The organism is Rhodobacter lacus (genome assembly GCF_042683065.1).
Classification (GTDB): Bacteria; Pseudomonadota; Alphaproteobacteria; order Rhodobacterales; family Rhodobacteraceae; genus Rhodobacter; species Rhodobacter lacus.
Window position 1 is genome coordinate 220935 of sequence record NZ_JBHUIX010000004.1, and the last position, 52515, is coordinate 273449.

62 protein-coding genes, 3 tRNA genes and 1 riboswitch (1 of these 66 cut by a window edge) are annotated in these 52515 nt (G+C 65.3%); of the genes, 27 read left to right on the plus strand and 38 right to left on the minus strand.

The window, feature by feature from the left end; translation table 11 throughout:
* The 4 genes from topA to ACFSM0_RS04495 form a co-directional block, all read left to right on the plus strand.
* A protein-coding gene (topA, locus tag ACFSM0_RS04480) for a type I DNA topoisomerase (RefSeq protein ID WP_377387742.1) crosses the window boundary here: on the plus strand, nucleotides 1-1306 show its final stretch. It extends 1337 nt beyond the left edge of the window; only the last 1306 of its 2643 coding nucleotides appear in the window; its start codon lies off the left edge, out of view; its stop codon occupies nucleotides 1304-1306.
* Nucleotides 1307-1380: 74 nt separating this feature from the next.
* Nucleotides 1381-2082: a CoA transferase subunit A gene (locus ACFSM0_RS04485; protein ID WP_097069298.1), complete on the plus strand. Its 702-nt coding sequence runs from the start codon at nucleotides 1381-1383 to the stop codon at nucleotides 2080-2082.
* On the plus strand, nucleotides 2082-2711 hold the full coding sequence (locus tag ACFSM0_RS04490; protein WP_377387951.1) for a 3-oxoacid CoA-transferase subunit B: 630 nt from the start codon (nucleotides 2082-2084) through the stop codon (nucleotides 2709-2711). The genes ACFSM0_RS04485 and ACFSM0_RS04490 overlap by 1 nt, the downstream gene beginning before the upstream one ends.
* 234 nt (nucleotides 2712-2945) lie before the next feature.
* Nucleotides 2946-3677 carry an SDR family NAD(P)-dependent oxidoreductase gene (locus tag ACFSM0_RS04495; protein ID WP_377387745.1) on the plus strand — a complete coding sequence of 244 codons (732 nt, stop codon included), beginning with the start codon at nucleotides 2946-2948 and terminating at the stop codon, nucleotides 3675-3677.
* 30 nt (nucleotides 3678-3707) lie between these two features.
* Here ACFSM0_RS04495 and ACFSM0_RS04500 read toward each other — a convergent pair whose 3' ends face one another.
* From ACFSM0_RS04500 to ACFSM0_RS04540, 9 genes are all read right to left on the minus strand, one after another.
* The gene (locus ACFSM0_RS04500) at nucleotides 3708-4493 is read right to left on the minus strand and encodes a crotonase/enoyl-CoA hydratase family protein (protein WP_377387747.1); all 786 of its coding nucleotides are present in this window, start codon (nucleotides 4491-4493) and stop codon (nucleotides 3708-3710) included.
* A 70-nt stretch (nucleotides 4494-4563) separates the two neighbouring features.
* Complete coding sequence (locus ACFSM0_RS04505) at nucleotides 4564-4737, minus strand: DNA gyrase inhibitor YacG (protein ID WP_097069292.1); 174 nt, start codon at nucleotides 4735-4737, stop codon at nucleotides 4564-4566.
* Nucleotides 4734-5774 carry a ribonuclease E/G gene (locus tag ACFSM0_RS04510; protein WP_377387749.1) on the minus strand — a complete coding sequence of 347 codons (1041 nt, stop codon included), beginning with the start codon at nucleotides 5772-5774 and terminating at the stop codon, nucleotides 4734-4736. The genes ACFSM0_RS04505 and ACFSM0_RS04510 overlap by 4 nt, the downstream gene beginning before the upstream one ends.
* On the minus strand, nucleotides 5771-6346 hold the full coding sequence (locus tag ACFSM0_RS04515; protein ID WP_377387751.1) for a Maf family protein: 576 nt from the start codon (nucleotides 6344-6346) through the stop codon (nucleotides 5771-5773). Before ACFSM0_RS04515 ends, ACFSM0_RS04510 begins: the two co-directional genes overlap by 4 nt.
* Nucleotides 6343-6561: a translation initiation factor IF-1 gene (gene infA, locus ACFSM0_RS04520; protein WP_055212580.1), complete on the minus strand. Its 219-nt coding sequence runs from the start codon at nucleotides 6559-6561 to the stop codon at nucleotides 6343-6345. Before infA ends, ACFSM0_RS04515 begins: the two co-directional genes overlap by 4 nt.
* Before the next feature lie 82 nt (nucleotides 6562-6643).
* The gene (locus ACFSM0_RS04525) at nucleotides 6644-7549 is read right to left on the minus strand and encodes a carbon-nitrogen hydrolase family protein (RefSeq protein ID WP_377387754.1); all 906 of its coding nucleotides are present in this window, start codon (nucleotides 7547-7549) and stop codon (nucleotides 6644-6646) included.
* On the minus strand, nucleotides 7546-8127 hold the full coding sequence (locus ACFSM0_RS04530) for a GNAT family N-acetyltransferase (protein WP_377387756.1): 582 nt from the start codon (nucleotides 8125-8127) through the stop codon (nucleotides 7546-7548). Before ACFSM0_RS04530 ends, ACFSM0_RS04525 begins: the two co-directional genes overlap by 4 nt.
* Nucleotides 8127-8534, minus strand: coding sequence for a ketosteroid isomerase-related protein (locus tag ACFSM0_RS04535; RefSeq protein ID WP_377387758.1), 408 nt, complete (start codon nucleotides 8532-8534; stop codon nucleotides 8127-8129). Before ACFSM0_RS04535 ends, ACFSM0_RS04530 begins: the two co-directional genes overlap by 1 nt.
* 101 nt (nucleotides 8535-8635) lie before the next feature.
* On the minus strand, nucleotides 8636-9472 hold the full coding sequence (locus ACFSM0_RS04540; protein ID WP_377387760.1) for an SDR family oxidoreductase: 837 nt from the start codon (nucleotides 9470-9472) through the stop codon (nucleotides 8636-8638).
* 87 nt (nucleotides 9473-9559) lie between these two features.
* Between ACFSM0_RS04540 and ACFSM0_RS04545 the strand changes: the two genes are divergently transcribed.
* The gene (locus ACFSM0_RS04545) at nucleotides 9560-9961 is read left to right on the plus strand and encodes a winged helix-turn-helix transcriptional regulator (protein ID WP_377387762.1); all 402 of its coding nucleotides are present in this window, start codon (nucleotides 9560-9562) and stop codon (nucleotides 9959-9961) included.
* On the opposite strand, the gene ACFSM0_RS04550 is transcribed toward ACFSM0_RS04545, so the two are convergent.
* Both ACFSM0_RS04550 and ACFSM0_RS04555 read right to left on the minus strand, forming a co-directional pair.
* Nucleotides 9927-10382 carry an arsenate-mycothiol transferase ArsC gene (locus ACFSM0_RS04550; RefSeq protein ID WP_377387764.1) on the minus strand — a complete coding sequence of 152 codons (456 nt, stop codon included), beginning with the start codon at nucleotides 10380-10382 and terminating at the stop codon, nucleotides 9927-9929. The genes ACFSM0_RS04545 and ACFSM0_RS04550 overlap by 35 nt on opposite strands.
* Complete coding sequence (locus ACFSM0_RS04555) at nucleotides 10382-10861, minus strand: UPF0262 family protein (RefSeq protein ID WP_377387766.1); 480 nt, start codon at nucleotides 10859-10861, stop codon at nucleotides 10382-10384. The genes ACFSM0_RS04550 and ACFSM0_RS04555 overlap by 1 nt, the downstream gene beginning before the upstream one ends.
* 127 nt (nucleotides 10862-10988) lie before the next feature.
* Between ACFSM0_RS04555 and ACFSM0_RS04560 the strand changes: the two genes are divergently transcribed.
* The gene (locus tag ACFSM0_RS04560) at nucleotides 10989-11264 is read left to right on the plus strand and encodes a hypothetical protein (protein ID WP_377387768.1); all 276 of its coding nucleotides are present in this window, start codon (nucleotides 10989-10991) and stop codon (nucleotides 11262-11264) included.
* A gap of 18 nt (nucleotides 11265-11282) precedes the next feature.
* Here the strand turns inward: ACFSM0_RS04560 and hisD are convergent, their stop codons facing one another.
* From hisD to ACFSM0_RS04585, 5 genes are all read right to left on the minus strand, one after another.
* The gene (hisD, locus tag ACFSM0_RS04565) at nucleotides 11283-12593 is read right to left on the minus strand and encodes a histidinol dehydrogenase (RefSeq protein ID WP_377387770.1); all 1311 of its coding nucleotides are present in this window, start codon (nucleotides 12591-12593) and stop codon (nucleotides 11283-11285) included.
* 123 nt (nucleotides 12594-12716) lie between these two features.
* Nucleotides 12717-13190 carry a GNAT family N-acetyltransferase gene (locus ACFSM0_RS04570; RefSeq protein ID WP_377387772.1) on the minus strand — a complete coding sequence of 158 codons (474 nt, stop codon included), beginning with the start codon at nucleotides 13188-13190 and terminating at the stop codon, nucleotides 12717-12719.
* Complete coding sequence (locus ACFSM0_RS04575; RefSeq protein WP_377387774.1) at nucleotides 13187-13666, minus strand: DUF2948 family protein; 480 nt, start codon at nucleotides 13664-13666, stop codon at nucleotides 13187-13189. Before ACFSM0_RS04575 ends, ACFSM0_RS04570 begins: the two co-directional genes overlap by 4 nt.
* Nucleotides 13663-14931 (minus strand): UDP-N-acetylglucosamine 1-carboxyvinyltransferase, encoded by a 1269-nt coding sequence (murA, locus tag ACFSM0_RS04580; protein ID WP_377387776.1) that lies wholly within the window; start codon nucleotides 14929-14931, stop codon nucleotides 13663-13665. The genes ACFSM0_RS04575 and murA overlap by 4 nt, the downstream gene beginning before the upstream one ends.
* Nucleotides 14931-15122: a hypothetical protein gene (locus ACFSM0_RS04585; RefSeq protein ID WP_377387778.1), complete on the minus strand. Its 192-nt coding sequence runs from the start codon at nucleotides 15120-15122 to the stop codon at nucleotides 14931-14933. The genes murA and ACFSM0_RS04585 overlap by 1 nt, the downstream gene beginning before the upstream one ends.
* A 113-nt stretch (nucleotides 15123-15235) precedes the next feature.
* Between ACFSM0_RS04585 and ACFSM0_RS04590 the strand changes: the two genes are divergently transcribed.
* From ACFSM0_RS04590 to ACFSM0_RS04615, 6 genes are all read left to right on the plus strand, one after another.
* Nucleotides 15236-15310 (plus strand) — tRNA-Thr (locus tag ACFSM0_RS04590).
* A 92-nt stretch (nucleotides 15311-15402) separates the two neighbouring features.
* A complete protein-coding gene (locus ACFSM0_RS04595; RefSeq protein WP_377387780.1) occupies nucleotides 15403-16170 on the plus strand; it encodes a DUF6538 domain-containing protein in 768 nt (255 codons plus the stop codon).
* A 130-nt stretch (nucleotides 16171-16300) separates the two neighbouring features.
* Nucleotides 16301-16513: a hypothetical protein gene (locus ACFSM0_RS04600; RefSeq protein WP_377387782.1), complete on the plus strand. Its 213-nt coding sequence runs from the start codon at nucleotides 16301-16303 to the stop codon at nucleotides 16511-16513.
* Nucleotides 16514-16527: 14 nt separating this feature from the next.
* Complete coding sequence (locus ACFSM0_RS04605; RefSeq protein WP_377387784.1) at nucleotides 16528-16869, plus strand: helix-turn-helix domain-containing protein; 342 nt, start codon at nucleotides 16528-16530, stop codon at nucleotides 16867-16869.
* Nucleotides 16870-18388: 1519 nt separating this feature from the next.
* Nucleotides 18389-18835: a helix-turn-helix domain-containing protein gene (locus ACFSM0_RS04610; protein ID WP_377387786.1), complete on the plus strand. Its 447-nt coding sequence runs from the start codon at nucleotides 18389-18391 to the stop codon at nucleotides 18833-18835.
* Nucleotides 18832-18999, plus strand: coding sequence for a hypothetical protein (locus ACFSM0_RS04615; RefSeq protein WP_377387788.1), 168 nt, complete (start codon nucleotides 18832-18834; stop codon nucleotides 18997-18999). Before ACFSM0_RS04610 ends, ACFSM0_RS04615 begins: the two co-directional genes overlap by 4 nt.
* A 67-nt stretch (nucleotides 19000-19066) precedes the next feature.
* Here ACFSM0_RS04615 and ACFSM0_RS04620 read toward each other — a convergent pair whose 3' ends face one another.
* The 3 genes from ACFSM0_RS04620 to ACFSM0_RS04630 all read right to left on the minus strand — a co-directional run bounded on the left by ACFSM0_RS04620 (nucleotide 19067) and on the right by ACFSM0_RS04630 (nucleotide 20319).
* On the minus strand, nucleotides 19067-19384 hold the full coding sequence (locus ACFSM0_RS04620) for a helix-turn-helix transcriptional regulator (RefSeq protein WP_377387790.1): 318 nt from the start codon (nucleotides 19382-19384) through the stop codon (nucleotides 19067-19069).
* A 121-nt stretch (nucleotides 19385-19505) separates the two neighbouring features.
* A tRNA-Phe gene (locus ACFSM0_RS04625) sits at nucleotides 19506-19581 on the minus strand.
* 324 nt (nucleotides 19582-19905) lie between these two features.
* Nucleotides 19906-20319: a c-type cytochrome gene (locus ACFSM0_RS04630; protein ID WP_377387792.1), complete on the minus strand. Its 414-nt coding sequence runs from the start codon at nucleotides 20317-20319 to the stop codon at nucleotides 19906-19908.
* Between the two features lie 104 nt (nucleotides 20320-20423).
* Nucleotides 20424-20523: riboswitch (TPP riboswitch) on the plus strand.
* Between the two features lie 35 nt (nucleotides 20524-20558).
* On the opposite strand from ACFSM0_RS04630, the gene ACFSM0_RS04635 reads away from it, so the two are divergent.
* The 4 genes from ACFSM0_RS04635 (at nucleotide 20559) to ACFSM0_RS04650 (ending at nucleotide 24222) form a co-directional block, all read left to right on the plus strand.
* Complete coding sequence (locus ACFSM0_RS04635; RefSeq protein ID WP_377387794.1) at nucleotides 20559-21548, plus strand: thiamine ABC transporter substrate-binding protein; 990 nt, start codon at nucleotides 20559-20561, stop codon at nucleotides 21546-21548.
* Complete coding sequence (locus ACFSM0_RS04640; protein ID WP_377387796.1) at nucleotides 21524-23068, plus strand: ABC transporter permease family protein; 1545 nt, start codon at nucleotides 21524-21526, stop codon at nucleotides 23066-23068. Before ACFSM0_RS04635 ends, ACFSM0_RS04640 begins: the two co-directional genes overlap by 25 nt.
* The gene (locus ACFSM0_RS04645; RefSeq protein ID WP_377387798.1) at nucleotides 23052-23759 is read left to right on the plus strand and encodes a thiamine ABC transporter ATP-binding protein; all 708 of its coding nucleotides are present in this window, start codon (nucleotides 23052-23054) and stop codon (nucleotides 23757-23759) included. The genes ACFSM0_RS04640 and ACFSM0_RS04645 overlap by 17 nt, the downstream gene beginning before the upstream one ends.
* Before the next feature lie 106 nt (nucleotides 23760-23865).
* A complete protein-coding gene (locus tag ACFSM0_RS04650; RefSeq protein WP_377387800.1) occupies nucleotides 23866-24222 on the plus strand; it encodes a hypothetical protein in 357 nt (118 codons plus the stop codon).
* Between the two features lie 6 nt (nucleotides 24223-24228).
* On the opposite strand, the gene ACFSM0_RS04655 is transcribed toward ACFSM0_RS04650, so the two are convergent.
* Entirely contained in the window at nucleotides 24229-24669 is a 441-nt protein-coding gene (locus ACFSM0_RS04655; protein ID WP_377387802.1) for a c-type cytochrome, read from the minus strand.
* 351 nt (nucleotides 24670-25020) lie between these two features.
* On the opposite strand from ACFSM0_RS04655, the gene ACFSM0_RS04660 reads away from it, so the two are divergent.
* On the plus strand, nucleotides 25021-25365 hold the full coding sequence (locus tag ACFSM0_RS04660; protein ID WP_377387804.1) for a DUF2794 domain-containing protein: 345 nt from the start codon (nucleotides 25021-25023) through the stop codon (nucleotides 25363-25365).
* Here the strand turns inward: ACFSM0_RS04660 and ACFSM0_RS04665 are convergent.
* The 3 genes from ACFSM0_RS04665 to ACFSM0_RS04675 form a co-directional block, all read right to left on the minus strand.
* Nucleotides 25362-26189, minus strand: coding sequence for a C40 family peptidase (locus ACFSM0_RS04665; protein WP_377387806.1), 828 nt, complete (start codon nucleotides 26187-26189; stop codon nucleotides 25362-25364). The genes ACFSM0_RS04660 and ACFSM0_RS04665 overlap by 4 nt on opposite strands.
* A complete protein-coding gene (locus tag ACFSM0_RS04670; protein ID WP_377387808.1) occupies nucleotides 26186-27589 on the minus strand; it encodes a leucyl aminopeptidase family protein in 1404 nt (467 codons plus the stop codon). The genes ACFSM0_RS04665 and ACFSM0_RS04670 overlap by 4 nt, the downstream gene beginning before the upstream one ends.
* 64 nt (nucleotides 27590-27653) lie before the next feature.
* Nucleotides 27654-28034 carry a hypothetical protein gene (locus ACFSM0_RS04675; protein WP_377387810.1) on the minus strand — a complete coding sequence of 127 codons (381 nt, stop codon included), beginning with the start codon at nucleotides 28032-28034 and terminating at the stop codon, nucleotides 27654-27656.
* 152 nt (nucleotides 28035-28186) lie between these two features.
* Here ACFSM0_RS04675 and ACFSM0_RS04680 point away from each other — a divergent pair, with 152 nt between their 5' ends.
* The 3 genes from ACFSM0_RS04680 to ACFSM0_RS04690 all read left to right on the plus strand — a co-directional run bounded on the left by ACFSM0_RS04680 (nucleotide 28187) and on the right by ACFSM0_RS04690 (nucleotide 29632).
* Nucleotides 28187-28837 (plus strand): carbonic anhydrase, encoded by a 651-nt coding sequence (locus tag ACFSM0_RS04680; protein WP_377387812.1) that lies wholly within the window; start codon nucleotides 28187-28189, stop codon nucleotides 28835-28837.
* Nucleotides 28838-28902: 65 nt separating this feature from the next.
* Nucleotides 28903-29349, plus strand: a complete 447-nt coding sequence (locus ACFSM0_RS04685; RefSeq protein ID WP_377387814.1) for a hypothetical protein — start codon at nucleotides 28903-28905, stop codon at nucleotides 29347-29349.
* Between the two features lie 34 nt (nucleotides 29350-29383).
* Nucleotides 29384-29632 carry a hypothetical protein gene (locus ACFSM0_RS04690; protein ID WP_377387816.1) on the plus strand — a complete coding sequence of 83 codons (249 nt, stop codon included), beginning with the start codon at nucleotides 29384-29386 and terminating at the stop codon, nucleotides 29630-29632.
* Between the two features lie 35 nt (nucleotides 29633-29667).
* Here ACFSM0_RS04690 and ACFSM0_RS04695 read toward each other — a convergent pair whose 3' ends face one another.
* The 11 genes from ACFSM0_RS04695 to ACFSM0_RS04745 form a co-directional block, all read right to left on the minus strand.
* Nucleotides 29668-30081: a hypothetical protein gene (locus ACFSM0_RS04695; protein ID WP_377387818.1), complete on the minus strand. Its 414-nt coding sequence runs from the start codon at nucleotides 30079-30081 to the stop codon at nucleotides 29668-29670.
* Between the two features lie 148 nt (nucleotides 30082-30229).
* Nucleotides 30230-31840 (minus strand): DUF4139 domain-containing protein, encoded by a 1611-nt coding sequence (locus ACFSM0_RS04700; protein ID WP_377387820.1) that lies wholly within the window; start codon nucleotides 31838-31840, stop codon nucleotides 30230-30232.
* Between the two features lie 103 nt (nucleotides 31841-31943).
* Complete coding sequence (locus tag ACFSM0_RS04705) at nucleotides 31944-32966, minus strand: aspartate-semialdehyde dehydrogenase (RefSeq protein ID WP_377387822.1); 1023 nt, start codon at nucleotides 32964-32966, stop codon at nucleotides 31944-31946.
* Nucleotides 32967-33068: 102 nt separating this feature from the next.
* On the minus strand, nucleotides 33069-34259 hold the full coding sequence (locus tag ACFSM0_RS04710) for an MFS transporter (protein WP_377387824.1): 1191 nt from the start codon (nucleotides 34257-34259) through the stop codon (nucleotides 33069-33071).
* Between the two features lie 156 nt (nucleotides 34260-34415).
* Nucleotides 34416-34898 (minus strand): Hsp20 family protein, encoded by a 483-nt coding sequence (locus ACFSM0_RS04715; protein ID WP_377387826.1) that lies wholly within the window; start codon nucleotides 34896-34898, stop codon nucleotides 34416-34418.
* A gap of 181 nt (nucleotides 34899-35079) precedes the next feature.
* Entirely contained in the window at nucleotides 35080-35871 is a 792-nt protein-coding gene (locus ACFSM0_RS04720) for a trypsin-like serine peptidase (RefSeq protein WP_377387828.1), read from the minus strand.
* 51 nt (nucleotides 35872-35922) lie between these two features.
* Complete coding sequence (gene glcF / locus ACFSM0_RS04725) at nucleotides 35923-37203, minus strand: glycolate oxidase subunit GlcF (RefSeq protein WP_377387830.1); 1281 nt, start codon at nucleotides 37201-37203, stop codon at nucleotides 35923-35925.
* Nucleotides 37203-38276: an FAD-binding protein gene (locus ACFSM0_RS04730; protein WP_377387832.1), complete on the minus strand. Its 1074-nt coding sequence runs from the start codon at nucleotides 38274-38276 to the stop codon at nucleotides 37203-37205. The genes glcF and ACFSM0_RS04730 overlap by 1 nt, the downstream gene beginning before the upstream one ends.
* Nucleotides 38277-38323: 47 nt before the next feature.
* The gene (locus tag ACFSM0_RS04735; RefSeq protein ID WP_377387834.1) at nucleotides 38324-39781 is read right to left on the minus strand and encodes an FAD-linked oxidase C-terminal domain-containing protein; all 1458 of its coding nucleotides are present in this window, start codon (nucleotides 39779-39781) and stop codon (nucleotides 38324-38326) included.
* A gap of 105 nt (nucleotides 39782-39886) precedes the next feature.
* Nucleotides 39887-40684, minus strand: coding sequence for an SseB family protein (locus ACFSM0_RS04740; protein WP_377387836.1), 798 nt, complete (start codon nucleotides 40682-40684; stop codon nucleotides 39887-39889).
* Entirely contained in the window at nucleotides 40671-41279 is a 609-nt protein-coding gene (locus ACFSM0_RS04745; protein WP_377387838.1) for a uracil-DNA glycosylase family protein, read from the minus strand. Before ACFSM0_RS04745 ends, ACFSM0_RS04740 begins: the two co-directional genes overlap by 14 nt.
* Before the next feature lie 189 nt (nucleotides 41280-41468).
* Here ACFSM0_RS04745 and ACFSM0_RS04750 point away from each other — a divergent pair, with 189 nt between their 5' ends.
* The 3 genes from ACFSM0_RS04750 to kdsA are packed head-to-tail and all read left to right on the plus strand — an operon-like array spanning nucleotide 41469 to nucleotide 44853.
* Entirely contained in the window at nucleotides 41469-42122 is a 654-nt protein-coding gene (locus tag ACFSM0_RS04750; protein WP_377387840.1) for an ABC transporter ATP-binding protein, read from the plus strand.
* Nucleotides 42106-43989 carry a KpsE/RkpR family capsule polysaccharide export protein gene (locus ACFSM0_RS04755; protein WP_377387841.1) on the plus strand — a complete coding sequence of 628 codons (1884 nt, stop codon included), beginning with the start codon at nucleotides 42106-42108 and terminating at the stop codon, nucleotides 43987-43989. Before ACFSM0_RS04750 ends, ACFSM0_RS04755 begins: the two co-directional genes overlap by 17 nt.
* 30 nt (nucleotides 43990-44019) lie before the next feature.
* Nucleotides 44020-44853, plus strand: a complete 834-nt coding sequence (gene kdsA, locus ACFSM0_RS04760; protein ID WP_377387842.1) for a 3-deoxy-8-phosphooctulonate synthase — start codon at nucleotides 44020-44022, stop codon at nucleotides 44851-44853.
* Nucleotides 44854-45013: 160 nt separating this feature from the next.
* On the opposite strand, the gene ACFSM0_RS04765 is transcribed toward kdsA, so the two are convergent.
* On the minus strand, nucleotides 45014-46198 hold the full coding sequence (locus ACFSM0_RS04765; RefSeq protein WP_377387843.1) for a BaiN/RdsA family NAD(P)/FAD-dependent oxidoreductase: 1185 nt from the start codon (nucleotides 46196-46198) through the stop codon (nucleotides 45014-45016).
* A 99-nt stretch (nucleotides 46199-46297) separates the two neighbouring features.
* Between ACFSM0_RS04765 and ACFSM0_RS04770 the strand changes: the two genes are divergently transcribed.
* The 3 genes from ACFSM0_RS04770 to ACFSM0_RS04780 all read left to right on the plus strand — a co-directional run bounded on the left by ACFSM0_RS04770 (nucleotide 46298) and on the right by ACFSM0_RS04780 (nucleotide 48533).
* A tRNA-Gln gene (locus tag ACFSM0_RS04770) sits at nucleotides 46298-46372 on the plus strand.
* A gap of 555 nt (nucleotides 46373-46927) precedes the next feature.
* Nucleotides 46928-47728: a PhzF family phenazine biosynthesis protein gene (locus tag ACFSM0_RS04775; RefSeq protein WP_377387845.1), complete on the plus strand. Its 801-nt coding sequence runs from the start codon at nucleotides 46928-46930 to the stop codon at nucleotides 47726-47728.
* Between the two features lie 298 nt (nucleotides 47729-48026).
* Nucleotides 48027-48533: a ClbS/DfsB family four-helix bundle protein gene (locus ACFSM0_RS04780; RefSeq protein ID WP_377387847.1), complete on the plus strand. Its 507-nt coding sequence runs from the start codon at nucleotides 48027-48029 to the stop codon at nucleotides 48531-48533.
* Nucleotides 48534-48787: 254 nt separating this feature from the next.
* Here ACFSM0_RS04780 and ACFSM0_RS04785 read toward each other — a convergent pair whose 3' ends face one another.
* A complete protein-coding gene (locus ACFSM0_RS04785) occupies nucleotides 48788-49555 on the minus strand; it encodes a PRC-barrel domain-containing protein (protein WP_377387849.1) in 768 nt (255 codons plus the stop codon).
* Between the two features lie 368 nt (nucleotides 49556-49923).
* The gene (locus ACFSM0_RS04790) at nucleotides 49924-50217 is read right to left on the minus strand and encodes a hypothetical protein (RefSeq protein WP_377387851.1); all 294 of its coding nucleotides are present in this window, start codon (nucleotides 50215-50217) and stop codon (nucleotides 49924-49926) included.
* 241 nt (nucleotides 50218-50458) lie between these two features.
* On the opposite strand from ACFSM0_RS04790, the gene ACFSM0_RS04795 reads away from it, so the two are divergent.
* The gene (locus ACFSM0_RS04795) at nucleotides 50459-51190 is read left to right on the plus strand and encodes a Crp/Fnr family transcriptional regulator (protein ID WP_377387853.1); all 732 of its coding nucleotides are present in this window, start codon (nucleotides 50459-50461) and stop codon (nucleotides 51188-51190) included.
* 52 nt (nucleotides 51191-51242) lie between these two features.
* Here ACFSM0_RS04795 and ACFSM0_RS04800 read toward each other — a convergent pair whose 3' ends face one another.
* Nucleotides 51243-52415, minus strand: a complete 1173-nt coding sequence (locus tag ACFSM0_RS04800) for a zinc-binding metallopeptidase family protein (RefSeq protein WP_377387855.1) — start codon at nucleotides 52413-52415, stop codon at nucleotides 51243-51245.
* Nucleotides 52416-52515: the final 100 nt, after the last annotated feature.

The following is a 52515-nucleotide window of genomic DNA, read 5'->3' on the forward strand; positions in this document are numbered from 1 at the left end:
GCAGCATTTCACCCAGCCGCCGCCGCGCTACACCGAGGCGACGCTCGTGAAGCGCATGGAAGAGCTTGGCATCGGCCGCCCCTCCACCTATGCCTCGATCCTCACCACGATTGTTGACCGTGGCTATGTGCGCAAGGACAAGAACCGTCTGATCCCGGAAGATACCGGGCGGCTCGTGACAGCGTTCCTGACGAACTACTTCCGCCGTTATGTCGAATACGATTTCACCGCCGACATGGAGACGGAGCTTGATGACATCTCCGCCGGTGATCGCCATTACAAGGAAGTGCTTGCGCGCTTCTGGCGGGATTTCTCGGCGGCCCTGGGCGAAACCGCCGATCTGCGCATCGGCGAAGTGCTCGACAAGATCGACGAGGTGCTCTCGCCGCATCTCTACCCGCCCCGCCCCGATGGTTCGGACCCGCGCATCTGCCCGATCTGCGGCGCGGGGCGGCTGCATCTGAAAACCGCGCGCTCGGGCGGCGCCTTCATCGGCTGCGGCAACTATCCCGAATGCCGCTACACGCGGCCCCTCTCGGCGCCCGGAGATGACGAGAGCGCCGCGCTCGACGGCAAGGTGCTTGGCGAGGACGAGGGCGTGCCGGTCACGCTGCGGATCGGTCGCTTTGGCCCCTATGTGCAAAAGGGCGAGGCGACGGAAGAGCAACCGAAGCCCCCCCGCGCGAGCCTGCCGAAAGGCTGGTCCCCTGAAAGCATCGACCTGGAGCGCGCGCTCACGCTGCTCTCGCTGCCGCGCCAGATCGGGCCGCACCCGGAAGATGGCGAACCCGTCGAGGCGGCCATCGGGCGGTTCGGGCCTTATGTGAAACACGGCAAGACCTATGCGAACCTGCCCGATGTGGAAGAGGTCTTCACCATCGGCATGAACCGCGCGGTCGAGGTGCTGGCGCAAAAGCTTGCACGCGGTCCGGGCCGCGGCGGCGCGAGCGCGCAACCGCTCAAGGAACTGGGCGAGCACCCCGACGGCGGGCCGGTGCAGGTGATGCCGGGCCGCTACGGGCCTTACGTCAAATGGGGCAAGGTGAATGCGACCCTGCCCAAGGATCTCGACCCCGAAACGGTGACACTTGAGGCCGCCCTGCCGCTTCTTGAGGCGAAAGCCACCAAAGGCGGCAAGAAGGCAGCGCCGAAAAAGGCTGCGGCCAAGAAAGCGCCCGCCAAAGCGGCCTCTGCCGAGAAAAAGCCCGCCGCAAAAAAGGCCGCGCCGAAAAAAGCCGCCCCCAAGAAGGCGCCGGCCAAGAAGGCCGCCAAGCCTGATGCGGACGAGAGCCTGACGGAAGACTGAGCGCCGCAACGCGGCAATTGACTTGCGCCCCGGCCTTCGCCACAAATTCCCTTAGGGAATTCGGGGAGGCATTGATGAACAAGATCTACGGCTCGGCGGCGGAGGCCCTCGACGGGCTTTTGTTCGACGGCATGACGCTGGCGGCGGGGGGGTTTGGCCTGTGCGGCATCCCCGAGCTTTGCATCGACGCGCTGGTGGCGAGCGGGGTGAAGGAGATCACCATCGCCTCGAACAATTGCGGCGTGGATGGTTTCGGGCTCGGCAAGCTTCTCGACACGCGGCAGATCAAGAAGATGATCTCGTCTTACGTGGGCGAGAATGCCGAGTTCATGCGCCAATACCTTTCGGGCGAGCTTGAGCTTGAATTCAACCCGCAGGGCACGCTGGCAGAGCGGATGCGCGCGGGTGGCTGCGGCATTCCGGGCTTTTACACCAAAACCGGCGTGGGCACCGTGGTGGCCGAGGGCAAGGAGCACAAGGAATTCGACGGCGAGACCTATATTCTCGAACGTGCGATCCTCGCCGATGTCTCGATCGTCAAGGCGTGGAAGGCCGATCCCTCGGGGAATGCGGTGTTCCGCAAGACCGCGCGCAACTTCAACCCGCCAGCCGCGATGTGCGGGAAGGTCTGCGTGATGGAGGTGGAGGAGATCGTGCCCTTGGGCAGCCTTGATCCCGACCACATCCACCTGCCCGGCATCTATGTGCACCGCCTTGTTCAGGGCACGCACGAGAAGCGCATCGAGCAACGCACCACGCGCAAACGGGAGGGCTGATCATGTGGGATCGCAACCAGATGGCGGCGCGGGCCGCCAAAGAGCTGCAAGACGGCACCTATGTGAACCTCGGCATCGGCATCCCGACCCTGGTGCCGAACTTCATCCCCGAGGGCGTCACGGTCACGCTGCAATCGGAAAACGGCATGCTCGGCATGGGCCCCTTCCCCTATGAGGGCGAGGAAGACCCGGACCTGATCAACGCCGGCAAGCAGACCATCACCGAACTGCCGCAGACCGCCTATTTCGACAGCGCCACAAGCTTTGGCATGATCCGCGGCGGCAAGATCGCGATGGCGATCCTGGGCGCGATGGAAGTGAGCGAAGAGGGCGATCTGGCAAACTGGATGATCCCGGGCAAGCTCGTGAAGGGCATGGGCGGCGCGATGGATCTTGTGGCCGGCGTCAAGCGCGTGGTGGTGGTGATGGATCACACCAACAAGCATGGCGACTCGAAGGTGCTGCACCGCTGCACGCTGCCGCTCACCGGCAAGGCGGTGGTGAACCGGATCATCTCCAACATGGGCGTGATGGATGTGGTGCCGGGCGGGCTCAAGATCGTCGAGCTGGCCGAGGGCGTGAGCGAGGCGGAGTTGCGCGCCGCGACCGAGGCCACGATCGTCGACTGAGCCAGATGTCAAAGCGCCACAAAGCCCCGCGCGGCGCCGTGCGGGGCTTTGTGCTGCGCGCCCTTGCCCCACGCCAGGGCATGCGCCGCGGCGCCATGGATCACAAGGGCGGGGTGCGCGCATCCGCGCCATGTATCCGCGGCGCGCGCTCTGGCAGGAAGGGCGGGGGCGCTCCGATGCCGCGCTCCGCAACCGATTTTGTCCGCCGCCCGTATCTGAGGAGTGCGTGAACATATGCAAAACTGGATCGTTCTCGGGGCCACCTCCGGCATGGCCCGCCCCTTCCTGCGCCGCCTCGCGATTGACGGCGCCGCGCTGATCCTTGCCGGGCGCGACATGGCCGCGCTTGAGGCCCTCGCCAAGGAGTGCCATCTGCAGGGCGCGCCGAAGGTCGAGGTGATGGCGTTTGACATCCGTGAGGATGCCGCCTTCCCGGCTCTGGTGGCAAAACTCGCCGCCATCGAGGGCGTGCTGAACCTCGCCTGTTTTGTCGGCGCGATGCCGGAGCAATCTGCCATCGACGCCGATCCGGCGCTGATCGACGCGGTGGTGCGCGACAATTTCACCGGCCCGGCCAAGCTTCTCACCCTGCTTGCCCCGGTGTTCGAGGCGCGCGGCGCGGGCTGCATCGTCGGCGTGGGCTCGGTGGCGGGGGATCGCGGGCGCGTTGGCAATTATGTCTACGGCGCCGCAAAGGCGGGCTTTGCCACCTACCTGTCGGGGCTGCGCAACCGGCTTGCGCGCAAGGGCGTGCATGTGATGACGGTGAAGCCCGGCCCGGTGGAGACGCGCATGACGGCGGGCAAGAAGCTGCCCTTCATGGCGCGCCCCGAGACCGTGGCGGAAGACATCATGGGCGGCATCGCGCGCGGCGCCAACGTCGTCTACACCGCGAAGATCTGGTATTTCCTCATGGCCGTGATCCGCGCGATCCCGGAGCCGATCTTCAAGAAGCTCTCGATCTGAAGCGAAAGGGCGCGGCCCGGGCGGCGCCCCTCACCCAAACTTCGGCGCGCGGCCCTGCATATTGGCGGCAATCACCTCCATCTGGTCGGGCTTGCCGATCAGATCGGTCTGCTCGCGGCTCTCGCGCTCCAGCACCTCATCTGCGGGCGCGGTATAGGCAACCTCGATCAGCCGTTTGACCGCGCGCACCGCAGAAGGAGACTTGCCCGCGATCACGCCCGCAAGCTCCACCGCGCGCGCCAGCGGGTCGGCGGCGATCTCGGTCACAAGCCCGATCCGCAGCGCCTCTTCTGCCGTCACCTCTTCGGCAGTCCAGGTGATGCGGCGCAGCACATCGGCCCGCACCAACTCGGGCAGCGTCACCATCCCGCCCATATCGGGCACAAGGCCCCATTTCATCTCCATCACGGCAAGCTTCGTGCCCGGCGCGGCAATGCGCAGGTCTGCCCCCGCCGCGAGTTGCAGCCCCGCGCCGAAGGCCACACCATGAAGTGCGGCGATCACCGGCACCGGCAGCGCGCGCCACGCAAGCGAAAACTGCTGGAACCGGTTCGCGGCGCCATGGCTGCGCGGCATGATCAGCCCCTCGGGATCGCCGAGCGCGAGCGACGAAAAATTTGCCACATCAAGCCCGGCGCAAAAGGCCCGCCCCTCGCCCGACAGCACAACCGCGCGCAGGCTCGCATCGGCGGCCAAGTCCTCGGCCACGGCAATCACCGCGTCGATCATTTCGAAATCGACGGCATTCATCTTTTCGGGGCGATTGAGGCGCACCTGCGCCACGCCCCCCGCCCTTGTCACGCTAACCCGGCTCATCCGATCCTCCCTTTGCCCCATCCAAGCACAGGCGCGGGCCAAACGCGCGTGTGACGTGGCGAAACGGGGCTCAGTGAATCGGCGGCTCCGGGCGCTCGGCGGCGCGGTCTTCTTCCTCGAGCGCCTCGCCCGGGATCACATAGGAGCCATTGAGCCAGCGCGCGAGGTCGATATCGGCGCAGCGTTTGCAGCAGAACGGGCGGTATTTCGGATCCGATTCCTTGCCGCAGATCGGGCAGCTCATACCGCCCCCCCGATCAGCGTGGCAAGCGCCACCCGGTCGCGCTTGCGCACCAGCTCATACATGCCCAGGGGCGTCCAGCCGGCAAGGCTCGTTTCTGCCGCCTCGCCCTTGAAAGCGGTGCGCAGCTGCTGTTCCAGCGCGACACGGTCTTTTTTCGGCATCGGCGCAAAATCAACGACAACCTGACCGCCCAGCCCCCGCAGCCGAAGCTGGCGCGGCAGATCGCGCGCCGCGGCGATATTGGCCTTGAGGCTGGCCGCAGGCGAGGTATCGGCGCCGGTGTTCACATCAACCGCAATCAGCGCCCGCGTCGGCTCGATCATCATGTGCCCACCGCCGGACAGCGCCACGCGCGGGCTCAGCACCTCGTCAATCGCTTCGAGCACGCCATGCGGCCCAAAGCCATCGACCACCTCATCGGGCGCGGGCTCGGCCCAGTCGCGCCAGGCCTCTTCATGGGGCGTGGGCGCGTCGACCAACAGCTCCGGCGTGCCCTCGGTATCGGCAAGCACGGCCTCGGCCAGATCGCGCAGACCGGCAAGATCTTCGACAATCTCGCCCTCTTCCGCGCCCTCGCAGGCCGAACGCAGGATGAGCCCCATCTCGGAGCCCTCCATCACCACGCCCGCAAGCGCCTGAAGGCCCTCGCGCAGATCTTCGTCGCGGATGCGGCGCGAGACATTGAGCCCCGGCGCACCCGGCGTGACGATGCCGTAGCGGCCCTTGAACAAGAGCCGCAGCGTGACCGGGAGCGCCTTGCCCGGTTCGGTGCCACCCGACACCTGACAGAGCACCGATTGCCCCGGCGAAAGCCCCTTTGCTTCGCGCAAAAAGCCCTTTTCACCGCCCGGCAGCGCGACGAACACGCCGCCCTGCCCCTTCATCTGCCGTTCGACCCGCGCCCGGCAAATGGCCCCGGGCGCCAGCGCCGCGGCGGCGGAGGCGTCAACGATCAGATCCTCAAGGCGGCCATCCACCATCAGCGCGGCGGCCTCGAGCCCCTTCACCTCGCCCAGAACAACGATCCGGCCCTTCATGCACTCTCTCCTGCGGTGATCCCCGCAGCCTGCAGGAGCGTGGCGGTTTCGGCAAGCGGCAGGCCCACAACGCCGGTGAACGAGCCCTGAATCCATGGAATAAAGGCCCCGGCGCGGCCCTGAATCGCATAGCCGCCCGCCTTGCCCTGCCATTCGCCCGAGGCGAGATAGCCGTTCACATCGGCATTGGAGAGCGGACGAAAGCGCACGACAGTATCCACCAGCCGCTCGCGCAGCCCGGCCGTGGTGCGCACGGCCACCGCGGTCATCACATGGTGGCGCCGACCGGAGAGCAGCCAGAGAAACTCGGCCGCCTCCTTTTCATCGGCGGGCTTGCCAAGAATGCGCCGCCCGCAGGTCACGGTCGTGTCGGCGCTCAGCACCACCTCATCGGCGGCGCAGGGCAGCGCAGCCGCCTTTTCGCGCGCCATACGCGCAACATAATCGCGCGCGGGCTCTCCGCGTTGGGGCGTTTCGTCAATGTCGGGGGCGCGCACCTCGGCGGGTTCCAGCCCCAGCTGGGCCAGAAGCTCGCGCCGACGGGGGCTGGCCGATCCGAGGATCAGCCTCACTTGAAGCGGTAGTTGATGCGACCCTTGGTGAGGTCGTAGGTGTTCATTTCCACCTGAACCCGGTCGCCTGCAAGAACACGGATGCGGTTTTTACGCATCTTGCCTGCCATATGCGCGATGATCTCATGGCCGTTTTCCAGCTCGACCTTGAACGTCGCGTTCGGCAGGAGTTCCTTCACGACGCCGGGGAATTCGAGCATTTCTTCCTTGGCCATGGTCACTCCGATTGGGATACCCGCGCCAATTCCGCGGGCGCGCGATACATGCGCCCGGATCGCGCAAAATTCAAGCGCTATGTCAAGGCTTGCGGGGGGATTCCGGCTCAAGCCCGACATGTGCCGTTTGCATGGCCTGCTCACCCCAGTGCCGGAAGGTCAGCACCTCGCCATCGGTGCGCGCGGTTTCGACCTTTTCGAGGTCGACCTTGGCCACCACCCAGCCGGGGGTGTCATAGGCGCCCTCGGCAATCACCCCGGTTTCGCACCAGTTCACATCCGGGGGCGCGTAAAGCGCGGCGGCACCATGATTTTCCTCGACCGCGGGGCACCAGCGCGCCTCTCCGACCACAACCGCCTGCACCGTGACACACTGGTTTTCCAGCGCGCGCGCCTGTGCGCCCACGCGCACCCGATGGTAGCCTGCGCGGGTGTCGGTGCAGCTCGGGACAAGCAGCAAAACCGCCCCCGCCTCGCAAACGGCGCGGGCCAGAAGCGGAAATTCACTGTCGTAACAGATCAGGATCGCGAGCCGGCCAAAGCCCGTGTCGAAAAGGCGCAGCCCGTCGCTGCCGCCATCAATGCGCCAGTCATCGCGCTCGAACCGGGTCATGATCGCCTTGTCCTGATGGCCGATCCGGCCTGCGGGGCCAAAAAGCGTTGCGCGGTTGCGCCGCGCCATGCCCTCGATCACCGGGCCCGACGGCGCGAGGATGTAGAGGCCGAACTCGATCGCCAGCCCCTCGAAGAGCCGCTCCATCGCGCCCGCATGCCGCGCCACCTCGGCCACCGAGTGATCCAGATCGCGCGCCACCTCCGCCCCGCCAAGCGAAGCAATTTCCATCGCGCCATATTCGGGAAATACCAGCAGATCGGCCCGCTTGAGCGCCCCCGCCTGCACCCAGGCGCGGATCTTCGCCTCATAGCTCGCCCAGTCCTCATGCCAGTCGAGCGGATAGGCGGCGGTCGCGATAGTGACCTGTTTCACAGATATTTCCCCCAAAATTGCAGTGCCTTCTCGGTTTGAGCGTCATTGCCCAGATCCGTCCAGCGAAAATGCGCAACAACGCCCGGCATCGGCGCATAGCCGCGCTTGCGCCAAAACCCGTCGAGCGGGCGGTAGGACGCGGGCTTGAGCGGATGATCCGAGGGCCGGATCACCGCACAAAAGGCGGAATACCGGCGCCCCAGCGCCCGGGCATGGGATTCGCGCGCCTCAAAGAAGGCATGCCCCACGCCTTGCCCGCGATAGGCGGGCAGCAAAACCGATTCGGCGCAGTAAAAGACCTGTTCGAGCGACAGATCCGTGGCCGCGAAGGGCGCGGCAAAATCATCGGCATGGTCTTCGAGCGGCGTGCCGGTGGCCGCCCCCACGAGCCGGGCGCCCTCGAAGGCGCCCACGACCAGGGCATTTTCGGAACTGCGATAGCTCTCGAGATAGCGGCGCTCATATTCGAGCGAGCCATCATAGATATAGGGCCAGTCACGGAACACGGCGATGCGCAACCGCGCCACATCCTCAAGCGCGGCATCCAGCGCGGCACCGGTGAGGACGCGCACCTCCATCAGCGCACCTGACGGATCCAGTCGGCGAGGTTGTAATAGGTGGTCACGCGCGCGATGCGCCCCTCACGCAGGGTGAAAAACGTGCCCGCCGGCAGGATGTAAACCTGCCCGCGCGCTTCCGGCAGCCCGTCATCGGTCTCGATATAGCTGCCGTGAACAACAAATTCAGCCGCGGCACGCGTGCCGGCATCATTGGCCATCACCACGATATCGGTGAGGGTCTCGCGATAGCAGCGGGTCATGTGGGCATTGAATTCGCGGAACTTTTCTACGCCGCGGCGAATATTGCCCTCATTGACATGGTGCTCGAAATCTTCCGTCACCAGCGCTTCCATGGCGCGCGTGTCGCCCCGGTTGAAAGCGTCGTAATAGGCCGAAATAGCGGCAAGGGCAGTGGCGCGGGGCATCGGAACCTCCTGATTTTGCGCCACATTGGCATGCTCCCCTGACCCCGTCAAACCTCGGAACCGGCAGGACGGAGGCAAAAACCGTCCTGCCGGACCAGAGATCAGGCGAGCGCCACGCGGATCGTTTCCGCAATCGGCGTGGTCGGGCGGCCGATCAGGCCCGAGAGCGTGTAGCTGTCATCAAAAAGCGCCGCGGCGCTGCCCGAGGTGGCATCCGATTGCGCGAGCGTGGCGGCGAACCCGGCAGGCACGCCAAACCCTTCGAGCGCCTTGGCATACTCCGCTTCGGGCAGGTTCACGAATTTGACCGGCTTGCCCGATTGCTTCGAGACCTCGGCGGCAAATTCAGCCATGGTGAAGGCCGTGTCGCCCGCAAGCTCGTAAACCTTGCCCGCATGCGCGCCATCAAGCGCCGCAACCGCTGCCGCTTCGGCATAATCGGCGCGCGCCGCCGTCGCCAGCTTGCCTTCGCCCGCCGCGCCGATCACCGCACCATGCTCAAGCGCCGCGCCAAGGCTGCCGGTCAGGTTTTCGCTATACCAGCCGTTGCGCAGGATCGTGTGCGGCACGCCGGCTTCGTGCAGCGCGGCCTCGGTGGCGATATGGTCGGCGGCCAGAAGCGTCATCGGCGAGGCCGCGCCCTTGAGCACCGAGGTATACACGATCCGGCCCACGCCAGCGGCTTTTGCCGCGTCGATGACACGTTTGTGCTGGCCGGCGCGATCGCTGAAATCATTGGAAGAAATCAGGATCAGAACCTCAACCCCCTTGAGCGCCGCCGGATCGGGGGCATTGTAGTCGAACGCGCGCGCTTCAAACCCGCCCGTCACTTTGGACGGGGTCCGGGCAAGCGCGACGGGGGCGGCCCCACGGGCTTTCAGCGCGGCGAGGGTGAGGGCGCCCAGATGTCCGGTGGCGGCGGTCACGGCGATGGTCATGGCAATCTCCTTATGCTTGCGTCTTGCCCTGATTTAGGCGCACTGCTAACAAAGCGTAAGAACATACAATAATGTAAGTATACCAAAATGATGCACAGAACGCGTGCAAACAGCACCGAAGAGGGCCCGCGCGGCGATGTTCTGGCCCGCGCCTGCCCGTCGCGGCAGATCTTGCAACATGTGACCTCGCGCTGGGGCGGGCTCATCCTGATCGCGCTGCGCGGCGGCACGTTGCGATTTGCCGAGCTGCGCCGCCGCATCGACGGCATCTCCGAGCGGATGCTGGCGCAAACGCTGCAGGTGCTGGAGGCGGACGGGCTTCTCATTCGCACCGATCACGGCGAGGTGCCGCCGCGGGTCGATTACCGGCTGACCCCGGCGGGAGAAGAGATCTCGGCGCGCGTCTTTGCGCTCAGCGACTGGATCGAGAGCCACCTGCCCGAGTTGATGGCGCTCAGTTCCGATGCGGCGGGCCGAACCGGCCAATGATGTGATCGCGGATCTGGTCGCGTGCCTGGCGATAATAATGCAGCCGCGCCTCGCGGCCCTCGCCCAGCCCGGTCGGGTCCATGATCATCCAGTGCTCGACCTCGATGTGGTAAAACCGCGTCAGATCAAGCGCCTGATGATAAGAGGCGGGGCTGAGCGCAACGATCAGGTCAAACCCGCTCAGATCATCCCCCATCTCGCGCAATTCGTGAAAGCTGCGGGCCTGATGGCGCTCGAGGTTTACCCCGATCTCGGAACAGACGGTGATCGCGAACCCGTCGGTGTCGAGATCCGCCTTCACCCCCACCGATTGCACATAGACCTCGCGACCGTAAAACTTTTTCATCATCCCCTCGGCCATCGGCGAGCGCGTGGCGTTGTGGTCGCAACAAAACAGCACCGAATGGGGAAGGCTTGTCATCAGTTTGCCGGGGTGAGCGCGCAGACGAGGGTGAACAGGCGGCGCGCGGTGTCGATATCAATTTCTGCCTTGCCTTGAAGGCGCTCCTGCACCACGCGGGCGCCCTCGTTATGAATGCCGCGGCGCGCCATGTCGATTGCCTCGATCTGCGAGGGGGGGAGCTTTTTCACCGCCTCGAAATAGCTCTGGCAGATCTGGAAATAGTCTTTCACCACCTGCCGGAACGGGCCGAAGGAGAGGTGAAATTCGGTGACTTTCTCGCCGGTTTCAAGGCAGGTGTCGAACACGAGCCGCCCGTCGCGCACGGCAAGGGTGAGCGCGTAGGGCCCCTCGGGGGCGGGCTGTCCATCACGCCCCGGCAGCGTCCACGAGTTGTCCTCCAGCAGGTCAAATACCGCCACGCGGCGGTCTTGCTCGATTTCCGGGGTGGGCGCGGGCAGGCCCGAATCGTCGATCTCGAGGCGGGAAATGCGGCTCATGTCTCTCCCCTGTTTTAAACGGGTATGACAGTGGCGCAGCCGTTTCTCAAGCATCATTGCCGCATTGACGGAAGGCTTGGCGCGACATCAATTCAAGCGCACATTTCACAACTCAGGTCTTCAAAAAATGCGTGATTTCTTCATCCGTGCCCTTGACGTGATCGTCGGGGTGCTCGTCGTCATCTCAACCATCGGGGTGGCGCTCTCCGGTATCATTGTGCTGATCGCTCCAGCTGGGCTGGTTCCACAGGGCCAAGGGGGCTTTTTCCCCGCCCTTGCGATCTGGATCAGCGGCGGGCTCACCGTGATGATCACCGGCGGCTCGCTCTTTCTCGGGCTCGGCATCTACGACAACACCCACCGCGCCGCAAAAGCGCTGGAAACGCTCGCCGCGAAGGCGTGACAGAGGGCGCGCGGGGCCTCAGTCCCGCGCGTTCAGAGCCTCAAGCCGCGCGCGGACCGAGAGCCCGTGCGCCTCAAGGCTTTCCGAAATCGCCAGCGTTTCCGCCGCGGGGCCGATGGCGCGCAGCGCTTCGGGGGTCATTTTTGCGAGCGTGGTGCGCTTGAGGAAATCCATCACCGACAGGCCCGAGGAGAACCGCGCCGAGCGCGCGGTGGGCAGCACATGGTTCGGCCCGCCCACATAATCGCCAATCGCTTCGGGCGTCCAGGAGCCAAGGAAGATCGCGCCGGCATGGGTGATCTTTTCCGAGAGCGCCTCGGGGTCTGCGACACAAAGCTCAAGGTGTTCGGGGGCAACGCGGTTCGAGAGCAGCGCCGCTTCCGCCAGATCGCGGGTCACGATCACCGTGCCATAATCACGCCAGCTCGGCCCCGCGATCTCGCGCCGCGCCAGCGTTTCGAGCCGTTTTTCCACCGCCGCCGTGACCGCTTTGGCGAAATCAGCGTCCGGCGTCAGGATCAGCGCCTGAGCGGATTGGTCATGCTCGGCTTGCGAGAGCAGGTCAATCGCCACCCAGTCGGGGTTTGCCGTTGCATCGGCGATGACGAGAATTTCCGAGGGGCCGGCGATCATGTCAATGCCGACACGGCCAAACACGCGCCGCTTTGCCGCCGCCACAAAGGCATTGCCCGGCCCGGTGATCTTGTCGACGGGCTGCACGGTTTCGGTGCCATAGGCGAGCGCCGCCACTGCCTGCGCGCCGCCGATCCGGTAAACGGTATCCACCCCCGCCAATTGCGCGGCAAGAAGGACGAGCGGATTGACCGCCCCGCCCGGCGTCGGGCAGACGACAACAAGCCGCTCCACCCCCGCCACCTTGGCCGGGATCGCGTTCATCAGAACGGAAGAGGGGTAAGAGGCGAGCCCGCCCGGCACATAGAGCCCCGCCGCCGACACGGGCGACCAGCGCCAGCCAAGCTCCGCCCCGGTCGGCTCGGTCCAGCGTTCCTCCATCACCGGCATCTGGCGCAGGTGATAGGCGCGGATGCGCGCGGCTGCGAGTTCAAGCGCGGCGCGCTCTTCTGCGCTCACCTTCGCCACCTCGGCCGCGATCTCTTCGGGCGAGAAAGCAAGTGTTTCGGGTGTGAGCGGGAGCCGGTCGAATTTCGCGGTATAGTCGATCACCGCCGCATCGCCGCGCGCGCGCACCTCGGCGATGATCGCCGCCACGGTGGCATCCACATCGGGGCTGTCCTCGCGTTTCATCCCCAGAAGCGCGGTGAAACGGGTCTCGAAATCGGCGTCTTGAGTGCTGAGGAAATGCGGCATCACGGAGCTCCTTCTGCGCTCGGGATAGAGCCTTGAGGCGCGCGGGGCAAGGCTTGGCGGCGCAAAGCGGGGGTTTTGCACCCCCGCACCCCCGCAGGATATTTTTGGCAAGATGAAAGGGGCTCAGGCGAGGGTCTTGGCAAGCGCATGGCCGAGCAGCGCGCCGCCCGGTGCGGCGGGGTCCGCCGTCCAGCCCTGCGCGAGGTAAAATCCGCGCGCGGTATTGGTGGCGGTGAGGCGGGCCTCCGTGCGGCCAAGGGCGAGGAGCGCGCCTTCAAGCGCGCCAAGCATGGCGCGCGCATGGCCCCTGCCCCTTTGCGCAGGCGCAACGAACAGAAGACTGAGCCGGCCCCGGCCCGGAGGCTGTTCGCGCCAGTCGAGCCCGCCCACCGCAACAAGGCCGCCCTCGTCCGCGATCAGGAGCCGCTGCGCGGGATCGGCGATTCGCGCGGCGATGGCGCGGGCATCATTCGCCGCGACCCAGGGCAGGAGCCGCGCGTTCTGGCCATGGTGATCGGCCGCGCACAGCTCTCGGATTGCCGCGCCGATCAGCGTGGCAATCGCGGCCGCCTCTTCAGGCCGGGCCTGCCGGATCATTCGGGGTGGTGCGGCGCCTGGCCCGAAACCGCCCCATAGGGCCGGGTCACATCGCGCAGATCGACCGCGAGGCATTCCACCTCGGCGGCAAGCGCCCCGTCGCCCGCAAGCGTCAGCACCACGCGCCCCGCGCCGTCTGCCCCGGGCTCGAACCCCACATCAAGCACCGACAGCACGAGATCTCCATCTTGCCGGTCGAACCCCTGCGAGGCGACCTTGAGCACATCGGAAATCACGAACAGCGCCTGCACCCGCTCATAGGTGCGCCCCGCCGCCTCGGCCCGCGCCTTGTCTTCCCAGCGGAAGCGGTTGAGCAGCATCGAGAGCCGATGCGCCTTCGGCTCGTAGCGGATCTCGGAGACCGGCAGCACCGCATCTTGCACAAGCGCGGCAATCACCGCGAGATCTTCGGCGCTTTCGGCGCGCAGGTTCAGCGGCGCCTCGCCACCATCGGCAAACCGTGCATCCCGGCTCATTCGTCCCTCACCCGTTCGATCTGCGCCCCCACGGCGCGCAACTTGTCTTCCACCCGTTCATAGCCGCGATCAAGGTGATAGACGCGGCTCACCACGGTTTCCCCCTCTGCGGCGAGCCCCGCGAGGATCAGCGACACCGAGGCGCGCAGATCGGTCGCCATCACGCGCGCGCCCTTGAGCTTCGCGACGCCATGGACGGTGGCATGCCCGCCCTGCACCTCGATCTTGGCGCCCATCCGCATCAACTCGGGCGCATGCATGAAGCGGTTCTCGAAGATCCGCTCCTCCAGCACCGAGGTGCCCTCGGCGGTGCACAGAAGCGCCATCATCTGCGCCTGCAGATCGGTCGGAAAGCCCGGGAAAGGCTCTGTCACCACATCGACAGCGTTGATCCGGCCGTTTTTGCGGCGCACCTTGAGGCCGCGCTCTGTCTCTTCAACCGCAACGCCGGCGGCATCGAGCTTTTCGCAGAAGCTCTCCACCAGTGCGATCCGCCCGCCGAGGCATTCCACCTCGCCGCCGCAGATCGCCGGCGCCAGCATATAGGTGCCCAGCTCGATCCGGTCGGTCACCACCGGATGCGTTGCCCCATGCAGCCGGTCGACCCCCTGAATGGTGATCTCGGAGGTGCCCTCGCCCTCGATCTCGGCCCCCATCGCGCGCAGACAGCGCGCAAGATCCACGATTTCCGGCTCGCGCGCGGCGTTTTTAAGCACCGAAGTGCCCTTGGCCAGAACCGCCGCCATCAGGAAGTTCTCGGTCGCCCCCACAGAGGCAAAGCGCATCTCGTGGATCGCGCCCTTGAGGCCCCCCTTGGCCTGCGCATGCAGGTATCCGTCCTTCAACTCGATCTCCGCCCCCAGCGCGGAGAGCGCATCGATATGAATATCCATCGGGCGCGCGCCGATCGCGCAGCCGCCCGGCAGCGAGACAACGGCATGGCCAAGCCGCGCCAGCAGCGGCCCGAGCACAAGGTTCGAGGCGCGCATCTTGCGCACGATGTCATAATCGGCAACCGGGTTGATGTCGCCGTGGCAGGAGGTGGCGAGCACCTTGCCATCCTGCAGGGCCGTCACCTCGGCCCCGAGCGAGGCCAGAAGCTGGGTCATGGTGCGAATGTCGGAGAGCCGGGGCGCATTGGTGAGCGTCAGCGGCTCTTCGCTGAGCAGGGTTGCGGGCATCAGCGCGAGACAGGCGTTTTTCGCCCCCGCGATCGGGATCTGGCCAGAGAGCGGCCCGTTGCCGCGCACCAAGATGCTGTCCACTACAGGTTTCCTTCCGGGCCGGTCTCGGCCTCATCCGTATCTCCCCCCGCAACCGCGTCACGCTGCCGCGCCTGCGCCTTGCGCCGCGCCAGATTGGCCCGCAACGCCGCGGCCAGACGCGCCTCGCGCGCGCTCTGCGGGGTCGCGCCAGCGGGGCGAACACAGGATTTGTCGGGGTTTTTCTCGTTCATGGCCCCTCTCTAGCGTCCCCGGCGAAGTGTGTCGAGAGAGGGTGCGAATTTGCACTTGCATGGCCGGGATTTGTCGTCTACATCGCCGCCACGGCCCAAGAAGGCCGCTCGGTGCTGCAGTAGCTCAGTGGTAGAGCACTCCCTTGGTAAGGGAGAGGTCGAGAGTTCAATCCTCTCTTGCAGCACCATATTTTCTTGTTACATCCCAAGAAGTTGGCTGCTATCAAGGGGTTAGATTGCCTTCGGTTCTACACCGAGGTTCTACACCATGGTCTTGCAGATGGCCCGTCCGCATAAGAATCCGAAGTCCGGCGTCTACTATTTTCGCCAGAAAACGCCCGCCGATCTGGTCGCGGTGTTCGGTCGCAGGGAGGTCAGCCACTCGCTCGGAACGAAAGATCCGGCCGAGGCGAAGGAGCGCAACAGCGAAGCGGTGCGCAAACAGGCGCTGATCTGGGACCGGCTGCGCAAGCGCCCCGAGCCCCTGCCGCACAAGCAGATCGTCGCGCTCTCCGGGGTGCTGTATCGCGACTACATGGCGGCGATGGAGCTGGAGCCGGGCGAACCGGGGATCTGGGTCGAGGCGCTCAAGCTTCTGGACCGCGCGGCCGCCACGCCCGAGAGCTTGGAACGTTGGTATGGCCCCACCGTTGACACTCTGCTTCTCGAACGCGGCATCGTCACCGACGCGAGCAGCCGCCAGCGGCTCATTCAAGAGACCGACCGGGCGATCCGGCAGGTGGTCGAGCAGCAGATGAAGCGGGCCGAGGGGGACTACAGCCCGGACCCGAGCGCCAACCGTTTTCCGCCCGTCCAGCCCGTGACACCCGGCGCGAGCGCCCCGACCGAGAAGCTGAGCGTAACCGCGCTCTTCAAGCTCTGGGAGCGCGATCATCTGGCGAACGGCAAATCGGCCCGCACGGTTGGAGATTTCCGCCACAAGATCGACTCGCTGATCGCCTTCCTCGGGCATGACGAGGCGCGCGCCGTGACCACCGATTTGCTCGACCTGTTGCGTCCCTGGATCACGAAGCATCGAAAGCCGTGAGACTGTGCCAGGCAGTTCACGGATGAGCGTATCGCGCCACAAACGAACCAAGCATTACGTTTTCCGTTGGTGAATTTGACTATTCACGCCATGCTGTGAAAGCGAGACATCCGCCAGGAAGGGGAACGACGTGCCCGAGCTCGATCAAAAGACCGCCGACGACATGATGCGTGCCGAGATCGAAAAACTCACGATCGAGACGCACAGGAAGCTGGCACAGCTCGTGAGTGAAGAGGTCAAGATCAGTCCCGCAGACTTGTTGTTTCCTGCTCTCGCTGCGGCTGCGCTGATGGGGGTCTCCGCTGCGGTGACGGCTGCGCTGATGAAAACCTTCGGAGCATGAGCCCGGAGGTCAAGGTGTCGATCGGCGAGCCCGACACCAACATCGTCGTTCCGCTGCCGGCTTCGGCAGTCGCGATGTTTCATGCCGTGCTCGAAGCGATGGCGAACCGCACCCCGATCTCGCTCATTCCGCATGACGCGGAGCTTTCGACGCAGCAAGCTGCCGATTTCCTCAACGTGTCGCATCCGTTTCTCGTGCGTCAGCTTGATGCTGGCGCGCTTCCCTACCGCAAGGTCGGCGCGCATCGTCGCGTTCGTTTCGCCGATCTCGTGACGTATGAGCGCGACTGCCGACATGCGCAGGCAAAGGCCCTCGCCGATCTGCACGACGAAGAGCGCCGCCTCGGTCTCGAATGATTTCGACCTTCACCGCCTATCGCGACAGCCTCGCTACGGCTGGCGTTCCAGGTTTTCGCGAACCTAATCGAACCCTGCGAGGTGCTGCTGCCCGAGTGAGCGCCCTGCCACAGTGGAGGGTTCGGGCGCGGACTGGCGGCACAAACGAGCGCGCCGAGCCCGTCAAAGCTCCGCTCCTTCGTTTCGCAAACCACCACCATCGACCGCAGATCGACGCCCGGCACATCACCAGTCTCTCTGGCGCGCACGCTGAGTCGCATCCATGATCGCGCGCATGGTCGTGGTGCACCCGCGCAAGATCGCAGCCTGTGACCGCCCCGCGCGCATTTCCACTCGAACCAGGGAAAAGCTGTCCTTCGCCGCGCTGTCTATTTAGCTGAATAGCTGTTTGGCTGATGAGCTAAAGTCATATTACCACGCGCGGCGCAGGAAACGCGTGCCTGACCACCCACTCCAGATCGAAATCCGCGATCCTGCGATCGTCGGTGAGCATGGCGGCGCGAGGCCAATTTTCGGGAATTTCGTTCCGGTCGGTGTGGATTTCGTTTTGGGATGAGCCGTCCTTAAGTCCGCGCTTTGGTCTGGAAAATGGTTTTTCCGAGTTTTTGTCAACCGCGGCTTCGAAAAGCCCTTATTTTATTGGATTTCAGTGTTGACAAAAGATCCGCAAGGTTGACAAAAACAGTCTTTTTGACGGATTTTGTCAACCAAGATGTTATGCTTTGTCAACTTTGGGGCGATTTTGTCAACCAAAAGGCAACCTTTTGTCAACCGGAATGCAACCCTTTTGTCAACCGGACTGAGGCTGTCCACTTGTAGATCGTCCCAACGCAAGGCAGGCATCGACCGATGCCGCTCTCTTCGATCCGCACCCGCGCCATCACCGCTCTGAGCACGGCCTATTTTGCGAAACATTCTGAGATCAGGCTCGACGAGAAGGGTTACACACCCGATTGGCGCGACAACCTGCGCCGTGCTGGCTCAGGAAACACATTGAAGCTCTGCGCAATCGCTGTCTCGTCGCGATTTGAGCCCATGCATCGCCAGAGCGCCGGAGCGAGTCACTGGCAGACAGACATGAAGCGCTCGCGAGTCCACCCCTAGCTGACACCCACACAGGTGCCATCAGTGACTCGCTGCGTGAGTCTGAGGGGCTATCGCCCCCTCCTGCGCTCGATTTCAATGATCGTTGATATGAGGGCGGGAAATAACCCACACAAGAGGGAATTTGAACGATCGTTGATGTCATCACAACCTCTCCTCCACGCACTCAATCTCCAGTGTCGAAGAGCTTGGGAAAACGATCCGCGCGCGCAGGCTGACGTTTGGCCCGCACTTGGCCAATGTCGCGATGCAAAGTGGTGTGCCACCAATATCGACCGGGAGTGGAGGGTTTGCGCGCCCCGAAGTGGCTGGCACCGGATGCATCCCCATCGCACCGCGCCCCCTTTTCTAGGACTTCGGTTACGATACGCAGCTCCCGTCTTCGCGCGCGCAAGTCCCACCCGACGTGATCAGCGTGCTTGGTTACGCTCGTCTCATCAGCAACAACAGCGAGACGAACAACATGACTAACCCTTTCAAAAGCACCGAAGTCGCGCGCTTCATCGCCGACCGCGTCGAGGCATTAGCGCATCGCAAAACCCAAAACGAGATCGCCGCCGAGGCGGGCTTCCCCAACGCGAACTTCATCTCGATCCTGAAATCAGGCAAAAGCAAGTTACCACTCGACCGGGTGCCCTCGCTGGCAAAAGCGCTCGAGGTCGATCCGGCGTATCTGATGCGGATCTCGCTTGAGCAGTCGGTGGGTGTGACGGCGGCGAAGGCGATCACCGAGATTTTCGGTTCTCCTGTCACCGCGAGCGAGCGCGCCTGGCTCGATGAATTGCGCGACGCGTCGGGAAACAGCGATCCGCGGATCACGGCACGGGGACGGACAACATTGCGCGGGATCTTCGGCAAGTGACCAATCTCTTCATCACGCCACAGGGACCAATGGGACCATGGGACCAGCTCAGCGAAAACGAGAAGGCATGGATCGAGTTCATCCGGGTAATCAGTGCGGGACGTGACCCGGAAATCACTCCGGCGCGGGTGGGTGCGCTGCGTGCGCTGCTCGACGCGGGATGAGGCGTCGGAACGGAAAAGCTCAGCCATTCCCCGGGGGAGGGGCGCAAGCCCCTCACTCACAGAGTGATCATTCGCGACGAGGGATGTTCAGGTGCGTCGCGAAGCACGCTTGCATATTCGCTTCATGTTCGATCAGATCAGACAGTCGCCAGCGCGTAACGCCGGGACCGACTTTCCGTGCTTTCGGAAAGTCGCCGTTTCTTTTCCACCGATAAATCGTGTCAATGGAGACGCCGTAGCGCGCGGCAACTTCATCGACCTTCAGATAGACTTCGTTTGCTAGCGACTGTGAGCTCAATGAGCTTCTCCGGTGCTGCATTCGGTCGCTGGCGGGCTTCATCTCAGATTGCAGAGAACGGTTACGGCCTTCACCCGCCAACCGCATGCACAGAATCCCCACCTTGAAACTTCACACCAAGCGTGCGCGAAATGTAGCCCAGAACGAGGGCGACGCACTAGTGCGATGAAGCACTTCATAGAAAAATACTTTATTTCAGGGAATTAAGTGGTGCCCAGAGCCGGAATCGAACCAGCGACACGCGGATTTTCAATCCGCTGCTCTACCAACTGAGCTATCTGGGCACTCCGCATCTTGGCTCTCGCCAATCCGCTTTTGGTGGGGGGTTAGTAGACGAGGGCGTGAGGGCTGTCCAGAGGGTTTTGTCGATTTTCTGAAGAATTCAGCGGCCTTTGCACAGGACCAAATCACGCAGGGAAAAGACGCCGTCTCCGGTCTCTCTCAGCCCTCGAAACGCGGGCGGCGCGGCGCTCTCCCGCGCGCCCAGTGCCTGCTTTTCACAGTGCCTGCTTTTCACAAAATTACAAAGCCCGGCCTGAACGGCGCCCACCCAAGGCCGCCCATGCCCGCCGCCCCATGCCCCCGGCGCCGCGCCAGGTTGCCCCCGCCTACTGCTGCATCGCCCTGACATATTCCATGAGCCGCACCAGCCGCAGTGGCGTTGGTGTTTCCACGCCGTCGCCGCTGTCGTAAAGCACCGTCGGCCCCTCCAGCATCGGCGCGAAGGGCGGCATGTTCCCCGCTTCGGCCCCGATCAACTCGCCATGCGCCTTGTGGCCGACGATCTTCGACATCACCCGCGCCTCGGGAAAATTCCCGTCATTCATCATTGTCAGATCCGCGAGCGAAACCGGGCGCAGGTGCAGCTCCTGCGCAATCGGGCCGGGCTCCCCGCCCGTGCCATGGCAGCCCGCGCAATAATCCTGATAATCCTGCGCGGCGGGCGGCAAGCCTTGCGCAAGCGGCGCACAGGCCGCGAGCCCGGCCAGCACCAGCGCGAAAACCGTCAGATCAACACGCATCGTCCCCTCCCTTTGCCCCATCTTCGCACCTCCGCCGCCCCCGCGCCGTGATCGAGCGCAAATCACCTTTTCTCTTGCGCGATGGCGCGTTTTGCCTATGGTCCGGTTCCACCTCGGGGTGCCCGAAAGGCTGAGATGCGCTTGCGCGAACCCGTCGAACCTGAACCGGTTAAGACCGGCGGAGGGAAGGTGCCGGCTCTCCCGGACTGACTCCGCTCGTCAAGCCATTGGAGAGAACGATGAAGAAAACTCTGATGCTTGCGGGTTGCCTTGTCGCTGCGAATGCTGCTTTCGCCGCGGACAAACCCGTGCTCACCGTCTACGCGCCCGATTATTTCACCTCCGAATGGGGGCCCGGTCCGGCGATCGAGGCGGGCTTTGAGGCGCAATGTGGCTGCGATCTGCGCTTCGTTGCGGGCGATGTGCTGCCGCGGCTGCTGCTTGAGGGCGCAACGACCGAGGCGGATGTGGCGATCGGGCTCAACACCGATGTCACCGCGCGCGCGCGTGCAAGCGGGCTTTTCGCGCCCCATGGCGAGGATCTTTCCCGCCTTACCATGCCGGTCACATGGGAGGACGAGACCTTCCTGCCGTTTGACTGGTCCGAAGTCGCTTTCGTCTATGATCGCACCAGGCTTGCCAATCCGCCGCAGTCCTTTGCCGAGCTGCTCGACGCCCCCGCCGATGCCTTCAAGATCGCGATTCAGGATCCGCGCGCCTCGACCTCGGGGCTCGCGCTGCTCCTCTGGGTGAAGCATATCTATGGCGACAAGGCGGGCGAGGCTTGGGCGAAGCTTGCCCCCAAGGTGCTCACCGTGACGCAGGACTGGTCGCAAAGCTACGGGCTTTTCACCGATGGCGAGGCCGATATGGTGCTGAGCTTCACCACATCGCCCGCCTATCACCTGATCGCCGAGGGCGATGACACCAAGGCCGCCGCGATCTTCCCCGAGGGGCATTACTTCTATGCCGAACTCGCCGCGCAATTGAAGGGCTCGAAACACCCCGAACTCGCACAAGCCTTCATGGATTACATCCTCTCAGACGCGTTCCAGGGCATGATCGCAACCGCGAACTGGTCTTATCCGGTGATCGAAAAGCCGGGCTTCCTGCCTGAGGGCTTTGCCGCCCTGCCGCGGCCTCAGACCTCCTATTTCTACCCCGAGGCGGAGGCCGAGGCCTTGCGCGGCCCCGCAGTTGAGGAATGGCGCGCGAATTTCGGCAAATGATCCCGGCAGCACTGGCCGCAGCGCTTGTTGCGGCCCTCGTGCTTGCCCCCCTTGGCGCGGTGATCTTTCGCGCCGGGGGGCTGTCGGCACTCACACCCTCCGACCTTGACGCGCTGATCTTCACGCTTTGGCAGGCCGCGCTCTCCGCGGTGCTCAGTTGCGCGCTGGCGATCCCGCTCGCCCGCGCCTTGCACCGCCGCCGCTTTCCGGGGCGCGGCGCCTTCATCGCGCTTTTGGGGGCGCCGTTTTTATTGCCCACCATCGTGGCGGTGATGGGCCTTTTGGCGATCCTCGGCAGGCGCGGCCTTGTGAACGGGGCGCTTGCCGGCCTCGGGCTGCCCGAGATCTCGCTTTACGGGGCGCAGGGCGTTGTTGTCGCCCATATCTTTCTCAACCTGCCCCTGGCGGCGCGGATGCTGCTTCAGGGCTGGCAGGCGATCCCGGGTGAACGGCTCCGGCTCGCGCTCGCGCTCGGTCTGCCCCCCGCCGCGCAGGCGCGCCATCTGGAACGACCGATGCTGCGCGCGGTGCTGCCGGGCGCCTTTCTCGCGATTTTCCTTGTCTGTGTCAGCTCTTTTGCTGTGGCGCTCACCCTTGGCGGCGGCCCTCGCGCCTCGACACTCGAGGTGGCGATCTATCAGGCCTTCCGCTTTGATGCCGATATGGGGCGCGCGGCCACGCTGTCTTTGGTGCAGATTGCGCTGGCACTTGCCGCGCTCGGCGCGGCCTCGCGGCTGACCCTGCCAAGCACCTTTGGCGCCGGGCTTGACCGCGCCGCCCCCGTTGCGCTGGCCCCCGCGGGGCGTCACCGGCTCAAGGACGGGGCCGTGCTCGCCCTCGCCGGAGCCTTCCTGCTGGCCCCGCTTTTTGCGATCGCTCTGAAAGGCATCGCCGAAATTCCGGCCCTTCCCGCCTCGGTCTGGCAGGCGGCGGCAAATTCGGTCACGGTCGCGCTTGGCGCGACCCTGCTCACGCTCCTGCTCGCGCTCCCGCTCGCGCTCGCCAGCCCGCGCACCCGCTGGGCCGAACCCGTGGCGATGCTGCCGATGAGCGCCTCGGCGCTTGTGCTCGGCACCGGGCTCTTTTTGCTGGTGCGGCCCTGGATCGCCCCCACCGCGCTCGCCCTGCCGGTGACGATGCTCGTCAATGCCACGCTGACCCTGCCCTTCGCCTTGCGGCTCCTGCTGCCCGAGGTGCGCAGCCTGCAAGCCGATTATGACCGGCTCGCCGCCAGCCTCGGGCTCACCGGCCTCCCAAGGCTCAGGCGGCTCACCCTGCCGCGCCTCGCCCGCCCGATCGGCTTTTCCGCCGGAATCGCGGCTGCCTTTTCGATGGGCGATCTGGGCGCGATCACGCTTTTTTCAGATGGCCGCAGCCAGACCTTGCCGCTCGCCCTTTACAGCCTGATGGGAAGCTACAGGATGGAGGCGGCGGCTGGCGCCGCCTGCCTTCTGATGGCGCTGACCTTTGGCCTTTATGCCCTCTTCGACCGGATCGGAGCCCATGCTGACCCTCGATAAACTGCGGATCACGCAGGATGATTTTGCACTTGAGGCCGATTTCCGCATCGCGCCCGGCGCGCGGGTGGCGGTGCTCGGCCCCTCGGGGGCCGGCAAATCCACGCTGCTCACGACGATTGCGGGCTTTCTGGCGCCGCATTCTGGCCGGGTGCTCTGGGCGGGCGAAGACATCACGCCCGCCGCGCCCGGTGAGCGCCCGCTCTCGATCCTGTTTCAGGATCAAAACCTGTTTCCGCATCTGAGCGTGTCCCAAAACCTCGGCCTCGGCATCTCGCCGCGCCCGCGACTGAGCGCGCAGGAGCGCGCCCGGATCGAACGGGCGCTGGACCGGGTCGGGCTTTCGGGGCTCGGTGCGCGCAAACCCGCGGCGCTTTCGGGCGGCCAGCAGGGGCGGGTGGCCCTGGCGCGCTGCCTGTTGCGCGCCAAGCCGCTCTTGCTGCTCGACGAGCCCTTCGCCGCGCTTGGCCCGGCGCTGAAAGCCGAGATGCTGGCGCTTGTGGCCGAGATCGCCCGCGAACAGGGCACCGCCGTGCTCATGGTGAGCCACGATCCCTCTGACGCGCTCGCGCTCTGCCCGGAGACGGTGCTTGTGGCCGAGGGCCGCGCGCATCCGCCCCGCCCCACCGCGGCGCTTCTGGCCGATCCGCCGCCCGCGCTTGCGGCCTATCTCGGGCCCCATGCCGGGCCGTGACCTGCTCACCGAGCCGTGGCTTTGCAATGCCTTGCCGGCGCGATATATATGCCCCCACCGACCGCCTCGGCCCTGATGCCCCGGCCCTCAGACGGATGACCCGACCATGATTTTGACTGTTTCGCGTTTCGCCCCGCTGCCGCTCACCGCAGCCCTTCTTGCACTTGGCGCCTGTGGCGCCTCGCCCGAGCCGGAGATGCCCGCGCAGGCCCTGCCGGTGCCGCACATGACCCCCGCCGTCTCGCAAGACGGCGCTCTTGAGGCGCGCGAGCCCGACACCTGCCACGCCGCCGATTACACTTCGGCGCTCGGCCAGCCTGCTTCGGTGATCCCGACGCTCGGCATCACGCGCCCGATCAACGTGGTGGAATGGCGGGGCATCGAGCCGCAGATCTACAACCCGCAGCGGATCGTGTTCCGCCTTGATGCCGCAGGCAATATCTTCAACATCGACTGCGGCTGAGGCCCCTTACATCTTGAAGCGGCCGTGACAATCCTTGCACGCGGCCTGAACCGGATCGAGGGTTTTGGCGAGCGCCCCCGCGCTCGTGCCCGCAAGCGCATCGGCCGCGCGGATCATCCGGTTCGTCTTTTGCCGAAACTCGGAGGGCGCGGCCCAGATCTCGGGCAGCGCCTCGGAGGCGGGGTCATCGGCCTGCGGGCGGAACCGCGGCGCAACATCGGCCGCGCCCGCCTGCAAGGCCGTGATCGCCGCGGCGACCTCATCAGCATCAAAGCTGGTCTTGCCGGATGCGGCCTCTGCCAAAACCTTCATCTGCGCCTTGAAATCCTGCATCAGCGCGATGCGGGCCTTCACATCGGGGTTCCTGGCCTCTTCGGCCATGGCCGGGCCTGCCGTCAGCCCGACGGCAAGGAGAACAGAGAAAACTACGGGGGAACGGTGCTGCATCGGGGCCTCCTTTGCGCGGAGGATGGGGGCAAGGCGCGCCGCTGGCAAGCATCCGGGCGGGCCCACATGATCACGAAAAGGAAAACCCCGCCCTTGCGGGCGGGGCCTCTATCTCGCGGAAGCCGCCCCGAAGAGCGAACTGGGTGGGGGCTGTTGACCGCCCTCCGGGGCTTTAGCGTTTCCCGCTGTTCTCCTTTTCGCCCGCAAAGCGGGCGCAACTGGGCAGCCAGCAAGGTATTTTGCCGACATATTTCGGGCAATTCCCGGGCAAGGTAAACTGCGGCCCGCACCGCCTTCGGGCGCATTTCGGCAGGCATTGATTTGCGCGCCCGGCAATGTCACCCTTCTGTCATGACACTGCAGCCGCCGCCCCCGATCCCGCTCCCCCCTGCCGCCCCGCAGGTGGCCTTTGACCGCATTGAGCTGGGCGCGATCCTCGCGGTCTACGGGCGCATGGTGGCAATGACCGAGGCGCGCGACTACGCGATGAGTTTTCTGCGCGACCATGCCGTGTTCGCCATCTTCCGGCGCACCGCCGAAACGCCCCTCTACCGGATCGAAAAGCGCCCCGCCCTGCGCAACAAGCAGGGGCAATATGCGCTGATCGGCCCGGAGGGGCAGATCCTCAAGCGCGGCCATGAGCTTGCCCCCGTGTTGCGGGTGATCGAGCGCAAGCTCATTCGCGCCGTCGATTAACCGGGCCGTTTCGCGCCAAGATACGGCACCTTGCCCGAGGCCTCGATCCGCGCGCGGGCTGCGCCGATCGGCTCGCACAGCACCCGCATGGTATGGCCGGTCGCGTGAATCATCTCATCGGCGCTCATCGCCATGGCGATATGGCCGGGCCAGAACAACAGATCCCCGCGCCGGAGCGGGGCCCCCTCGGGCAAAAAGGCGCCAAATGCCGCGCATTGCAGATCACTGTCGCCCGGGCAGGCGCGGCCAGTGCCGGTGTGCGCCATCTGCACAAGCCCCGAGCAATCAATGCCAAAAGCGCTGTTGCCGCCCCAGAGATAGGGCGTTCCCAAAAGCCGTTCGGCCACCGCAACCGGGTCGAGCTCCGGCGCCTCCAGCGCGCGCAGATGCGTGGCGGGCACATATCCCTCCGGCGTGCGCGCAAGCTCTCCCTCGGTCTGCAGCACCGTGAGCCGCGCCCCCATCGACAGCGCGCAGATCTCGCCGCGCTTGATCGAGGCTTCGCGGTAAAGATGGGTGCCGCGCGAGGCAACACAATGGGTTGCAAGCTGCGGCGGGCCAAGCGCTTCGGCATCAACCCAGCCGCAATAGCCATCCAGATCCGCCTGCACGAAGGCGCGCCGCCCCCGCCGCTCGATCACCGCCACATCGGCGCCAAAGATCAATTGCCGGTCGCGCCCGCCCTCAAAGCCAAGGGAAAGATCGGCCACGGCACGGATCACCCGCGCGCCCTCCCCCGGCACATAGGCCGCGGCGGCAACTTGCCCGCGCAGGGTCTCGCGCGCGATTTTCCCCGAAAACGGGGTCAGCCGGGCGTCGCTCATAGCGCGAAGAGCTTCGAGAGCGCGCCGGCCACAGCCCGCCCCCCCTGCCCGAGCGCGCCCTTCGCCCGCCCCGGCGCCGCCACCGGCTGCCAGGCGTAAATGTCAAAATGCGCGAAGCGCTCGGTCTCGGTGACAAAGCGGCGCAAAAAGAGCGCCGCGGTGATCGAGCCCGCCATGCCGCCCGAGGGCGCATTGTCGAGATCGGCAATGCCCGGCTCGATCAGCGCCTCGTAAGGCGCCCAGAACGGCATCCGCCAGAGCGGGTCGGCCCCCTCTTCCGCAGCCTCGGAAAGCGCCTCGGCCAGATCATCGTCATCGGTGTAAAACGGCGGCAGGTCGGGGCCAAGCGCCACCCGCGCGGCACCCGTGAGCGTTGCCATCGAGACGATCAGATCCGGCGCCTCTTCATCGGCGGCGGCAAGCGCATCGGCCAGCACCAGCCGCCCCTCGGCATCGGTGTTGTTGATCTCGACGCTCAGCCCCTTGCGGGAAATGAGAATATCCTGCGGGCGGAAGGCATTGCCGGAGACGGCATTTTCCACCGCCGGGATCAGCACGCGCAGCCGCACCGGCGCGCCCAGCGCCATGATCATATGCGCGGTGGCAAGCACATTCGCCGCGCCGCCCATGTCTTTCTTCATCAGCCCCATGCCGGCGGCCGGCTTGAGATCGAGCCCGCCCGTGTCAAAGCAGACCCCCTTGCCGACCAGCGTCACCTCTGGCCCCGCGTCGCCCCAGCGCAGTTCGATCAGCCGCGGCGCGCGCGGGCTCGCACGGCCCACCGCGTGAATCAGCGGATAGCCCTCGGCCAGCAGATCCTCGCCAACGATGGCGCTGACCACGGCACCATGGCGCGCGCCGAGCGCCCGCACCGCGGCCTCCAGCTCCTCCGGGCCCATGTCATTCGCGGGTGTGTTGACCAGATCGCGCGCGAGCGCCTCGGCCTCGGCCATCACCTCAAGGCGACGCACCTCAACCCCCTCGGGCGCCACAAGCCGCGCCGCAGGCGCCTTGTTGCTCGCATAGGTCTCAAACCGGTAGCCCTCAAGGAGCCAGCCCAGCGCCTCGCGCGCGCAATCCTCCTCGGGCAGATCGGTGGCCAGCCGCCACGCGCCTGCAGGCAATTTTGCCGCCGCGCCGGCGAGGGTAAACCGCATCCGCGCCCGGCTTTGCGCCGTGCCCATGCCAAACAGCGCACCCGCAAGGGCACCGGTGTCATCGGGAAGCAGGCACAGGCTGCCGGATGCGCCGGAAAACCCCTGCGCCGCCACAAAGGCGCGTTGTGCCGGGCTCAGTGCCGCGGGCAACTCCGCGCCTGCGGCCACCGGCCAGAGCGGCAAAGCCTCTGCAGCCGGGTCGGCAAAACGCATTTCGGAACGGAAACGAAACAGATCAGTCATCGGGCTCTCCGGGTCTTTGCGCGCAGCCTAGCGCGCTGCCCGCCACCCGCAAGCCCTGATCCGGTCAGATCCGCATGTCTTGAATATCCCACACCGCGGTCAGCGAGCGTTCCGCGATGCGCACGAGCCGCGCCAGAACCGCCGCCTGCGCCACGAAATCGCCGCGCGCGATACAGGCGAGCAGATCCTCCGCCACCCGGGTGAGCAGCACCATGCCGACCTGCGTTGCAAGCGAAACCATCTCGCGCACCGCGCGCTCCAGCGTATCGGGCTGGCCATCGCGCGCGGCGAGTTGCGCCGCCACCAGATGCACCGCCAGATCTTCCATCGTCGCGGCAATCACCCGCTCGGCGCCGATCTCGCCCAGCTCTGCATAGATCACCACCAGACGGTCCGGGTCGAGCCGCACCGGCTCATCAACCCGCAAATTCTCAATCGCGCTCACCCCAGAGCCTCCGCATTATTTGGTCCCCGGCCCCCACGGCCAGCGCCAGATTGACGGGCAAGTTTCAAGAAAAGGTTGAGAGGCGACGAAAAAGCCCTCGCATTTTCGACACTTGCGGCCTATTTCAGGGCGAAATGCGAAAGGGGATGACGATGAAGGATCATGTGCGGCCCTTGCCCTCCTACCTGGTCAATCGCTACCAGGGCTGGCGCGCCACCGCTTACACCGAAAATCGCCCGTGGTATCGCCATCTCGCCGAGAAGGGGCAGCACCCCCGTGCGATGGTGATCTCGTGCTGTGACTCGCGCGTGCATGTGACCTCGATCTTCGGCGCCGACGAGGGCGAATTCTTCATCCACCGCAACATCGCCAACCTCGTGCCGCCCTATACGCCCGACGGCGACCACCACGGCACCTCGGCGGCGATCGAATATGCCGTGAGCACGCTCAAGGTGGCGCATGTGATCGTGCTGGGCCATTCGCAATGTGGTGGCGTTGCGGGCTGCCATGCGATGTGCACCGGCCACGCGCCCGAGCTTGAACAGAAAACCTCGTTTGTCGGCACCTGGCTGAGCCTCCTGCGCCCCGGCTTCGAGCGGGTTCAGCACATTCCCGAGCCCGATCGCGTCACCGCGCTGGAGCGGGAATCGGTGGTGATCAGCCTCGAGAACCTGATCACCTTCCCCTTCGTGCGCGATGCTGTGGCGGCGGGGGACATGAGCCTGCACGGGCTGTGGAACGACATTGGCGAGGGGCTGTTGTGGCAGTTCAACCCGGAGAGCGAAATTTTCGAAGTGCTCTGAACAGGCGGCGGAAAAAGCCTTAACCGCTTTACCGCTTCTTAAGCTTAACAGGCGAGATTGGGTGCATGACCCAACACCGACTCGTCACTCTCCGCCTGCCCGTCGACCTCATCGCGAAGATCGAATCCGCGGCAAGGTTGCATGAAGAAACGCCCGCCGAGCTGATCCGCCGCGCGCTTTCCGAAGCGTTGCAGGATGTGCCGAGCGTGGTCCAGAAAAGCCAGATGGCCGTGATCTCCGCGGCCTTCGAAAACGCCCAGGGATGGCTCGACCTGCAAGCCAAGCTGCGCAAGAGCGGTTTTGTTCTGCGCCTTGATGGGGAGCGGCTCGGCCTGCATGAATGGCCCTCCGACCATTTCGTGCTCTGGATCGAAGAAATCGGCCAGTCGCTGGCTGAACTGATGTTGCAATTCCGCGCCCCCTTCCCCGGCGCACTCTCCCGCAAAGCGGGGCTTGTCGCTAGCGGGGTGAGCCAATCGAGCTTGGGGCGACGACCGGGGCGGGCTGCCTGAAGGCACTCCGCCACACCGCCAGAATGGCGGCGTCATGCGGCCCCGCGAACCTCGGGGCCAGGATCTGAACGCGGCGCAGAATGTCCGCGTTCAGATGCCTTATCCCTCCACGGCGCAGAAGATCGCCGCATTGAAAGAGGGCAAGCGCAAACGCGCGCGCAAACCCGGCGCGCAGGAGGACGCCCCCTTGGCCTTCGGCAATCTGCGGCAGATGCTGCAGCGGTTCAAAAAGCCGCTGTCCTATCCGCCGCTGCCCGAAGTGCCCGCGCCGCGCAAGAAGTGAAGCCCGAAACCCCGTCGGGATTTCGGGCCCCGACGTCAGGCGGTTTCGAGGGCGCGCGCGAAAGCCTCCATCATCTGCGATGGGCTCTGCGCGCCAAAATTGCCCGCAAGCACCTTTTCGTAGACCAGAACCGTGCCGAGCTTGTAGGCAGAAAGATCCACATGGATCCGATAATGGCCAGAAATCCGCCGGCTCGCCTGGTCGACCGACCAGTCGGAAATCTCGACCCGGATCGTCGGATTCTGATGCACGATCGTGTCCTGATTGCCCTTCACCTGAAACGGACCATCCGTGGCATGCCCGGAAACAAGCCCCTTCCAGCTCGCATCAAAATTGATGCCGAACTGATCCGGGGCCATTTCCACGAGCGTCAGCGTAATATCGCTTTTTTCGACGCCTAACCACCCGTAGGAGCGGCTGTCGGTTTGCTTGTCGATAACGGAATACATGAGCTAACCTTTCAATAGCCCCGAATTCACGTTCCCGCCGGGGCACCGCGGGCCGTTCGGCCAGGTCTTGCATGTTGTGACAAGACACCGGCTGCATCAGGATAGCCAAGGCGGGCGTTTCACGCAACTTGCCGGTGTTTTGCTACCTTCAGCGCAACTCCTGATCGGCGGGCCAGCGCATCGTGGTGTCAAGCGTCACCTGCTGCACCGCCCCCGGCGCAAGGCTGAACTCCCAGGCCAGCACGCCGCGCTTGTCATGCCAATCCGCCGTGGTCTCGGCGGGCGTGGCCGAATGGGTGATTTTCAGATCGTCCTGCTCGGCATAGGGCACGCGGTCGATCAACCGCACCGGCCAGGCCTTGTCGGTCAGGTTTTCAACGCTGATCTTCACCTCTTCGGACCGCTCGTTCGATTTGGAGATCAGCCCGCGGTCGCCCTCGCTGGCCTGCGGGATCACCCGTTTCAACCTTATCCCGTCGATCGCGCCAAAACCGAGCCGCAGCTTGTCGCCCGCGGCGGTAAAGGGCATCTGGGTTGCGCCTACCAGTGCGCCGTCAAGCCAGAGCACCGCCTCACCGGGCAAGATCGGCTCGGCGCCGTTCACCCCTTCGGCCACGCGAAAGGCGGTATCGTCAAACATCGGCACCGCCTCGGCGCGCAGCTCCACCGGCCGCTCCAGCCGGTCGAGCCGGAGCCGCAGATCCTCGACCCCGGCACGAATGTCGACGGTATCGGGGTAGCTGTAGGTCAGGGTCTCGCCCTGCATCTCGGGCACCATCCGCTCGGCGATCACCATCGGCGCGGGCTCCGCCACGGGCGCGTCAAGGCGCATCTCCGCCCCCTCTTTGGCCGCAAGCGCAACCAGCGGCGGGCCGATCCGGCGCAGATCGGGCCAAAGCTCGGTGGGCTCGGCCCGCTCCGAGGGGCGCGCGGTGGAGAGGGTGAGCTTCACCGCCCCCCAATCCTCGCCCGAGGCCTGATGCACCGAGACATAACGCTCGAATGTGAGCCGGCGCGCCGCGCTGTCGAGCCGGAGATCGTAGCTTGGCGCCCAGCCGGCATCCTCGGCGAAGGTGGTGACGGTGATCACCCCCGCCCCCGCGACGGTCAGCAAAAGCGAATCGCTGCCCTCGCTCGGGTTTTCGAGCGCCTCAAGCGCCTGCCGGGCCCGCTCCAACGCCTCGCGCTCGGGTTCGAGCGCCGCCTCGGCGCGCCGCACCTCGGCCACGGCACTGATCCGCGCCTGTTCGGCCATCTGCACCCCTTCGGCCACCGCACGCGCGAGCACGCCGACGTCTTCGGGGGTGGTGTTGGCGGTGTCGAGCCCGCGCAAAAAGTCTCCCTGCGCCACGGCGGCCGCAACGCGCGCATTGAGCATCGCCACCGCGTCTTCCTTGGCCTCAAGCGTCTCGCGGGCCACTTGCAACGCGCGGCGCGCCGCCTGCAGCTCTGGCGGCTCGCCCACCGCATTGACCGGCTGGCGGGCATCGATCAGGCGCACCGCCCCCACAGTGACCCCCGCGGCCCCGGCCACGCGCAGCGTCGCCGGATCGGTGTGGTCCGGCAGATTCGGCACCAAAATCTCTGTCGTCCCGGCCGGAACGGTGAGCGTCCGGGTCACTTGCGCCCCTTGCGGAAAGAGCGTGACAGCTTGCAGAACGGCAGCAATTTCAGCCGGTTCGGCGATGGCGGGGCCCGCCAGAAGCGCCGCGGGGGCACAGGCCAGCAACAGGGCGCACAGGTGGGTCCGTCTACGCATCTCATCCTCCCAGAAACGATCGTTCGCAGGTTCTTCCGGCAGGTCCGGAAAAGCAAGAGGGCGCCCGACGGGCGCCCTCGCCTGTTCACCCTGGCGGGCTCGCTCAGCCTTTTTTCAGGCAGCGCTGCCCCAGCACTTCCGCGATCTGCACCGCGTTGAGCGCCGCGCCCTTGCGCAGGTTGTCCGACACGCACCAGATGTTCAGCCCGTTCTCGATCGTGCTGTCTTGGCGGATCCGCGAGACATAGGTGGCATATTCGCCGACGCATTCGATCGGCGTGATGTAGCCCCCCGCCTCGCGTTTATCGACGACCATCACACCGGGCGCCTCGCGCAGGATCTCGGTCGCTTCTTCCCAGTCGAGGAAGTCCTCGAACTCGATGTTGATCGCTTCGGAATGGCCCACGAACACCGGCACCCGCACGCAAGTGGCAGTGACCTTGATCGACGGATCGACGATCTTTTTCGTCTCCGCGACCATCTTCCACTCTTCCTTGGTCTCGCCGCTGTCGAGGAACACGTCGATATGCGGGATCACGTTGAAAGCGATCTGTTTCGGGTAGACCTTGGGCGCAACTTCCTGCCCGGGCACGTAGATGCCCTTGGTTTGTTCCCAAAGCTCGTCGATCGCTTCCTTGCCGGTGCCGGAAACGGATTGATAGGTCGCCACCACCACGCGCTTGATCTTGGCGCGGTCATGCAGCGGCTTGAGCGCCACCACCATCTGCGCGGTCGAGCAGTTCGGGTTCGCGATGATGTTCTTGTTCTTGTAGCGCACGATATCGTCGGCGTTCACTTCCGGCACGATCAGCGGGATCTCCGGGTCGTAGCGATAGAGCGAGGAGTTGTCGATCACCACGCAGCCCTGCGATGCCGCCTTCGGCGCATAGACCTTGGTCGCATCCGAGCCGATCGCGAAGAGCGCGATGTCCCAGCCGGTGAAATCGAACTGCTCCAGATCCTGGGTCTTCAAAGTTCGGTCGCCGAAGCTGACTTCCGTGCCGAGCGACTTGCGCGACGCGAGCGCCGCGATTTCATCGACCGGAAACTCGCGCTCGGCGAGAATGTTCAGCATTTCCTTGCCAACGTTGCCCGTGGCACCGACGACGACGACCTTGTAGCCCATCTAGGCCTCCTTCTCGAAAGAACGCTGCCCCCTAACGGAAATGGCGCGATTTGGAAAGGGATTCGCACCAATTTCGCCCATGTGATGCATAAATCGCGCGGCTCAGCGCAGGAGGTCGCGGCTGTCGCGGGCGAAGAGATAGACCACGAGCCCCCCCACCACCGGCGCGAGGAAAAACAGGAAAAGCGCGCGGAAAGCGGCGACCGGATCGCCCGCCTCCGAGGCCATGGCAAAGACCGGGCGGGAGAGGAAAAGCCCGATCCCGGCCCCCGCGATGGAGACAAGGTTGAGCGCGGTGACACCGCGGCCCACAAGATGCGGCGGCAAAAAGGCGCGACCATGCGCCATCAGGACCGGGAAAGAGGCGCCGAAAAAGCCCACGGCAGCCAGAAGCGCCGTTGCCTGCCCCAGCCCCGCATCGGGGGCGAGGGCAAGCGCGCCCAGCGCCACGCACAGCACGGTATTGCCCAAAAGCGCCACACGCTTGTGGCTGCCCAAAAGCTTGTCTGCCGGGCCATAGGCGAAATTGCCAAGCACCATCGCAACGCCCATTGCCAGCGTCACCGTGCCGATCAGCGCCGCATCCGCGCCATGGAGCGCGCTGAGCCACGGCCCGGCCCAGAGCCCGCGAATTGCGGCGGCGGCGGTGTAATTGGCAAAGATCAGCGGCAAGATCAGCCAGAACCCGGGCAGCCGGAAAATGTCGAGCACCGAGCCCTTCGGGCCGGAGCGGGAGAGGATGCGCTCGGGATCGCGGGTGAAGATGAAAATCGCCGCCGCCACCGCCAGGGTGATCCCCGCGAGCGCCCAGAGTGTCGGGCGCCAGCCAAACGCATCGAGCGCGGCGGCGAGGGGGGCGGCGCCGGCAAGGTTGCCAAGCGAGCCCACGCCGATCACCGCGGCGGCGAGCGTGCCGAAAAGGGCCGGCGCAAAACTGCGCGCAAAGATGTAGTAAGAACCCATCAGCACCGGCGAGCAGCCGATGCCGATCAGCACCATCGCAAGGTGAATGCCCATCGGCCCCGAGGCCATGGCAAAGGCCGCAGCCCCGCCGCCGCCGCCCAGCGCGAGCAAAACGCCCACGGTGCGGCGCGGCCCGATCCGGTCGAGCGCCTCGCCCACCGGGATCTGCATCACCGCGAAGGCGAGATACCAAAGCCCGAGCGAAACGGCGAGATCTTCGGCGCTGGCGCCGAGTTCGGCCTTCAACACCGGGGTCAGCACCGCCAGACAGGCGCGATAAAATTGGCTGAGCACATAGCCCGCCACCAGAAATGCGATCGACAGATACAAACTCCGGCCCTCCCCGACCCGCCGCCTCCCCGCAGCCGTGCCACGCTGCCTTGGGTGGCCTTCGCGTGCAAGGGGGCATGTGAAGGAAGCACGTGAAGGGGGCCAAACGAAAGGGGCGGCCCGAAGGCCGCCCCAGACGCGGAGGTTGCTCCCCGATCAGGCGTCAAGCGCCTCGGGGGCCGGAATGGTTTCGACCGTTTTCACGCGCGGGCTGGCGGGCCCGGCAATCTCGATCCGGCGCGGCTTCAGGGCTTCAGGCACTTCGCGCACGAGATCAATATTGAGCATGCCATCGGTATGCGACGCGCCCGTGACCTTCATGTGGTCGGCCAGCGCAAAGCGGCGCTCAAAGGCACGGGTGGCAATGCCGCGATGCAGGTAGGCGCGCGTATCGGCCTCTTCGGATTTGCGGCCCGTAACGATCAGCGCGCCCTCGCGCAGCTCGACGGCCAGCTCATCCGAGCCGAAGCCCGCAACGGCAATGGTGATGCGATAGGCGTTCTCATCGGTCTTTTCGATATTGTAGGGCGGATAGCTCGGCTGCGTCATGTCGGTGGCAAGCACACGGTCCATCATGTCGGCAACGCGGTCGAAGCCGATGGTGGCACGGTAGAGGGGCGAAAAGTCGAAAGCACGCATGGGGGTCATCCTCTCTTGAGCGATGTCAGGTTCCAGATCACGACCCGCCCCGTGCGGGGCCGGGCCATTTGCGCCGGGGCCCTCTGTGGCACCCCGGTGAGAAAAATCTGGGAAGCGCCGGGGCGCGTTTCAAGACCTGTCGCGGCGACGAACTTCAAATTTCAGGGCCATCGCCGCAGGGTCAGGGGCGGACGAATTTTGCCCCGCCCGCGCGGCGGATCTCTTGCGTGCCGGGCCCTGCAGTCTCCATCTCGGCGCGCAGCTCGGCGACTTTTTCAACCATCGTGCCAAGTGAAACGGGCGCCCCGCGCAGCTCCGCCTTGGCCGAAACCACCGAGACGATTTTGGGCACCCCGCCGCGCATCGCAAAGACCGGCGCGCCGGAGGCGCCAAAATCGGCGGCGCAATTCATCAACACCACCTCGCCCGAGCGCTTGAGCACATTGCACATGCTTTGCAGCGCAGGCGCCTCGGCGCGGTCATGGGCATAAGACACCACCCCGACGGTTGCCCCCTCCTGCGGCGCGACATCAATGGCAAAGGGGCGCACCTGCGGCAGCCGGATCGGCTGGTCAAGCTCGACCAGCGCCAGATCCCAGGCGACCCGGTCAAATTGCGCGCGCCCCTGATAGACGTAATCAGGATGGGCGCGCGCACGGCGCGCATGGCGATAGGCCACCGCGCGGCCATTGCGCCAGCCCGCGCGAAACTCGATCCCGGCGACGTCGATCATCTGCCCGCTCGCCGCGTCATAAAGACAATGCGCCGCCGTCAGCACCAGATCGGGGGCGATCAGCGTGCCGGTGCAAAAGCTGTCATGGCCCAGCTCGAGCCGCCCCACCGCCTCCCAGCCGCGGCTGTCGGTGCCGGTGGCGAGCAACTTCAACCCGCTCTCGAACGCCCTTCCGGGAAGGGGCGCCCAAAGGGCAAGGCCGAGCAGCACGGCAACTAGGGCAGAGGCAGGGCGGGGCATTGATCTCTCCGGGCGGTCCGGTCTTGCGCCTAGCCTGCGGCCTTGGCGAGATTATGGCAAGGCCGCAAGCCCATGTGGTTTCGGCCCGCCGGTCGCCCAGTCGAGCAATTGCACCGTATGCACCACGGGCACGCCGGTGCCCGAGCCGATTTGCATCATGCAGCCGATATTGCCCGCGGCAATGATCTGCGGCGCCGTCGCCTCGAGCGTGGCGATCTTGCGGCGCTTCAATTCCCCCGCGATTTCGGGGTGCAAAAGGTTGTAGGTGCCAGCCGAACCGCAGCACAGATGCGGGTCAGCCGGTTCCACCACCTCGAAGCCCGCCGCCGCAAGCAGCGCCCTGGGCGCGGTTTTCACCTTCTGGCCATGCTGCAGCGAACAGGCGGAATGATAGGCCACGCGCAGGCCTTTGGGCGCGCCTTGCGGCAGGCCAATCGTTTCGAGAAACTCGGTGATATCCTTCGCCAGGGCCGCCACCTGCGCCGCCTGCCCTTCCAGCGGATCGCCCGCAAAGATCCCCCCGTAATCCTTCACCGTGGTGCCACAGCCCGAGGTGTTGATGACGATCGCATCAAGCGGCCCCGCGGCGGCATAGGCACGGATATTCGCCGCCGCCTGCGCATGGGCCTCCCCCTCGCGCCCCATGTGATGCGACAGCGCACCGCAGCAGCCAAGCTTCAGGATCACCACCTCGCAACCGAGCCGCCGCAACAGCCGGATCGTGGCATCATTGATATCGGTGTCGAGCGCCTTTTGCGCACAGCCCGTTTGCAGCGCCACCCGGTAGCGGCGCGGCCCGGTCGGGGCAAAGACCTGCGGGCGGTCATTCTTCGAGGGCTTGGGAAGCTGCGCGGGTGCAAGCGCGAGCATCGCTTTGAGCCGGTCGTCCGGCACCGCGAAGGCGAGCGGGCGCGCGAGCCGTGCGCCCTTCATCGCAAGGCGGAACCGGCGCGGATAGGGCACGATCTTTGCAAGCAAAAAGCGCAACAAACGCTCGCCCGCGGGGCGCTTGTAGGTGCGCTCCACATGGGCGCGGGCATGGTCGATCAGATGCATGTAATCCACGCCCGAGGGGCAGGTGGTCATGCAGGCAAGGCACCCGAGGCAGCGGTCGATATGCTTGGCGGTGCGGGCATCGGCGGGCCGGCCCGTCTCCAGCATCTCCTTGATCAGGTAAATGCGCCCGCGGGGGCTGTCGAGCTCATCGCCCAGCACCTGATAAGAGGGGCAGGTGGCGGTGCAAAAGCCGCAATGCACGCAGGCCCGCAGGATCTCGTTGGCGCGCGCAATCGCGGGATCTGCGAGTTGCTCGGGGGTAAATGACGTCTGCATCAGCCCATCTTTCCGGGGTTGAAAAGGCCCTTGGGGTCAAAGCGCGCGCGCAGCCCGCGCGCAAGCGCGGCCACCGGCGCCGGTTCGGGCTCAAAGGCGGCAAAGGGCCCCCGCAGGCAGGTGGCATGGCCGCTATAAGGCGCGGCAAGGGCGCGCGCATCCGTGCCCTCCGTCACAAGCGCCCAGACGAGCCCGCCGCCCCAGTCGAGCACGACCGCGCCCCCGAGCCGCGCCGCAACCTGCGGCCCTTCGGAGGGCTTGACCGAGAAGCGCCACAGATCGCCCCTGCGCCCCTGCAAGGGCTTTCCCTCGCCCAGATCGCGCCAAAGCCCCGCACCCTCGTCGCGCAGGATCTTCGGCGCATGGGGCGCGAGCACCTCGGCCAGCCGCCCGGCCCGGTAGGCGACCGATTCCGCAAGCCCTTCGAGCCGCACCATCGCGCCCACACCCGGCATCCAGCCCGCGCCCGAAACATCAAACGGCGATCCCAGCGCCGCCGCCAGCACCTTTGCTGCCGCGGCCAAGGGCACATCCATCACCAAACTCGCCTGCGCGGGGGCCGCGGGCAAAAGCTTGAAGGCCACCTCGCTCAGCACGCCCAGCGTGCCCCAGGAGCCCGCCATCAGCTTCACGAGATCATAGCCCGTGACATTCTTCATCACGCGCCCGCCGTTTTTCACCGCCGCCCCGGTGCCATCGACAAACCGCACCCCGATCAGGCTGTCACGGCAGGCCCCGGCCTGAATGCGCCGCGGCCCGGAGACATTGGCCGCCACCACGCCGCCAATCGTGCTCTCCCCCGTGGCGCCGAGCAAGGCGCCCCAGCGCACCGGCTCGAACGGGAGCCGCTGCCCCTCGGCCGCCACCGCCTCCTCGATCACCCGCAAAGGCGTGCCCGCGCCCGCAATCAGCGTCAACGCGCCCGGCTCGTAAAGCGTAATGCCCGAGATCGCGACCTGAAGCGCCGCCCCCTCGCTCCGCCCCACCGGCCGCGTGCCGCCGCCGGTGATGTGCAGCGGCGCGGTCGCCGCCCGCACCACCTCGACCAGTTCGCTCTCGCGCGTCACTCTCATGCCGTTTCGCCTTCGACTTTGCTCAAATATCCCGGGGGTGAGGCGCGTCAGCGCCGAGGGGGCAGCGCCCCCTTGCTCCCGCGCCGCGCCGCGCTGACCCGAAGCGGAAAGACTTTCGCCGCGTTCAGAAGCCAGGCCGGGTCGAACACGTCCTTCACCCGCATCTGCGCCTCCAGATCCTCGGGCGCAAACTGCACCTCCATCAGATCGCGCTTTTCGAGCCCCACGCCATGCTCGCCGGTCAGACACCCGCCCGCCTCGACGCAAAGCTTCAAGATCTCCGCGCCCATTCGTTCGCACAGCTCCTGCTGGCCCGGCGCATTGGCGTTGTAAAGGATCAGCGGGTGCATGTTGCCATCGCCCGCATGAAACACATTGCCAACCTCAAGCCCGAAGGCGCGCGAGATCTCACCGATCCGCTTCAGCACCTCGGGCAGCGCCGAGACCGGGATCGTGCCGTCAAGGCACATGTAATCGCCCTTCTGCCCCATCGCGCCAAAGGCCGATTTGCGGCCAAGCCAGATCCGCTTTGCCTCATCCGGGCTCTGCGCCTCGCGAAACTCGACCGGATCGTGGCGCGCGGCGATCTGGCGAATGAGGCCAAGCTGCTCGGCGATCTCCGCCTCCGAGCCCTCGCATTCGACAATCAAGAGCGCCTCGCAATCGGGGTAGCCTGCATGGCAAAAGGCCTCCGTCGCCTCGATGCAGGGGCGGTCCATGAATTCGATCGCCACGGGCAGGATGCCCGCGCGGATGATATCGGCAACACAGGCGCCCGCCACTTCGTTCGACCCGAACCCGATCAGCACCGGGCGCGCCCCCTCGGGCTGGCGCAAGATCCGCAAGGTCGCCTCGGTCACCACGCCAAGCTGCCCCTCCGAGCCGCAGATCACGCCCAGAAGGTCGAGCCCGCCCGCATCGCACCAAGGCCCGCCGATCGTCACCACCTCGCCCTGCATCGTGACCAGCGTGACGCCCATCAGATTGTTCGTCGTCACCCCGTATTTGAGGCAATGCGCGCCGCCCGAATTCATGCCGATATTGCCCGCAATCGCGCAGGCAAGCTGGCTGGAGGGGTCGGGCGCATAAAACCAGCCCTGCCCCTCGATGGCGCCGGTGACGGAAAGATTGGTGCGCCCCGCCTCAACCCGGATGAAGCGGTTTTCGGTGTCGATCTCAAGCACCCGGTTCATCCGTGCAAGGCCAAGCACCACCGCATCGGCCGAGGGCATGGAGCCGCCCGCAAGCGAGGTGCCCGCGCCACGCGGCACCACCGGCACCCGCAGCTCGTGGAGAAGCTTGAGACAGGCGGCGACTTCCTGCGTGGTGCGTGGCAGCACCACCGCAAGCGGCGCGCAGCGATAGGCGGAGAGCGCATCACATTCATAGGCGCGCGTCTCGGCGGGATCGTCGATCACCGCATCGCGCGGCAGCACCTTGCGCAGGCGTTTGACGATGCGCGCCTTATCGGCCAGCACCTTGGCGCTGGGAACCGGCATGTCCATGAGCTCTCCTCCCACTCTGGTCAAACTTGATGACCAATTGAAGGGATTCGCGCAACTGAAACGTCACCCGGCGGCGGGGCAGATCACCGCAGGATCAGCGCAGGATCACCGCAGAATCGGCGGTTTGTCCGGGTCCATGCCGGGCGGCGTGCGGCCCAGTTCCTGCACCTCTTCCTCGACGCGTTCGGGCAGATGCAGCACCAGCGCCCTTTCCAGAAGCACGTCCGTGGCGGGATCATCCTCGGCCAGAAAGGTCACGTCGATCGCCCCGGCCTCAAGCCCCGAAAACACCAAAGCTTCGGCCATCGCCTTGGCAATGCCGGGCTGCGCAGGCTCGGGCGCGCCAAGAAAGGCGAGCACATGGCCGCGCCCGCCGCCTTCATAGGTTACGCCGCCCAAAAGCGCATCGGTGGCAAGCCCGGCGATCTGCGCGAATTTCGCCTCGAAGGCGGGAAGCAGCAGACCGAGCACCGCGGGCGGCAGGCTCGGCGCCTCAAAGGACACGGGCCGGGCCGAGGTGGCCTCGGGCGCATGGGTCAGCGTGTGGGTGAGCCATTCCAGCGCCTCGGGCGGCAGCAGCATCGCTGAATCGGCCACGCCCAGATTGATGCCGAGCCCCACCGCCTCGCCTGCGAGGTTTTGGGCAATCACCCGGCCGGGCAGTGCCGCATAGGGCGCGGGCGCGCCGACAAAGGCCGCGAGCCGTTCTTCAAGGTCGAAGGCAAGGATGAAATCGCCATCCTCGGTGGCAAAGACCTGCGGCGTGATATCCTCGCCGTCCGGGTCTTCTTCCAGCAGCACGAACAATTCGGCATCCGCGAGCCGGTCATAGACGGCGAGCCGCAAGGCTTCGTTTTCCGGGTCGTTTTCCATCGCCGCATGGGCGCGGTCATAGGGCGTCATCGAGCACCTCCTTCACCCGGGCGCGCAAGGCGGGCAGCACCTCCGCGGCAAACCAGGGATTGCGTTTGAGCCATCCCGTATTGCGCCACGAGGGATGCGGCAAGGGAAAGACGCGGGGCGCATGCGATTTCCAGCCCGCCACCGCCTGCGTCAGCCCGCTCTCGCCCAGATGCCACCGGATCGCCGCCCCGCCCACGAGGAGCGTTGTCTCAAAAGGCCCAAGCGCCGCAAGCACCCGCGCGCGCCAGGTCTCGGCGCAGAGCTTTGGGGGCGGCAGATCGGCGCCCTTCGCATCATAACCCGGAAAGCAGAAGGCCATCGGCACAATGGCAATGCGGTCGCGGTCATAGAACGTGGCCGCGTCGATCCCCATCCAGTCGCGCAGCCGCTCCCCCGAAGGGTCGGTGAAGGGTTGCCCCGATTGATGCACCCGCGCCCCCGGCGCCTGCCCCACGATCAAAAGCCGCGCACCGGGCCGAAACCAGACCACCGGGCGGGCCGCATGGGCCGTAGCCGTCGCAGCAAAGCGCGCCGCGCAAAGACGGCAGCCCTCGATCTCGCGCGCCAGATCCTGCGCCTGTTCGGCCCCGCTCATCGCCGGGCTTCGTTTCGCAAACCGCAACAGAATCTCTCGGAGTGTTGGAAGATCGCCCTATCGGACATAATGTCGCCCAAAATTCCTTTTAAGCGAAATCTCCACCAGTTGAGATCACAATCGGCAGGGTAACGCGTAACATACGGCAAAGAAAGTGCCGCGAGGCAAGCAAGGAACCGGACCGGGGCAATGCTCGAGTTCAACAATGTCAGCAAGTCCTTCTGGACCGGCAAGCAGCGCAAGGTCATTCTCGACCGGGCGTCGTTTCGGGTTGAGCTGGGCAATTCCCTTGGCATCCTTGCCCCCAACGGCACCGGCAAAACCACCATCATCAACATGATGGCCGGGCTCGAAAAGCCCGATGAGGGCGAGATCCGCAAGAACTGCCGGGTGTCGTTTCCGCTTGGCTTCATGGGCGGGCTGGTGAACCGCCACAGCGCCCGCGAGAATGTGCGCTATATCGCAAGGCTCTATGAACTCGACCCCGATTACGTCGAGGCCTTCTGCCGCTGGCTTTGCGGCATTGAAGAATATTTTGACATGCCGGTGGGCACTTACAGTCAGGGCATGCGCTCGCGGCTGACCTTCTCGCTGCTGCTCGCGCTCGAATTCGATATTTACCTGATTGACGAGGGCATGCCCTCGACCACCGATGTGGAATTCAACCGCAAGGCCGGGGCAATCCTGCGCGACCGGCTGCAGGATGCCACTGTCGTCGTTGTCTCGCACCAGGCCAGCACGCTGGAAAAATTCTGCCGCACCGCAGCCGTGCTGCGCGATGGCCAACTTTACATGTTCGACACGCTCGACGAAGCAAAACGGATGTATGATTACCATGCTTAAGGCCGCACGCTACCGCATCCGCATTGCCGGTGACGCCGATCCGGCGGGGCCCGCCGCTGCGGAGCCCATTCCTGCGCCGGCCCCGCCCGTTGACCAGACAACGGTCGAGATGATGCTGCGCCGGCGGGCGGCTGCCGCGCAAGAGCGGGCCGGCACCCGCCCGCTTGAGACCGCGCCCGCGCCTTCGGCTGAACCCGCCGCAGATCCTGCGAGCCTGTTCGAGCCCGCCGAAGACGGGTTCGGCGATCAGGTGTTTCCTACAGCCGCGCCCCGAACGGGCGCGCCCGGCGAGGCTTCGGCGCATCGCGCGCAGAGCCAGCAGGTTCTGGCGCCGAAAGAGCTGACCCCGGAAGAGGAGATCGAGGCGATCCGCGCCGAGGGGCTGACCGGTCGCCAATTGCGGCTTGCCCGTCGCACCGCGCAAAAGCATGGCATCGAGGCCACTTCCGATTTTGAGGCGGTGCGGATCCTGCGCCGCCGCGGCATTGACCCGTTTGATCGCGGCGCGCTGCTCGCGCTCGACAAGGCCAATGAAACCGCGGTTTCCGAGGCGGCGGCGCGCGCCGTGCCCGCCCTTGCCGCCAAAGGCTCCGCCACGATCCAGGCGCTCGCCCGGATCGACGGCGCGGGGGCTGACACGCGGGTGCAACTGCCGCAAACCACCGCGGGCGCGCCGGTGCCCGCCCCGCAAGGCGCACCGCCCCTTGACGAGGGCGCGCGCGCCCGCGAGATCATCCGCATTCAACGCGACATCGCCAAGCGCCGCCGCCGCCGGCTGGCGCTTCTGGCGGCGCGGCTGACCTTCTTTGTGTTCCTGCCCACCTTGCTCGCGGGCTGGTATTACTTCGCCATCGCCACGCCGATGTATGCGACAAAAACCGAATTCGTGATCCAGAAGGCCGATGGCATGTCTGGCGCCTCCGGCCTTGGCTCGCTCTTCTCCGGCACCCAGCTCGCCACCAATCAGGATTCGGTGACGGTGCAGAGCTTCTTGCAATCGCGCGATGCGATGCTGCGGCTTGAGGCCGACAAGCACTTCAAGGAACATTTCTCGCAACCCGGCATCGACCCGCTGCAACGGCTCGATTCGGATGCCACCAACGAGGCTGCCTACAAGGTCTACAAACGCAATGTGAAAATCGGCTACGACCCCTCCGAGGGGATCGTGCGGATGGAAGTGGTGGCCGCCGATCCGGGTGTTTCCAAGGCATTTTCCGAGGCGCTGATTTCCTATGCCGAGGAACAGGTCGACAAGCTCACCGCACGGCTGCGCGAAGATCAGATGCGCGGGGCGCGCGAAAGCTATGCCGATGCCGAGGCCAAAGTGTTCGCGGCTCAGGCGAAAGTGCTCGATCTGCAGGAAAAGGTCGGCATCCTTGACCCGCTCGCGGAGAGCAGCGCGGTGATGAGCCAGGTGACCGCCTTCGAGACCGAATTGCAGAAAAAGCGGCTCGAACTGGGCCAGCTTCTGGACAACGCCCGCCCGAGTCAGGCGCGCGTGGACGGGGTGCAGGGTGACATTACGCGGCTCGAGGGGCTGATTGTCGATCTGCGCAAGCAGCTCACCGAACGCAATGGTTCGAACGAATCGCTCGCCGCGGTCACCGGGCAATTGCGCATTGCCGAGGCCGAACTCGCCACCCGCCAGCAACTTCTGGCCGCGGCGGCGCAGCAGATGGAAGTGGCCCGGATCGAGGCGAACAAGCAGGTGCGCTATCTTGAGATGGGCGTGCGCCCGGTGGCGCCCGATGAGCCCACCTATCCGCGTGCCTTTGAGGATACGCTGCTGGCCTTCCTGATCTTTTCGGGTATTTACCTGATGCTGTCGCTGACCGCCTCGATCCTGCGCGAACAGGTCTCGAGCTGAGCGGTCGGCCATAGACCCTCAGGAGGCCCCATGAAGACGATTACTCTCGACCGGTTGCGTATCGGCAATGACCAGCCGCTCACCGTGATCGCGGGGCCCTGCCAGCTTGAGAGCCTCGCCCATGCGATGATGATCGCCGAGAAAATGGCTGAGATCTGCGCCGCCAACGGGGCGCAGTTCATCTTCAAGGGCAGCTATGACAAGGCCAATCGCACCAGCCTGACGGGCAAGCGCGGGCTCGGGCTGGATGCCGGGCTTGCGGTGCTGGAGACGGTGCGCGCCAAGCTCGGCTGCCCGGTGCTCACCGATATCCACGATGCCGAACAGGCGCGCGTGGTGGCGCAGGTGGTCGATGTGATCCAGATCCCGGCCTTTCTGTGCCGCCAGACCGATCTTTTGCTCGCCGCGGGCGATACCGGGCGGGTGGTGAACATCAAGAAGGGCCAGTTCCTCGCGCCCTGGGACATGCCGAATGTGGCCGAAAAGGTCGCCTCCACCGGCAATGAGCGGATCTTGCTGACCGAGCGCGGCAGCTCCTTTGGCTACAACACGCTCGTGGCCGACATGCGCGGCCTGCCGACGATGATGAAGACCGGCTATCCGGTGATCATGGATGCGACCCATTCGGTGCAGCAGCCCGGCGGGCTGGGCGGCGCCTCGGGTGGGCAACGCGAGATGGCGCCGGTGATGGCGCGCGCGGCGGTGAGCCTTGGCATTGCCGGGGTCTTCATCGAGACCCATGAAGACCCCGACAATGCCCCGTCGGACGGGCCGAACATGATCGCCCTTGATCAGATGCCGAAGCTGATGGCCTCGCTGATGGCCTTTGATCGGCTCGCCAAAGACGACCCGATCCGCCTCTGAGCACGGGCGCGGGGGGCGCTGCCCCCCTCTTGGCCTGCGGCCAATTCACCCCCCGGGATATTTGCACAAAGTCGAAGCCAAGACCGCTTCTGCCTTCGACTTTGCCGAAATATCCCGGGGGAGTCTGCGTCAGCAGACGGGGGCAGCGCCCCCTGCCCGCTCAGATCACCTGCGCCGCCGCCCAGGCGGAAGACCAGGCCCACTGGAAGTTATAGCCGCCGAGCCAGCCCGTCACATCGACCACTTCGCCGATGAAATGGAGCCCGGGGACGGCTTTTGCCTCCAGCGTCTTTGCCTCCAGCGCCTCGGTCGCCACGCCGCCCACGGTCACTTCGGCGGTGCGATAGCCCTCGCTGCCGACCGGGCGGATCTGCCAGTCTTGTGCGCGCGAGACGAGCGGGCCGAGCGCGCGGTTGGAGAGATCGGCGAGCCGCCCCGACACGCCGGACTCGGCCACCAGCACCTGCGCGAGCTTTTCCGGCAAGAGCCGCGCCAGCGCCGTTTGCACCGCAATCCGGCCGGTCTCGGCGCGGATCGCTGCGAGTTCGGCCACAAGGTCGCGGCCCGGCGCGAGGTCGATGGTGAGCGCCTCGCCCGGCTGCCAGTAGCTTGATGCCTGCAGAATCGCCGGGCCAGAGAGGCCGCGATGCGTGAAAAGGAGCGCCTCGTCGAAGCTGCGTTTGCCAAGGTGCACCCGCGCGGGCAGCCCGATCCCCGCCAGCGGCGCCGTGCGCGCCAGATCCTGCTCGGCAAAGGTGAGCGGCACGAGGCCCGGTCGGGTTTCGGTGACGCGGAGCCCGAAGCTTTCGGCGATCTTGTAGCCAAGCCCGCTCGCGCCGATTTTCGGGATTGATTTGCCGCCCGTGGCCACGATCACCCGCGGCGCGCGCATCACCCCCTCGGAGGTCCTCACCGCGAAGCCCTCGGCCACGCGGTTCACTGCCTCGACCGCCACGCCAAGGCGCAGCGCCCCCTCTGGCAGGGCGGCGCAGAAATGCTCGACGAGCTGGTGCGCCTTGCCATCGAAGAAGAGCTGACCCGAGTGTTTCTCATGCCAGGGGATGCCGGCCGCCTCGATCCGCGCGATCATGTCTCGCGCCGTGAAGCGCGACAGAGCTGAGAGCGCAAAGCGCGGATTTTCCGACAGGAATCGGTCCGGCGCATTTTGGCGTGTCAGCGATTGGTTGGTGAAGTTACACCGCCCGCCGCCGGAAATGCGGATCTTTTCCCCCGGCCGCGCGGCATGATCGAGCACGGCAATGTGCCGCCCGCGCGCCGCAGCTTCAACGCCGCAAAAGAGCCCCGCCGCACCGGCGCCCAGGATGATTGCATCGAATGTACTCATTCCCCGTGCCTGCCTGCGCGCGCGCGAAAAGGCAACGAATTTCGCGCATTTTCCTCTTGCGCGCCCCATCGGCCTTGGCTAAACACCGCCGCACAGAGTTGGGGTGTCGCCAAGTGGTAAGGCAGCGGTTTTTGGTACCGCCATTCCCAGGTTCGAATCCTGGCACCCCAGCCAACTCTCCAGTCAAATCTTGACAACAGACGCCAAAACCCGGCGGTTGGGCATTTGTGGGACGGGGTGCGCAAACTCCCGGTGCCCCTGTCGGCCCCGAAGCCGCCCGCCTTCGACCGCGGCAGTGAGAAGAGCTTGCCTGAGGGTCACGCCCTCTGCCGGCGTCGGGGAGGCTCTCCTGTCGGCGCCCCATCCCGGGGTTTTCCCAAAATGCGACCGGCGATGGCTCCGGCACAGGACGACAGAGGCCCGGACGGCATTTAAATCATGCGTTCCGCCCCCTGCCAGATGGCCTCTTGCGAACGCAGAAAGCCGAACGCAGTGCCCGGCACGAAGGTCGCCCCGTGGCTGCCCCCTCGCTGCGGCGCGCTCGGGTGGCCCCTTAGGTGGCGTGGGTCGGAAGGGTGAGCGCCTGCAAAGAGCCCATCGGGTCGATACGGCGGCGCCAACCTCAAGAAAGGCTCGCCGCGCCGCCGCAAGGCCGCTTCGAGCCCATAGCAGACGGTCGGCGACTTCTTCTATACTTCGAAAATCCGTTCCTAAACTTCAGGTTTGTCCATGCGCATGTATCAGGTCGATGCCTTTACCGATCAGCTTTTCGCGGGCAATCCCGCCGCCGTTCTGGTGCTTGAGGACTGGCTTTCTGATGACCTGATGCTGGCCATCACGCAGGAGAACAATCTTGCCGAGACCGCTTTTGTCAAACCTCGCAAGGATGGCGCATGGGATTTGCGCTGGTTCGCCCCTGCACATGAGGTGGATTTCTGCGGGCATGCCACTTTGGCAACGGCGCATATCCTGTTCACGCAGCAGGGTGCCGATTCCGATCTCATATTTCATACCCGTGTCGGCGAACTCAGGGTATCGAAAAAGGCGCGAGGTTACCGCCTCGACATTCCCCGAATGGCCCCCGAAGCCATCAAGAGCCTGCCGCTTGAGATCGCGGATATTTTTTCAGTGCCCCTTGTTGGTATGTTCCGCAACTTTGAGAACATCTTCGTTGACCTTGGCAGTGCCGAGGCTGTCCGGAACTTCGCGCCCGATCTGAACGCAATTTCTAGGCTCGGCTCTGTCGGCTTGGTCGTAACGGGGGTGGATGCAGACGATGCTCCGGCAGATTTTGTCTCGCGTTATTTCGCCCCCGGCGCCGGTATTCCCGAAGATCCAGTCACTGGGTCAATCCATGCAACGCTTGTGCCCTATTGGGCTGAAAAGCTGGGCCGGAACAGGCTGACGGGCTTTCAGGCTTCGGCGCGTGGTGGTTGGCTGGACTGCGAGTTGACCGAGCAGCGAGTGCTTCTGTCAGGCAACGCCGTCACGTTCATGGAAGCCACTATTCTCATCCCTCAGGCGGTCTGATCCGAATGACAGCTTCGTCCGCACAGCCGACATCCGCTGCCGGGGTTTTTTGCATACTGCCGTGGTCGACCGCTTCGGGGAAGCCGCGCGGAGTCGCGCGCGAGTGCTCGACTGGCAGTTCGCTGTGCATCGCGTCGCCGCCGTGCGTTTCGCGCGCGACGACTTTGCGTCGGGAGGGACATTGCGCCTGGGGCCGCCCCCCCTGTGCGGCCGCCGCGCCGCCGCTTCGCGCCCCTGATTGTCTTTGGCGATGGGGCGCGTCAAACTTATCTTCGAACAAACTGCGCAAGGGAACAAGATGGCCGCTCCAAACTCGAAAGCAGAGCTTCTGGATGCGATTTCAACGACATTCACCAAGTTGATATCCGACCTTGAGCGTGTGCCGCCGGCGCTTGCGCGCACCGCCTCCATGCAAGGCCATGCCGCTGGAACGATGATGAGCCCCGCCGATCTGGTGTCCTATCTGCTTGGCTGGAACGAACTCGTTTTGCGATGGCTGGATCGGGACGATCATGGCGAGGCCGTGGACTTTCCCGAAACTGGCTTCAAGTGGAATCAACTCGGCTTGCTGGCGCAAAAATTCTATGCCGATTATCAGCATCTTGACTGGCATGAGCTCCTGAGCCGCCTTGCGGCAACCCATCTCGGGCTGGTCGAAACGATTTCGTCCCGGACGAACGACGAGCTTTATGGCCGCCCGTGGTATGGCAAGTGGACGAAGGGACGGATGGTCCAGTTCAACACCTCTTCGCCCTACGCGAATGCGCGCCTGCGGATACGGAAATGGCTGAAGGTGATCCGCTAGGCGAACCTCCGCTTCAGCGACATTCTGACCCGATCACCAAGACATGGCTTTGGGAAGGCATCGTTCCTGGCCAGTGACCTGCCCCCCGGAAGTTCCCTCAGCCTGATGTAGAGTCGGCCCAACCTGAAGGAGCAGACGAGATGGGAAAAGCCGTTTCCCCTCCCGCCAGACCGATGCAAAGCGCCCCGCACAAAGGCGGGGCGCAGCATCTCGAACAGAGATCAACTCGTCAGATTTAGCGCGGCACTCGGGCTTTACTTCTCGTAGGCCGGCAACTTCTTGAGTTGATCTTTGGTCATCGCCGAATGGACCTTGATGTCATCGCCATCGCGGGTGAGCGTCAGGTCGGCGGGGTGCAGGGAGACGGGTTTCTCGCCGATGCCAAGAAAGCCGCCCACATCGACGATCAGCGAACCGACCTTCATGTCGTCCGTCATCACGATCTCGCTGATCTCGCCCAGATCCTCGCCGCTCGGGCCATAGACGCGCGCGCCGGTCAGCTCCTCAGAGGTGATGTCGCTCCATTCGATGGCATCGCCGCCCGCTTTGGCTCCGGTCGCATCTGCCGTGGCATCATCGGTGGCAGCCGGTTCAGAAGTATAGGCCGGAGCCGCTTCGAGCATCGCCTTCTCACCGGTCAGAACGACGAAATAGTCATCGGCATCGTCGCCATCCGGGATCATCTTCAGCGAGGACAGGTTCACGGCCACGGTTTTCTCGCCGATCCCCAGGAAGCCGCCGACATCGACCAAGACGGCCTCGATGTCGCCGTTGAGATCGATGACAACGTCCGACACCTCGCCAATATCGTCCCAATTGGTATCCGCATCAGTGTAAGCGGCCGAGGTGTCGACTTCCGTTTTGGCCACATAGAGGCGCTTGCCGATCAGATCCGAGGCTTTCACTGCGTGCTCGACGGTGGGGTAGAACATCGTATCGGAGTCAGCAGTCACTTGGGCCTGGGCCGAGATCGGCAGAGCGAGCATCAGACCGACGGCGGTGGTTGCAAACAGCTTTTTCACGGTGTGTCTCCATCGTTACGTTTGATACCACCCAAACGAACGCAGGCCGGTCTGGTTCCTGCCCTGCCAACTTTTTCATCAAAAAAAGAGATGCCAGATCATAGCCTTGCCCGCCAAATACCGGCCGATGACCATAGACCCACGCGCGCGCGACGCGCGCTGGCGCGCCTGCGCGCGCGGTGCCGCCCCCCGCATGAAGCCGCGTGATCACTGAGGCGCAACACTGCCGGGGGCGCGCCGCCAACGGGCGGGATAGAGCGCCGCTTTCAACGATTTCCAGAGCGCGGATCTGCATGCGCTCCAGCACGATGACGGGGCGGGCGGTGGGGCGGCGGCCCCGTCTTGATCGGCCCTCATGCGGCGGGGATCTATGTGGCTGCGGGGTGAGCGCCGGCGAGACTGTCCCGCGGGCCAAGCAGCTCCTGCACATCGGAGGTGAAGAACGGGCGGAGCAGGATCACCCACTCAAGCCCCTCGGCAGAGCCACTCAGCCCGGATACCCCGGCGCTGTTCTCGGCCAGCTCACCGAGCAACACCAGCCGCCCGCCGCGCTCGCGCAGCGAGGCCACGATACCGGCTTGCCGCGCCCGCGCGAGATCGGCCCAGACAAAGGCCGCGGCAATTCGGCTCAGTTGCGCCGCGGTCGCGGTGACGGCCTCCATTCCCGCAAGCCGATGCACAATCGCGCGGGGATCGTGCTCGAGGATTATTTCGCAGATGTCCTACGCAACGATCAGATCGTCAATCGCAACAAGGTAGTGGTCTCGATAGTCTTCAGGCCGCATCTGGGCCCTCGATCGTGGATGGCGGTCGCTCATGCTACGCTCCTTGTTTGCCGCCATCATGGAACTTTAGCCGCCCGTCCGCATTAAACTATGACATATCCTAACCGGGAAACATTCCATGGTCGGAACACCTTGCAAGAGCTGCCCGCTGCGCGCCTGTTCGCTCTTCACCCCGATGGATGATGACGAGGTCAGCTTCACCCAATCCATCAAGCGCGGCGAGCTTCAGGTTTTGCGCGGCACGACGCTGCTGCTCGAAGGCGCGGCCAGCCCGCAGCTCTTCACCGTGCTGAGTGGCATGGGCATACGTTACAAAACACTCGAGGACGGGCGCAGGCAGGTGTTAAACTTCGTTTTCCCCGGCGATTTCATCGGCCTGCAGGCAGGGCTGATGGGGGAGATGAAGCATTCCGTGGAAGCGGTGACGCCAATGACACTTTGCGTCTTTGGCCGCGAGGATCTGTGGACCATGTTCCGCACCAGCCCCGAGCGCGCCTTCGACATGACATGGCTTGCCGCAATCGAGGAGCATTTCCTCGGCGAAACGATTGCCTCGCTTGGGCAGCGCGACGCCCGGGAGAGGATCTGCTGGGCGATCGTGCGGGTCTTCGTGCGTCTGCGTGCGCTCGGGCTTGCCAGCAAGAACCAGGCACAAGTGCCGTTTCGTCAGCAGCATCTGGCCGACGCGCTTGGCCTGTCGCTTGTCCATACCAACAAGACCCTTCAGGCGCTGCGCCGCGACAAGTTGTTGCGCTGGTCCGAGGGCGTGATGGTGATTGAAGATCTCGGGCGGCTGGCCGATATTGCCATGATCGACCTCGAAAAACCCGAAACCCGCCCGTTGCTATGAGGCGGGCTTGCTCCAGGCCAACGCCGAGCGGGGCGCGCCGTGCGGGACCGGTTCAACCGAGTTCGCACCGCCCCCGGGCCCCCGCCTCGGCCATCAGCGCCCGGACCGCTTCGAGCTTGTCGATCACCGCAGGCGACAACACGAAGGGATAGAAGGCCTCGTGGCCCATGGCCTGATTGACGGCATTCAGCCCTAACGACAAGGAGATCCAGTCCCGGGCCAGATCCGGCATCGGCACCTCGACAAGCCGCTCCAGCGTCCGCGGCGGGCCGCTCAGGATCAGACCGAAGGCCTGCGCTGTCTCCAGCCCGTCCAGCATATGCAGCACATGCGCCCATGTTTCCGCGAAATCTTCCCAAGGGTGCGCGCTGGCATAGGCCGAGATGAAGCGCTCGGGCCAGTCGGACGGCGCGCCGGTGACGTAATGGCTCTGCAGCGCCGCGGCGTAATCCTGACGCTCGTCGCCAAAGACCACACGCAGCGCCGCGATCCGGGCCGGGTCCGCGGCGGTCAGGACCTCCCAGTAATGATGGGCAACCTCATGCCGGAAGTGCCCGGCCAAAGTGCGATAGGGTTCCTGCATCTGCGCGCGGATGCGGGCGCGCTCGGCGTCGTCAGCCTCGGCGATATTGATCGTGATCGTGCCGTTCTCGTGCCCGGTCAGCACCCGTGGCGCGGCGCTGTCAACCGGATCGCCCTTCAACTCGAAGCGCGGCACAGCGATACCTTCAGCCGTCACCAGCGGCAGCCCGAGCCGCACCAGCATAAGGATCAGGGCGCGCTTGGCGGTCTCAAGGCGCTCCCAGCGTTCGGCATTGCCCGCCAGACCAAGATCGGGGACCACAGTGGTATGCGCGCAGGACAGACACAGGCCTCCGGTCGTCTCGGCCTGCCAGTTGCAAGCGATTGCCGCGCGATTGCAACAGGGCCCGCCCGGGCTTTGCGCAACCTCCACAAACACGCCCTGCCGCGGGGCGAAGACCAAGTCGGCGCCACAATTGAGACAGGCGGTGTTTTGGGGGTAGATTTCCTGCTGGCAGCAGGGGCAGGCATGGCGTTGCACGATCTGGCATCCGGTTGGCTGAGCAGAGAGGGGGAAAACCGCCGACGGCAGGTGTGGTTCCGCGCTCCCCGGAAGATTAGGCTGCGCAAGCGCCGCGTCCAGACAAAATTGCCCGAAGCGCAGGGGCAGCACGGGGCTGAACGGCCCTGCGACAGATGGCACGGTGCGCCCGGCTTTCGGGGGGTCTCCCCTGCACCTCCCCTTCGCGCAAAATCAGGGCGCGCGCGGCACGGCGCCCCGCATCAAGATCGCCCGCACAACG

What these genes read in the sequence shown, in the direction of transcription:
- ACFSM0_RS04485 (WP_097069298.1), top strand. Translation starts at nt 1,381, where the DNA reads ATGAACAAGATCTACGGCTCGGCGGCGGAGGCCCTCGACGGGCTTTTG.
- ACFSM0_RS04495 (WP_377387745.1), top strand. Translation starts at nt 2,946, where the DNA reads ATGCAAAACTGGATCGTTCTCGGGGCCACCTCCGGCATGGCCCGCCCC.
- ACFSM0_RS04500 (WP_377387747.1), bottom strand. Translation starts at nt 4,493, where the DNA reads ATGAGCCGGGTTAGCGTGACAAGGGCGGGGGGCGTGGCGCAGGTGCGC.
- ACFSM0_RS04505 (WP_097069292.1), bottom strand. Translation starts at nt 4,737, where the DNA reads ATGAGCTGCCCGATCTGCGGCAAGGAATCGGATCCGAAATACCGCCCG.
- ACFSM0_RS04510 (WP_377387749.1), bottom strand. Translation starts at nt 5,774, where the DNA reads ATGAAGGGCCGGATCGTTGTTCTGGGCGAGGTGAAGGGGCTCGAGGCC.
- infA (WP_055212580.1), bottom strand. Translation starts at nt 6,561, where the DNA reads ATGGCCAAGGAAGAAATGCTCGAATTCCCCGGCGTCGTGAAGGAACTC.
- ACFSM0_RS04530 (WP_377387756.1), bottom strand. Translation starts at nt 8,127, where the DNA reads ATGGAGGTGCGCGTCCTCACCGGTGCCGCGCTGGATGCCGCGCTTGAG.
- ACFSM0_RS04535 (WP_377387758.1), bottom strand. Translation starts at nt 8,534, where the DNA reads ATGCCCCGCGCCACTGCCCTTGCCGCTATTTCGGCCTATTACGACGCT.
- ACFSM0_RS04540 (WP_377387760.1), bottom strand. Translation starts at nt 9,472, where the DNA reads ATGACCATCGCCGTGACCGCCGCCACCGGACATCTGGGCGCCCTCACC.
- ACFSM0_RS04545 (WP_377387762.1), top strand. Translation starts at nt 9,560, where the DNA reads ATGATGCACAGAACGCGTGCAAACAGCACCGAAGAGGGCCCGCGCGGC.
- ACFSM0_RS04550 (WP_377387764.1), bottom strand. Translation starts at nt 10,382, where the DNA reads ATGACAAGCCTTCCCCATTCGGTGCTGTTTTGTTGCGACCACAACGCC.
- ACFSM0_RS04555 (WP_377387766.1), bottom strand. Translation starts at nt 10,861, where the DNA reads ATGAGCCGCATTTCCCGCCTCGAGATCGACGATTCGGGCCTGCCCGCG.
- ACFSM0_RS04560 (WP_377387768.1), top strand. Translation starts at nt 10,989, where the DNA reads ATGCGTGATTTCTTCATCCGTGCCCTTGACGTGATCGTCGGGGTGCTC.
- hisD (WP_377387770.1), bottom strand. Translation starts at nt 12,593, where the DNA reads ATGCCGCATTTCCTCAGCACTCAAGACGCCGATTTCGAGACCCGTTTC.
- ACFSM0_RS04570 (WP_377387772.1), bottom strand. Translation starts at nt 13,190, where the DNA reads ATGATCCGGCAGGCCCGGCCTGAAGAGGCGGCCGCGATTGCCACGCTG.
- ACFSM0_RS04575 (WP_377387774.1), bottom strand. Translation starts at nt 13,666, where the DNA reads ATGAGCCGGGATGCACGGTTTGCCGATGGTGGCGAGGCGCCGCTGAAC.
- ACFSM0_RS04585 (WP_377387778.1), bottom strand. Translation starts at nt 15,122, where the DNA reads ATGAACGAGAAAAACCCCGACAAATCCTGTGTTCGCCCCGCTGGCGCG.
- ACFSM0_RS04595 (WP_377387780.1), top strand. Translation starts at nt 15,403, where the DNA reads ATGGCCCGTCCGCATAAGAATCCGAAGTCCGGCGTCTACTATTTTCGC.
- ACFSM0_RS04620 (WP_377387790.1), bottom strand. Translation starts at nt 19,384, where the DNA reads ATGCGGTTGGCGGGTGAAGGCCGTAACCGTTCTCTGCAATCTGAGATG.
- ACFSM0_RS04630 (WP_377387792.1), bottom strand. Translation starts at nt 20,319, where the DNA reads ATGCGTGTTGATCTGACGGTTTTCGCGCTGGTGCTGGCCGGGCTCGCG.
- ACFSM0_RS04635 (WP_377387794.1), top strand. Translation starts at nt 20,559, where the DNA reads ATGAAGAAAACTCTGATGCTTGCGGGTTGCCTTGTCGCTGCGAATGCT.
- ACFSM0_RS04640 (WP_377387796.1), top strand. Translation starts at nt 21,524, where the DNA reads ATGGCGCGCGAATTTCGGCAAATGATCCCGGCAGCACTGGCCGCAGCG.
- ACFSM0_RS04645 (WP_377387798.1), top strand. Translation starts at nt 23,052, where the DNA reads ATGCTGACCCTCGATAAACTGCGGATCACGCAGGATGATTTTGCACTT.
- ACFSM0_RS04650 (WP_377387800.1), top strand. Translation starts at nt 23,866, where the DNA reads ATGATTTTGACTGTTTCGCGTTTCGCCCCGCTGCCGCTCACCGCAGCC.
- ACFSM0_RS04655 (WP_377387802.1), bottom strand. Translation starts at nt 24,669, where the DNA reads ATGCAGCACCGTTCCCCCGTAGTTTTCTCTGTTCTCCTTGCCGTCGGG.
- ACFSM0_RS04660 (WP_377387804.1), top strand. Translation starts at nt 25,021, where the DNA reads ATGACACTGCAGCCGCCGCCCCCGATCCCGCTCCCCCCTGCCGCCCCG.
- ACFSM0_RS04665 (WP_377387806.1), bottom strand. Translation starts at nt 26,189, where the DNA reads ATGAGCGACGCCCGGCTGACCCCGTTTTCGGGGAAAATCGCGCGCGAG.
- ACFSM0_RS04670 (WP_377387808.1), bottom strand. Translation starts at nt 27,589, where the DNA reads ATGACTGATCTGTTTCGTTTCCGTTCCGAAATGCGTTTTGCCGACCCG.
- ACFSM0_RS04680 (WP_377387812.1), top strand. Translation starts at nt 28,187, where the DNA reads ATGAAGGATCATGTGCGGCCCTTGCCCTCCTACCTGGTCAATCGCTAC.
- ACFSM0_RS04685 (WP_377387814.1), top strand. Translation starts at nt 28,903, where the DNA reads ATGACCCAACACCGACTCGTCACTCTCCGCCTGCCCGTCGACCTCATC.
- ACFSM0_RS04690 (WP_377387816.1), top strand. Translation starts at nt 29,384, where the DNA reads ATGCGGCCCCGCGAACCTCGGGGCCAGGATCTGAACGCGGCGCAGAAT.
- ACFSM0_RS04695 (WP_377387818.1), bottom strand. Translation starts at nt 30,081, where the DNA reads ATGTATTCCGTTATCGACAAGCAAACCGACAGCCGCTCCTACGGGTGG.
- ACFSM0_RS04700 (WP_377387820.1), bottom strand. Translation starts at nt 31,840, where the DNA reads ATGCGTAGACGGACCCACCTGTGCGCCCTGTTGCTGGCCTGTGCCCCC.
- ACFSM0_RS04705 (WP_377387822.1), bottom strand. Translation starts at nt 32,966, where the DNA reads ATGGGCTACAAGGTCGTCGTCGTCGGTGCCACGGGCAACGTTGGCAAG.
- ACFSM0_RS04715 (WP_377387826.1), bottom strand. Translation starts at nt 34,898, where the DNA reads ATGCGTGCTTTCGACTTTTCGCCCCTCTACCGTGCCACCATCGGCTTC.
- ACFSM0_RS04720 (WP_377387828.1), bottom strand. Translation starts at nt 35,871, where the DNA reads ATGCCCCGCCCTGCCTCTGCCCTAGTTGCCGTGCTGCTCGGCCTTGCC.
- glcF (WP_377387830.1), bottom strand. Translation starts at nt 37,203, where the DNA reads ATGCAGACGTCATTTACCCCCGAGCAACTCGCAGATCCCGCGATTGCG.
- ACFSM0_RS04730 (WP_377387832.1), bottom strand. Translation starts at nt 38,276, where the DNA reads ATGAGAGTGACGCGCGAGAGCGAACTGGTCGAGGTGGTGCGGGCGGCG.
- ACFSM0_RS04735 (WP_377387834.1), bottom strand. Translation starts at nt 39,781, where the DNA reads ATGGACATGCCGGTTCCCAGCGCCAAGGTGCTGGCCGATAAGGCGCGC.
- ACFSM0_RS04740 (WP_377387836.1), bottom strand. Translation starts at nt 40,684, where the DNA reads ATGACGCCCTATGACCGCGCCCATGCGGCGATGGAAAACGACCCGGAA.
- ACFSM0_RS04745 (WP_377387838.1), bottom strand. Translation starts at nt 41,279, where the DNA reads ATGAGCGGGGCCGAACAGGCGCAGGATCTGGCGCGCGAGATCGAGGGC.
- ACFSM0_RS04750 (WP_377387840.1), top strand. Translation starts at nt 41,469, where the DNA reads ATGCTCGAGTTCAACAATGTCAGCAAGTCCTTCTGGACCGGCAAGCAG.
- ACFSM0_RS04755 (WP_377387841.1), top strand. Translation starts at nt 42,106, where the DNA reads ATGATTACCATGCTTAAGGCCGCACGCTACCGCATCCGCATTGCCGGT.
- kdsA (WP_377387842.1), top strand. Translation starts at nt 44,020, where the DNA reads ATGAAGACGATTACTCTCGACCGGTTGCGTATCGGCAATGACCAGCCG.
- ACFSM0_RS04765 (WP_377387843.1), bottom strand. Translation starts at nt 46,198, where the DNA reads ATGAGTACATTCGATGCAATCATCCTGGGCGCCGGTGCGGCGGGGCTC.
- ACFSM0_RS04775 (WP_377387845.1), top strand. Translation starts at nt 46,928, where the DNA reads ATGCGCATGTATCAGGTCGATGCCTTTACCGATCAGCTTTTCGCGGGC.
- ACFSM0_RS04780 (WP_377387847.1), top strand. Translation starts at nt 48,027, where the DNA reads ATGGCCGCTCCAAACTCGAAAGCAGAGCTTCTGGATGCGATTTCAACG.
- ACFSM0_RS04790 (WP_377387851.1), bottom strand. Translation starts at nt 50,217, where the DNA reads ATGGAGGCCGTCACCGCGACCGCGGCGCAACTGAGCCGAATTGCCGCG.
- ACFSM0_RS04795 (WP_377387853.1), top strand. Translation starts at nt 50,459, where the DNA reads ATGGTCGGAACACCTTGCAAGAGCTGCCCGCTGCGCGCCTGTTCGCTC.